Annotated in this window: 54 protein-coding genes and 1 tRNA gene (2 of these 55 cut by a window edge); 33 read left to right on the top strand and 22 right to left on the bottom strand. The window is 64.5% G+C overall.

From position 1 onward, the window contains the following. Both R8L07_08040 and R8L07_08035 read left to right on the top strand, forming a co-directional pair. Window positions 1-103 carry the final stretch of a hypothetical protein gene (locus R8L07_08040; GenBank protein ID MDW3205483.1) on the top strand. It extends 1100 nt beyond the left edge of the window, so 103 of the gene's 1203 nt are visible here — the last part of the coding sequence; its start codon lies beyond the left edge, outside the window; it ends in the stop codon at window positions 101-103. 39 nt (window positions 104-142) lie between these two features. After that, window positions 143-655, top strand: coding sequence for a L,D-transpeptidase family protein (locus R8L07_08035; protein ID MDW3205482.1), 513 nt, complete (start codon window positions 143-145; stop codon window positions 653-655). Window positions 656-659: 4 nt separating this feature from the next. On the opposite strand, the gene R8L07_08030 is transcribed toward R8L07_08035, so the two are convergent. Next, window positions 660-1331: a YggS family pyridoxal phosphate-dependent enzyme gene (locus R8L07_08030; protein ID MDW3205481.1), complete on the bottom strand. Its 672-nt coding sequence runs from the start codon at window positions 1329-1331 to the stop codon at window positions 660-662. Window positions 1332-1468: 137 nt separating this feature from the next. Here R8L07_08030 and R8L07_08025 point away from each other — a divergent pair, with 137 nt between their 5' ends. The 6 genes from R8L07_08025 to holA all read left to right on the top strand — a co-directional run bounded on the left by R8L07_08025 (window position 1469) and on the right by holA (window position 8289). Continuing rightward, window positions 1469-3301, top strand: a complete 1833-nt coding sequence (locus R8L07_08025; protein MDW3205480.1) for a sulfotransferase — start codon at window positions 1469-1471, stop codon at window positions 3299-3301. Window positions 3302-3303: 2 nt separating this feature from the next. After that, complete coding sequence (locus R8L07_08020) at window positions 3304-4521, top strand: cupin domain-containing protein (protein MDW3205479.1); 1218 nt, start codon at window positions 3304-3306, stop codon at window positions 4519-4521. A gap of 314 nt (window positions 4522-4835) precedes the next feature. Continuing rightward, on the top strand, window positions 4836-5960 hold the full coding sequence (locus R8L07_08015) for a porin (GenBank protein ID MDW3205478.1): 1125 nt from the start codon (window positions 4836-4838) through the stop codon (window positions 5958-5960). Between the two features lie 159 nt (window positions 5961-6119). Further along, a complete protein-coding gene (locus R8L07_08010; GenBank protein MDW3205477.1) occupies window positions 6120-6635 on the top strand; it encodes a DUF3576 domain-containing protein in 516 nt (171 codons plus the stop codon). A gap of 64 nt (window positions 6636-6699) precedes the next feature. After that, window positions 6700-7230: a hypothetical protein gene (locus tag R8L07_08005; GenBank protein ID MDW3205476.1), complete on the top strand. Its 531-nt coding sequence runs from the start codon at window positions 6700-6702 to the stop codon at window positions 7228-7230. Window positions 7231-7239: 9 nt separating this feature from the next. After that, on the top strand, window positions 7240-8289 hold the full coding sequence (gene holA, locus R8L07_08000; protein ID MDW3205475.1) for a DNA polymerase III subunit delta: 1050 nt from the start codon (window positions 7240-7242) through the stop codon (window positions 8287-8289). Between the two features lie 3 nt (window positions 8290-8292). Here holA and R8L07_07995 read toward each other — a convergent pair whose 3' ends face one another. The 6 genes from R8L07_07995 to R8L07_07970 all read right to left on the bottom strand — a co-directional run bounded on the left by R8L07_07995 (window position 8293) and on the right by R8L07_07970 (window position 14736). Further along, the gene (locus R8L07_07995; protein MDW3205474.1) at window positions 8293-9297 is read right to left on the bottom strand and encodes a ParB/RepB/Spo0J family partition protein; all 1005 of its coding nucleotides are present in this window, start codon (window positions 9295-9297) and stop codon (window positions 8293-8295) included. Next, a complete protein-coding gene (locus R8L07_07990) occupies window positions 9294-10118 on the bottom strand; it encodes a ParA family protein (protein ID MDW3205473.1) in 825 nt (274 codons plus the stop codon). Before R8L07_07990 ends, R8L07_07995 begins: the two co-directional genes overlap by 4 nt. A gap of 104 nt (window positions 10119-10222) precedes the next feature. After that, a complete protein-coding gene (gene rsmG, locus R8L07_07985) occupies window positions 10223-10924 on the bottom strand; it encodes a 16S rRNA (guanine(527)-N(7))-methyltransferase RsmG (protein MDW3205472.1) in 702 nt (233 codons plus the stop codon). Between the two features lie 4 nt (window positions 10925-10928). Beyond that, window positions 10929-12821, bottom strand: coding sequence for a tRNA uridine-5-carboxymethylaminomethyl(34) synthesis enzyme MnmG (gene mnmG / locus R8L07_07980; protein MDW3205471.1), 1893 nt, complete (start codon window positions 12819-12821; stop codon window positions 10929-10931). Window positions 12822-13082: 261 nt separating this feature from the next. After that, complete coding sequence (gene mnmE, locus R8L07_07975) at window positions 13083-14417, bottom strand: tRNA uridine-5-carboxymethylaminomethyl(34) synthesis GTPase MnmE (protein MDW3205470.1); 1335 nt, start codon at window positions 14415-14417, stop codon at window positions 13083-13085. A gap of 64 nt (window positions 14418-14481) precedes the next feature. Further along, a complete protein-coding gene (locus R8L07_07970) occupies window positions 14482-14736 on the bottom strand; it encodes a DUF6489 family protein (GenBank protein ID MDW3205469.1) in 255 nt (84 codons plus the stop codon). 113 nt (window positions 14737-14849) lie between these two features. On the opposite strand from R8L07_07970, the gene R8L07_07965 reads away from it, so the two are divergent. After that, on the top strand, window positions 14850-16865 hold the full coding sequence (locus R8L07_07965) for a thioredoxin domain-containing protein (protein MDW3205468.1): 2016 nt from the start codon (window positions 14850-14852) through the stop codon (window positions 16863-16865). A 107-nt stretch (window positions 16866-16972) separates the two neighbouring features. Further along, window positions 16973-17944, top strand: a complete 972-nt coding sequence (locus tag R8L07_07960) for a quinone oxidoreductase (GenBank protein ID MDW3205467.1) — start codon at window positions 16973-16975, stop codon at window positions 17942-17944. Between the two features lie 237 nt (window positions 17945-18181). On the opposite strand, the gene R8L07_07955 is transcribed toward R8L07_07960, so the two are convergent. The 5 genes from R8L07_07955 to R8L07_07935 all read right to left on the bottom strand — a co-directional run bounded on the left by R8L07_07955 (window position 18182) and on the right by R8L07_07935 (window position 22972). Continuing rightward, window positions 18182-19315, bottom strand: coding sequence for a hypothetical protein (locus tag R8L07_07955; protein ID MDW3205466.1), 1134 nt, complete (start codon window positions 19313-19315; stop codon window positions 18182-18184). A gap of 49 nt (window positions 19316-19364) precedes the next feature. Further along, on the bottom strand, window positions 19365-19913 hold the full coding sequence (locus tag R8L07_07950; protein ID MDW3205465.1) for a hypothetical protein: 549 nt from the start codon (window positions 19911-19913) through the stop codon (window positions 19365-19367). After that, on the bottom strand, window positions 19910-21463 hold the full coding sequence (locus tag R8L07_07945; GenBank protein ID MDW3205464.1) for a hypothetical protein: 1554 nt from the start codon (window positions 21461-21463) through the stop codon (window positions 19910-19912). Before R8L07_07945 ends, R8L07_07950 begins: the two co-directional genes overlap by 4 nt. Window positions 21464-21477: 14 nt before the next feature. Next, window positions 21478-22431 (bottom strand): lytic transglycosylase domain-containing protein, encoded by a 954-nt coding sequence (locus R8L07_07940; protein ID MDW3205463.1) that lies wholly within the window; start codon window positions 22429-22431, stop codon window positions 21478-21480. 82 nt (window positions 22432-22513) lie between these two features. Beyond that, the gene (locus tag R8L07_07935) at window positions 22514-22972 is read right to left on the bottom strand and encodes a hypothetical protein (protein ID MDW3205462.1); all 459 of its coding nucleotides are present in this window, start codon (window positions 22970-22972) and stop codon (window positions 22514-22516) included. Between the two features lie 138 nt (window positions 22973-23110). On the opposite strand from R8L07_07935, the gene R8L07_07930 reads away from it, so the two are divergent. Next, window positions 23111-23410, top strand: coding sequence for a hypothetical protein (locus R8L07_07930; protein MDW3205461.1), 300 nt, complete (start codon window positions 23111-23113; stop codon window positions 23408-23410). A gap of 85 nt (window positions 23411-23495) precedes the next feature. Then, window positions 23496-24605 carry a pyridoxal phosphate-dependent aminotransferase gene (locus R8L07_07925; GenBank protein MDW3205460.1) on the top strand — a complete coding sequence of 370 codons (1110 nt, stop codon included), beginning with the start codon at window positions 23496-23498 and terminating at the stop codon, window positions 24603-24605. Window positions 24606-24688: 83 nt separating this feature from the next. On the opposite strand, the gene R8L07_07920 is transcribed toward R8L07_07925, so the two are convergent. After that, window positions 24689-24765, bottom strand: a tRNA-Arg gene (locus R8L07_07920). A 77-nt stretch (window positions 24766-24842) separates the two neighbouring features. Next, window positions 24843-26351 (bottom strand): penicillin-binding protein activator, encoded by a 1509-nt coding sequence (locus R8L07_07915; protein MDW3205459.1) that lies wholly within the window; start codon window positions 26349-26351, stop codon window positions 24843-24845. Window positions 26352-26586: 235 nt separating this feature from the next. Here R8L07_07915 and R8L07_07910 point away from each other — a divergent pair, with 235 nt between their 5' ends. The 4 genes from R8L07_07910 to gshB all read left to right on the top strand — a co-directional run bounded on the left by R8L07_07910 (window position 26587) and on the right by gshB (window position 29578). Beyond that, on the top strand, window positions 26587-26973 hold the full coding sequence (locus R8L07_07910; GenBank protein MDW3205458.1) for a YraN family protein: 387 nt from the start codon (window positions 26587-26589) through the stop codon (window positions 26971-26973). A gap of 122 nt (window positions 26974-27095) precedes the next feature. Then, window positions 27096-27731 (top strand): BON domain-containing protein, encoded by a 636-nt coding sequence (locus R8L07_07905; GenBank protein MDW3205457.1) that lies wholly within the window; start codon window positions 27096-27098, stop codon window positions 27729-27731. Between the two features lie 3 nt (window positions 27732-27734). Further along, window positions 27735-28583 (top strand): transglutaminase-like domain-containing protein, encoded by an 849-nt coding sequence (locus R8L07_07900; GenBank protein ID MDW3205456.1) that lies wholly within the window; start codon window positions 27735-27737, stop codon window positions 28581-28583. Window positions 28584-28636: 53 nt separating this feature from the next. After that, window positions 28637-29578 (top strand): glutathione synthase, encoded by a 942-nt coding sequence (gshB, locus tag R8L07_07895; GenBank protein MDW3205455.1) that lies wholly within the window; start codon window positions 28637-28639, stop codon window positions 29576-29578. Window positions 29579-29700: 122 nt separating this feature from the next. Here the strand turns inward: gshB and R8L07_07890 are convergent, their stop codons facing one another. Further along, window positions 29701-30186, bottom strand: coding sequence for a MarR family transcriptional regulator (locus tag R8L07_07890; GenBank protein ID MDW3205454.1), 486 nt, complete (start codon window positions 30184-30186; stop codon window positions 29701-29703). A 272-nt stretch (window positions 30187-30458) separates the two neighbouring features. Between R8L07_07890 and ectA the strand changes: the two genes are divergently transcribed. The 4 genes from ectA to R8L07_07870 all read left to right on the top strand — a co-directional run bounded on the left by ectA (window position 30459) and on the right by R8L07_07870 (window position 34325). Next, a complete protein-coding gene (gene ectA, locus R8L07_07885; protein MDW3205453.1) occupies window positions 30459-31010 on the top strand; it encodes a diaminobutyrate acetyltransferase in 552 nt (183 codons plus the stop codon). Window positions 31011-31106: 96 nt separating this feature from the next. Next, a complete protein-coding gene (gene ectB / locus R8L07_07880; protein MDW3205452.1) occupies window positions 31107-32384 on the top strand; it encodes a diaminobutyrate--2-oxoglutarate transaminase in 1278 nt (425 codons plus the stop codon). A gap of 24 nt (window positions 32385-32408) precedes the next feature. Next, window positions 32409-32798, top strand: a complete 390-nt coding sequence (locus R8L07_07875; protein MDW3205451.1) for an ectoine synthase — start codon at window positions 32409-32411, stop codon at window positions 32796-32798. A 48-nt stretch (window positions 32799-32846) separates the two neighbouring features. Then, window positions 32847-34325 carry an aspartate kinase gene (locus tag R8L07_07870; protein ID MDW3205450.1) on the top strand — a complete coding sequence of 493 codons (1479 nt, stop codon included), beginning with the start codon at window positions 32847-32849 and terminating at the stop codon, window positions 34323-34325. Between the two features lie 121 nt (window positions 34326-34446). Here the strand turns inward: R8L07_07870 and R8L07_07865 are convergent, their stop codons facing one another. Beyond that, window positions 34447-35829 (bottom strand): NAD(P)/FAD-dependent oxidoreductase, encoded by a 1383-nt coding sequence (locus R8L07_07865; GenBank protein ID MDW3205449.1) that lies wholly within the window; start codon window positions 35827-35829, stop codon window positions 34447-34449. A 144-nt stretch (window positions 35830-35973) separates the two neighbouring features. On the opposite strand from R8L07_07865, the gene truB reads away from it, so the two are divergent. The 3 genes from truB (at window position 35974) to pnp (ending at window position 39735) form a co-directional block, all read left to right on the top strand. Further along, window positions 35974-36900 (top strand): tRNA pseudouridine(55) synthase TruB, encoded by a 927-nt coding sequence (truB, locus tag R8L07_07860; protein ID MDW3205448.1) that lies wholly within the window; start codon window positions 35974-35976, stop codon window positions 36898-36900. Window positions 36901-36946: 46 nt separating this feature from the next. Next, window positions 36947-37216, top strand: coding sequence for a 30S ribosomal protein S15 (gene rpsO, locus R8L07_07855; GenBank protein MDW3205447.1), 270 nt, complete (start codon window positions 36947-36949; stop codon window positions 37214-37216). A gap of 323 nt (window positions 37217-37539) precedes the next feature. Beyond that, entirely contained in the window at window positions 37540-39735 is a 2196-nt protein-coding gene (gene pnp / locus R8L07_07850; protein MDW3205446.1) for a polyribonucleotide nucleotidyltransferase, read from the top strand. Window positions 39736-39884: 149 nt separating this feature from the next. On the opposite strand, the gene R8L07_07845 is transcribed toward pnp, so the two are convergent. After that, window positions 39885-40169 carry a GIY-YIG nuclease family protein gene (locus R8L07_07845; GenBank protein ID MDW3205445.1) on the bottom strand — a complete coding sequence of 95 codons (285 nt, stop codon included), beginning with the start codon at window positions 40167-40169 and terminating at the stop codon, window positions 39885-39887. 203 nt (window positions 40170-40372) lie between these two features. Then, window positions 40373-42283, bottom strand: coding sequence for a molecular chaperone HtpG (gene htpG / locus R8L07_07840; protein MDW3205444.1), 1911 nt, complete (start codon window positions 42281-42283; stop codon window positions 40373-40375). A gap of 118 nt (window positions 42284-42401) precedes the next feature. Here htpG and R8L07_07835 point away from each other — a divergent pair, with 118 nt between their 5' ends. The 4 genes from R8L07_07835 to R8L07_07820 all read left to right on the top strand — a co-directional run bounded on the left by R8L07_07835 (window position 42402) and on the right by R8L07_07820 (window position 46182). Beyond that, the gene (locus R8L07_07835) at window positions 42402-43298 is read left to right on the top strand and encodes an MBL fold metallo-hydrolase (GenBank protein MDW3205443.1); all 897 of its coding nucleotides are present in this window, start codon (window positions 42402-42404) and stop codon (window positions 43296-43298) included. Between the two features lie 34 nt (window positions 43299-43332). Continuing rightward, on the top strand, window positions 43333-43932 hold the full coding sequence (locus tag R8L07_07830; GenBank protein ID MDW3205442.1) for a cysteine hydrolase family protein: 600 nt from the start codon (window positions 43333-43335) through the stop codon (window positions 43930-43932). A gap of 90 nt (window positions 43933-44022) precedes the next feature. Then, window positions 44023-45582: a tetratricopeptide repeat protein gene (locus R8L07_07825; protein ID MDW3205441.1), complete on the top strand. Its 1560-nt coding sequence runs from the start codon at window positions 44023-44025 to the stop codon at window positions 45580-45582. 159 nt (window positions 45583-45741) lie between these two features. Beyond that, window positions 45742-46182 (top strand): tetratricopeptide repeat protein, encoded by a 441-nt coding sequence (locus tag R8L07_07820; protein ID MDW3205440.1) that lies wholly within the window; start codon window positions 45742-45744, stop codon window positions 46180-46182. Between the two features lie 7 nt (window positions 46183-46189). Here the strand turns inward: R8L07_07820 and R8L07_07815 are convergent, their stop codons facing one another. From R8L07_07815 to R8L07_07800, 4 genes are all read right to left on the bottom strand, one after another. Further along, window positions 46190-48076 (bottom strand): ATP-binding protein, encoded by a 1887-nt coding sequence (locus R8L07_07815; GenBank protein ID MDW3205439.1) that lies wholly within the window; start codon window positions 48074-48076, stop codon window positions 46190-46192. Between the two features lie 140 nt (window positions 48077-48216). Further along, window positions 48217-48672 (bottom strand): hypothetical protein, encoded by a 456-nt coding sequence (locus R8L07_07810; protein MDW3205438.1) that lies wholly within the window; start codon window positions 48670-48672, stop codon window positions 48217-48219. Between the two features lie 8 nt (window positions 48673-48680). Further along, window positions 48681-49427: an EI24 domain-containing protein gene (locus tag R8L07_07805; GenBank protein ID MDW3205437.1), complete on the bottom strand. Its 747-nt coding sequence runs from the start codon at window positions 49425-49427 to the stop codon at window positions 48681-48683. An 87-nt stretch (window positions 49428-49514) separates the two neighbouring features. Continuing rightward, entirely contained in the window at window positions 49515-50402 is an 888-nt protein-coding gene (locus R8L07_07800; GenBank protein ID MDW3205436.1) for a DUF2189 domain-containing protein, read from the bottom strand. Between the two features lie 204 nt (window positions 50403-50606). On the opposite strand from R8L07_07800, the gene R8L07_07795 reads away from it, so the two are divergent. The 6 genes from R8L07_07795 to R8L07_07770 all read left to right on the top strand — a co-directional run. Then, complete coding sequence (locus R8L07_07795; protein MDW3205435.1) at window positions 50607-52397, top strand: SLC13 family permease; 1791 nt, start codon at window positions 50607-50609, stop codon at window positions 52395-52397. 88 nt (window positions 52398-52485) lie between these two features. Continuing rightward, window positions 52486-53202 (top strand): GntR family transcriptional regulator, encoded by a 717-nt coding sequence (locus R8L07_07790; GenBank protein MDW3205434.1) that lies wholly within the window; start codon window positions 52486-52488, stop codon window positions 53200-53202. A 19-nt stretch (window positions 53203-53221) separates the two neighbouring features. Next, on the top strand, window positions 53222-54025 hold the full coding sequence (locus R8L07_07785; protein MDW3205433.1) for a phytanoyl-CoA dioxygenase family protein: 804 nt from the start codon (window positions 53222-53224) through the stop codon (window positions 54023-54025). Window positions 54026-54031: 6 nt separating this feature from the next. Then, complete coding sequence (locus tag R8L07_07780; protein MDW3205432.1) at window positions 54032-55372, top strand: SAF domain-containing protein; 1341 nt, start codon at window positions 54032-54034, stop codon at window positions 55370-55372. A 264-nt stretch (window positions 55373-55636) separates the two neighbouring features. Next, a complete protein-coding gene (locus R8L07_07775) occupies window positions 55637-56389 on the top strand; it encodes an SDR family oxidoreductase (protein MDW3205431.1) in 753 nt (250 codons plus the stop codon). A gap of 108 nt (window positions 56390-56497) precedes the next feature. Continuing rightward, on the top strand, window positions 56498-56819 hold the 5' end (the start) of the coding sequence (locus R8L07_07770; GenBank protein MDW3205430.1) for an outer membrane beta-barrel protein. It continues 359 nt past the right edge of the window; the window shows 322 of its 681 coding nt (coding positions 1-322); its start codon is at window positions 56498-56500; the stop codon falls past the right edge of the window.

The following is a 56819-nucleotide window of genomic DNA, read 5'->3' as shown; positions in this document are numbered from 1 at the left end:
TGCCCGGACCCAGTCCGCCGCGTTTTTCGATCCGGTGCCGACCGAGGATCTGCCGGCCGCCATGATGGAGGCCTTGCAGAAATACGAATCCATGAAGCAATAGAAGCGGAGTTCCCGGTGAACGGCCTTTGCGGAGGGAATCGTGACGGAAATCCTGACCGATGGGGCGCGGCTGATCCTGCCGGATGGTGTCGGCGTGCCCTGTGCCATGGGGCGCAGCGGACTGATCGACGCCGCGCGGAAGTCCGAGGGCGACGGCGCGACACCGATCGGGCGGTGGCGTTTGGTGCAGGTCTATTACCGACCCGACCGCGTCGACCCGCCGGAAACCGGCCTGCCGACGGCAGCGCTGCAGGAACGGGATGGCTGGTGCGACGATCCGCGCGATCCGGCCTATAACCGGCACGTCCTGCGGCCCTACCCCGCTTCCCACGAGGCGATGTGGCGCGAGGACGGGCTCTACGACCTTGTCGTCACCACCGACCACAACAGCGACCCGGTCATCCCCGGTGCCGGAAGCGCCATCTTCCTGCATTGCCGGAATCCGGAGGGGAAGCCCACGGCCGGCTGCATCGCGCTCGACCGGGCGGATCTGCAGGATCTGTTAAGCCGCCTCGATGGTCCTGCCTGGCTGGACATCCGCCGGAAGCTGTGACGATTCAGACGGGTTTCGGGCGGGCGCCGAAGATCGCGCTGCCGACCCGGATATGGGTCGCGCCAAAGCGGATGGCGGTTTCGAAATCGGCACTCATGCCCATGGACAGACCGGTCAGGCCGTTCCGTTCAGCGATTTTCGCCAACAGCATGAAATGCGGCGCGGGCGGTTCGTCGACCGGCGGAATGCACATCAGCCCCTTGACCGGCAGTTCGAGCACGTCGCGCGCTTCGGCAATGAAGGCATCCGCCTCCTCGGGCAGAACGCCCGCCTTCTGCGGTTCCTCGCCGGTATTGATCTGCAGGAAGACATCCGGTTGGCGCCCCTGACTATCCGCTTCCCGTGCAATGGCCTTAGCAATCTTCGGCCGATCGACGGATTCGATGGCATCGAACAGGGCGACGGCATTCTTTGCCTTGTTGGACTGCAGCGGACCGATCAGGTGCAGGATCGTGTCGGGAAAGGCCTCGCGCAGGGCGGGCCATTTTCCCTCGGCTTCCTGCACCCGGTTTTCACCGAACAGACGCTGACCGGCATCCAGAACCGGACGGATCGCGTCGGCATCGAATGTCTTGGACACTGCGACCAGCCGGACGGAGCCCTCCGGTCGCTCGGCGTCCCGTTCCGCCCCGGCGATGGTGTCCAGAACCTTCCGATACCCGTCGATCGCACCCATGGCATGCCTCCGATTTCCGTTGATTCTCCGACATTCCCGACGGCGCGGGACCGGCGCCGGGCGAAGAATTTGCACTCCGCCGTGACGATGGCCATAGTGCGCGTCGCCCAAACCGCCGTCCAGCCGCGAGCCCTTACATGCCGCCTCCGCCGCTACATATCCAGAGCCAATTGAAACAGGCTTTCGACAGTTTGAATGCCGGCCGGTTCGACGAGGCGCGTCGTGTTGGATCGGCCATCCTGAAATCCATGCCGAAAGAGCCGAATGCCCTGTATCTGATGGGGGTTCTGCATCATCGCAACGGCGATCTGAAGGAAGCGGCGCGGTATTTCGAAAAAAGTCACAACGCCGATCGAACCAGTGCCGCGGCGCTCAGCGGCATGGGTATCGTGCGGATCGACCAGCAGCGCTTCGGCGAGGCCGTGAAGATCTTCGAGGATCTGCGCCGCAAGATGCCGCGCGAACCGGTGGTCCTGAACAATCTGGGCATCGCCTATAAGGGGCTGCAGCGGTTCGATGCCGCGATCCCCGCCTTCGAAGCGGCTCTTTCCGTCCAGCCGAATTACGCAGAGGCCTATGCCAATCTGGGCGGGCTGCTGACCTCCCTGGGCGAAACCGGGCGGGCGCTGGAGATCCTGAAGCGTGGTTTGCAGCGCTGCCCCGGCGATGCGTCCATTCGCCTAAACCTGGCGGATGCCCTGAATTCGGAAGGGGATCTGAATGGTGCCCTGGCCGTACTGCGCGAAGCGGTCCAGGCGGTTCCGGGCGACCGGGAACTGCGCCTGCGATTGGCGTCCATTCTGGTCAATAAGGGCGCGTTCGACGAGGCGCGCGGCCTTCTGAAGGCACTGATCGCGGAAAATGGCGATGATCCGACCGCGTGGTTCGATTACGCCGATTTGGTGGAGGCGCGCCCTGACGGTGGCGACCTCAGTCCTTCCGACTATCGTGCGAAAGGGCTGGCAGCGTTCCGGCAGCAAGGTCCTTCGACGGACGCGCCGCCGATTCTGGCGCAGCGCATTGCCCAAGCCTGTGAAGCGGAGGGCGACTATGATGCAGCCTTTCGTTTCTACAGCCGCGCGCAGTCGGCGTTTAAGGCCGGTTTGAAAAGTGTCGGAAAGGAATATGACCGATCCGGCACCGCGTCCCTTTATGACAGCCTGATGGACGTATTCGGCGACTGGCCACCCCCGGATGCCGCAGAGTTTCCGGCAGACAGCGCGCGGGGATCGCGGCGACCGATCTTCATCGTCGGCATGCCCCGATCCGGGACGTCGCTGCTGGAGCAGGTTCTGGCATCCCATTCGCAGATCGCCGGTGCCGGGGAACTGATGGATATCCCGCGCCTGATTTCGGACCGCTTGCCGGCGGATGGCGACCTTGCGCGCATGGTTGCGGGTCTGACGGACAGCGAACTGGAGGCTATGGCAGCCGCCTATCTGGAGGCCCTGGACGGCGTTGATGCCAATGCCCGGCACGTCACGGACAAGCTGCCGGTCAATTTCGTGAATGTCGGATTGATCCGTCGGCTGTTTCCGAACGCGTTGATCCTGAACACCGAACGTCACCCCCTGGATGTCAGCTGGTCGATCTATGTCCAGAAATTCGGCAGCGATCTGTTGTTCGATCATGACCTGAGCGATATCGGCCACTATTACCGCCAATACGATCGGCTGATGCGCTTCTGGCGCGACTGGGATTCGGCAATCGTTCCGGTCCGTTATGAGAGCATGGTGTCCGACATGGATGCCACGGTGATGCCGGTCCTTGACCGGCTCGGCCTTGATTGGGATCCGGCCATGGCGAAGTTCTTCGAGACCGATCGCGATGTTCTGACGGCCAGCCGATTACAGGTGCGCCGACCGATCTACAAGAGTTCCGTCGCGCGGTGGAAGCGCTTCGACGGGAAGCTGGGGCCGCTTTTGTCCGAACTGGGAGACCTGCCGGACCGTTACGAGGAGTCGCTGTAGTCATGTCCATCTTTGACAACGGCGGGAACCGGCCCGCCTTCGCCGATATCATCGCTCCGATGACGACCGAGACGTTCTTTGCGGAGTACTACGACAGGAAACCGGTCCATATCCCTGGCGGTGCGGACAAGTTTGCCGGCCTGATGGATTGGGACATCCTGACGCGGCTGCTGAACAAGACGGCGATCTGGAGCAGTCGATCCCTGATGCTGATGGCCGATCGACAGCCCGTCCCGGCCCGGGCCTATTGCGAGGATGTCGAGGACCGGGCCGGGCACCCGGTCCTGCAGCCGGTGCCGTCCAAGGTAATGGAGTTCCTGCGCCAGGGCGCATCGCTTGTGGCGAACGATATCGACACGCTGACCCCGGAACTTAGCGCGGTCGCCGATGCGTTCGAGGCGGCCTACGATGGCAAGACGCAGGTCAATCTGTATTGTTCCTGGAAGCAGCGGCAGGCCTTCAATTCCCATTTCGACACGCATGATGTCTTCGCCCTGCATGTCGAGGGCGAAAAGGTCTGGCGTGTCTACAAGACGCGCATGCCCCACCCGATCCGCCATCCGCGGCATCAGAACGACGCCTATGGCGAGGCCGCGCATGAGCAGCAGCGCGGCGAGGTGCTGATGGAAGTGAAGATGACGCCGGGGGATATCCTGTACCTGCCGCGCGGCTGGTATCATGACGCGCTGGCGGCCAGCGGTGGAACCGTCCATATGGCGTTCGGCGTGACCAGCGTCATTGGCCTGGATGCGATTGGAGCCCTTAGCGATTTCGCGGTCGAGGACGAGGCCTTTCGATTGAACCTGCCACGGTCGGCGCAGGGCCCGGAGGCGTTGTCATCGGCGCTCGCCGAATTGGGCGACAAGTTGCAGGCCCTTTCGCGGAATCCCCGGCTGCTGGCCGCGATCCAGGCGCACCAGGCCGGTTTCCGCAACAACCGCATGGGGTTCGATCTGCCGGTCGAGACGGCTGAGAAGCGTTTCGTCCGTACCGGTCCGGGGTTCAAGGTCGTGCGTCAGGGCGGTCGGGCCGCACTTGTCGGGCCGCGCGGTGCGGTTCCAATCCCGCCCGGTCGGGAGAAGATCGTCGAATGGGTGGTCGGTCGGCCCGGTTTTGACAGGGGTGACTTCCTGGACGCTCACGGGTCGGTGGCAACGGCGGATCTGGACCGGCTTCTGGCCGAGCTAATCGGGATGGGTGTTCTGCGGCAGGAGAACTGACCGACAAGGCGCCGCGCACCCGCAGTGCGGCGCAGCAATTCCCGCGCGGGCCGATCAGCGCTAACGCAAGGGAAAACCTGCAAGAAGACGGCTTGTTGCAATCTTGTCACAGGGTTGGCGGAATAGCGGGCAAGTCCTTGCGCATTCATTGCGTTTCATTCGAACACATGGTTGAAGATCGTCTATCACGTTGCCGTCGTGTGATATCGCATGCGCGAATGATGCGGCGGCGGCAAAAAGGACATGGGTCTAAGAAGCCGCATGTCGGGGACCACAAAATAGGCGACTAGCCTGGTCTGATTTGGAGGTATGAAATGAAGAAAGTTCTGTTGACCACGTCGGCGCTGGCCGGTGCGTCCCTGCTGACGGCTGGCACTGCGGCGGCTGAAGCCCCGGTGATGACGTTCTCGGGTGCTCTGGCTTATGAAATGGTTGCGTTTGGCGGCGACCAGGCTGATGCCGGTACCGGTTTCAACGTGACGGCGAACGAGCAGCAGTCCGAGCTGGTTTGGGACGCGCGCGGTTCGGCTGACAACGGCCTGAACTACCGTGCGAACATCCAGTGGCGCTGGGCCAACGGCGGCGCCGGTGGCAACGCTGGTACGTTTGACGAAGCGTGGATCGACTTCACGGGCGGTTTCGGTCGTCTGTTCATCGGTGGCGAAGACGGCGTGTCCGATCTGGTTGCCGGTACGTCGGGCCACACGGTTCAGGTTGGTACCTGGGGTACGGACGGCAACAACGCGCTGCGTCACGTGAACTTCCTGGGCATGGCCACGGGTCTGCACTACTACGCGTCGCATGCCGGCATGACGTCGGACGCGAACAAGATCGGCTACATCACGCCGAACTTCGGTGGTTTCAGCGCCGGTGTTTCGTACTCGCCGAACTCGACGTTCCTGCAGGCGCAGGGCACGAACAACGACGGTAATGCGAATGCGTTCGAATTCGCTGCCGGTTGGTCGGGTTCGTTCGGTGACGTGACGCTGGGTGTTGACGGTTCGTACGGCATTGCCGACGACCAGTCTGGCGTGAACGGTACCGACAACGAAGACGTCCGTGGCTACATGGTCGGCGGTACGGTTGGTTTCGCTGGCTTCCAGATCGCGGGTGCGTTCCTGGACAACGGCGACTCGAACTGCGTGAAGACGGTTGTGAACTGTGACGCGGGTGACGGCTGGAACGTCGGTGCGTCGTACAACTTCGGTCCGGGTGCAGTCTCTGTGATGTACCAGAACTCGGAGAACGACACGGACGGCAACGGCCGGGACGACGAAGTGTCGATCCTGCACGCTGGTGTGAACTACAACATCGCGGAAGGCCTGTCGGCTCACCTGAACGGTTACTGGTTCGACCTGGAGAACGAGTCGGGCTCCGGCGTGGCTGCGAACTCCAACGACGCGACCGTCGTTATCCTGGGTACCCGCGTTACGTTCTAATCGCGGAAACCCAATGGGTTCGGGAAGGGGCGGCTTCGGCCGCCCCTTTCTTTTTTGACCCGGGCCTGGGTCCGGCGCGATGCGCCGGGCTTGCCGGGGTTCGAAAATTTCAGTACCTAGGACGCAAGTATCCGGAACAACGGACCGGTGGTTGGAAAAATGCGGCGCCTTCGATTTGTGTTTCTCGCTCTGGGCCTAGCTGGCCTGACGGCGTGCGATGGTTTCAAGCCCAACGAGGTGGAACGGGACCCGCTGACCCGCGCGATGCGTGAACAGGGCAGCATTTTCGGGGAATCGATCACCATCGGTGGTGATGGCCCTGCCGGAGCCGGCGGGCCAGGCGGTATTGCCGTGAACGGATATTTGTGGCGGGCCTCACTCGATACGATTGCCTTTTTCCCGATGGCGCAGGTCGATGCCCATGGCGGCGTCATCATCACTGAATGGTACGCCCTGCCTGAAGCCCCGAATGAGCGCTACAAGCTGCAGGTTTACATCCTGAATCGTGAGCTGCGCGCCGATGGGGTGCGGGTCTCATTGTTCAAACAGGTTCAAAATTCCGCCGGTGCCTGGACAGACGCGCCGATCGCGGAAGGCTCGGCCGCCCGTATCGAGAATGCGATCCTGACCCGCGCCCGCCAGCTGCGCATCGACAGTCAGGCCATTCTGAATTGATCCGCCCGCTGCGCGTGGGGAATCTCGTTTCGAGGGTGTAACTATGCGGCGAACCGGTTCCATCATGGCGACAGCAATCAGCCGGCGCACGGTTCTTGCGGGTGGCGGCGCTCTTGCCCTCGTATCGATGGCAGGTTGCGGTTTTCAGCCTGTCTATGGGACCGCGTCGCATGATGCCAGCCACGACACCATGCTGGATCTCGCGGCGACCAAGATCGGGATCATCCCGGACCGGGAAGGGCAGGTTTTGCATAACCTGCTGCTGGACCGGTTCAATCCCACCGGCCGGCCGGTGAAGCCGCTCTATGTGCTGACAACGAATCTGGACATCTCAACGCGGGATCTGGGTGTTCAGCTGGATGCGACGACCACCCGATCGGAAGTGCAGGTTCATGCCACCTCCACCTTGTCCGCCTTTGAAGAGAGCCATTCCTTCTCGGCGCGGGCAGTTGCCAGCTATTCGACGTCGGAGTCGGATTATGCGGCGCTGGTGGCGGAACGTGACGCCATTCAAAGATCCCTGCGGGTGATCGCCGACGATCTGCGCCTGCAGGTCGCGACATTCTTCGAGAAGCGCCGACTGGTCCAGGGCTGAGGCACGGCAATGGTTAAGGTTTCCGCCGGCGCCATAGACGGGTTCGTCCGCAAGCCGCCGCCGGAAATCCGGGCGGTGTTGTGCTATGGGCCGGATTCGGGTTTGGCGCGGGAGCGCCTGACGGCGATGGCCCTGACCGTCGTTCCGTCGCTGGACGATCCGTTCCTGGTGGCCGATCTGAATGCCGATGCCATAAAATCCGATCCGGGTTTGCTGGGTGATGAGGCCGCGGCCATCGCGATGACCGGCGGGCGGCGGGTCGTGCTCGTGCGGGATGCGGGCGATATGGTCGGCGACGTATTCGCGTCCTTTCTGACCGATCCGGTCGGCGATGCCCTGATATTGGTTTCCGCCGGGGATCTGGCGGCCAAGTCCAAGCTGAGGAAGGCCTTTGAGGCAGCGGAATGCGCCGCGGCCCTGCCCTGCTATCTGGATGAGGCCGGGGGTATCGATCGCCTGATCGACGAAGGGCTGCGGCCGATGGGTGTCAGGATCGACCGGGAGGCCCGTCATTATCTTGTCGATCATTTGGGATCCGATCGCGGCGTCAGTCGGTCCGAGATCGAGAAACTGGCGCTTTACGCCGGGCCTGACGGACATCTGGACATAGAGACCGTAGCCACACTGATCGGCGACAGTTCGGTATCGACCATGGATGACGTGATCTATTCCATGGTCGACGGCGAATCCGGGGCGTTGGATCGGGCGCTGGATCTGGCGGCCGAGGAAGCGGTTGCGCCGGTGGCCCTGCTGCGGATGGCCGGCAACCACATGCTGCGGGTGCGGCGGGTACAGGACATGATCGCGTCCGGCACGAACCTCCAGGGCGCCATGGCCGGCCTGCGCCCGCCGGTCTTCTTCAAGGTCAGACCCCGGTTCGAGGCCAGCGTGAAGCGCTGGTCGCCGATAGCGGTCAATGAGGCCCTGACCCTGCTGCTGGAGGCGGAGGCCGCGTGCAAGCGCAGCGGCGCGCCGGATTGGGTGCTCTGTCACCGAACCCTGCACCAGGTCGGCGCACTGGCCCGGCGTCAGGGCGGACGGCGACCGGCCCGTCGCTGACGCTTACATTTCGACGATTTCGGCCTTGGCGGGGACGCCGCCGCGATTCAGACGTTCGATCACATCGTCGAGCTGATCGAAATTCTCGAAGGCAATGCTCATGCGTCCGGATTCGCCCCCGCCCTTGAGTTCGATGCTGACCGTCATGCCGAGCATATCGGATAGGCTTCGCTCCATCGCGACGGTGTTCGGATCCTTGTCCGCCGATGCGTCGGATGCGATCTCGGCAGTCTTGGCGCTGCCCTCGATCCGGCCCTTCAGCTTGCGCATGCCGCTTTCCGTTCGCGAGGCGCTGGGTTTCGAATCCTGAACCAGCTTTTCCGTCTGGCGGACGTTCAGTCCCTTCTTGACGATGTCCTGGGCCAGGGCCTCCGCATTCGGGGCGCCGAGCAGCGCGCGGGCATGGCCGCTGGAGATCAATCCGTCGTCGAGCAGGCTCTTCAGCTCCTCCGGCAGGCTTAACAGGCGCAGCATGTTGGCGACATGGCTGCGGCTTTTGCCGACGGCCTTGGACAGCGCGTCCTGGGTATGGCCGAATTCCTCGATCAGGCGCTGATAGCCTTCGGCCTCCTCCAGCGGGGTCAGGTCCTCGCGGTGAATATTCTCGATCAGTGCGATCTCGAGCGTATCGGAATCCGACAGCTCCTTGATGACCACGGGCACTTCATGCAGCTGGGCCCGCTGCGCCGCGCGCCAGCGACGCTCGCCGGCTACGATTTCATAGGCGTTGGCGTCGTCGGGATGGGGCCGAACCAGCAGTGGCTGGAGCACGCCCTGCTGGCGGATCGAATCCACCAACCCGTCGATTGCGGCCTCGTCGAACCGCTTGCGCGGCTGGCTTGGATTGGGGCGCAGGAATTCGATCGGCACCGTCTTCGAGGTGCGCACGGCCGGTTCGCTGTAGCCGCCATAGGCCGCATTGCCGCCCATATCGCCCTCTTCGCCGAACAGGGCGGACAGGCCCCGCCCCAGGCCGCGCTTGCGTGTGTCTTCCGCTGCTGCCGTCATGCCGAAACCCTCCGTTCGCGTTTCAGGACCTCGCTGGCCAGGTGGATATAGGCCTGGGATCCGCGGCAATCCATGTCATAGAGGATGACCGGCTTGCCATAGCTCGGCGCCTCGGAGACCCGGACGTTGCGCGGAATGACCGTCTCGTAGACCTTGTCGCCCAAATGCGCGCGCACATCGGCGGCGACCATGTCGGACAGGTTGTTGCGGCGGTCGTACATGGTGAGGACGACGCCCTGGATGTCGAGCCGCGGGTTGAAGGCCCGTTTCACCCGCTCGATCGTGCCCATCAAATGGCTGAGCCCTTCCAGGGCGTAGAATTCGCATTGCAACGGCACCAGAACCGAATCCGCGGCACAAAGTGCATTCAGCGTCAGCAGTCCGAGCGCCGGCGGGCAATCGATCAGGACATAATCGTATTCCGTGACCGCGCCGCGCAGGGCCTCGCGCAGGCGAAATTCGCGGCGGTCTTCCTCGACCAGCTCGATTTCGGCGCCGGAGAGATGGATCGAGGCCGGCACGATGCTGAGCCCAGGGATTGTCGTGGCGATGGCGGCGGCCTCGGCCCGTTCCCGACCGAACAGAAGATCGTAGGAACTGAGTGCGCGATCCCGCCGGTCGATTCCCAGGCCGGTGGACGCGTTTCCCTGGGCATCGATATCGACGATCAGAACCTTCTTCTCGCAGGCGGCCAGAGCCGTCGCCAGGTTGATGGCGGTGGTCGTCTTGCCGACCCCACCCTTCTGATTTGCAATGGCCACAATCCGGGCTGTGCCGTCGGCGCGGGGCCGGGTTAGTTTTTCGGGCAACTTCGCATACATCGGCGCAATTCCTTCCATGCTGTGCCAACGTCGCGGCGTAAGTCGCATTGCGCATGCGCCGCGGCGGCCCGCTTTGGGCCCGGCACGCTCCGACTGCCTTGCGGCTACCCTTTCCGCCCTGCCCCCTCTCCCTCTGGATCGGCTCCAGGCGCCTGACGGAGCCCGGTGATGGACAGAATTACGGATTCCGGATCAACCCGGCTCGGAATCGTGCTGTAATTTATATACCATCCATATTTTGCAGCAGTCAATTCCTCTTCGTACCGCTTTCCCTTCAGGAAAAGGCCCAGGGTTTCCGCACCCCAGAATGGGGCCGCCAGCGCCAGGAGTTCCGGTAGCGGTGCCAGGGCACGGGCCGTAACCACATCGGCAGGCGGCAATTCGATCGATTCCGCCCGTCGGGCATGAACCGTCAGGCGCGACGATACGCCGGCCGCTCGTCCCGCCTCACGCAGGAAGGCGCATTTGCGGGTGTCGGATTCGATCAGATGGGTTTCCAGGCCGGTCAGGATACACAGGACCAGTCCGGGGAATCCCGCACCGCTGCCAAGGTCGACCAGCCTATCTGCGCCGGGCGGGATCAAGGACACCAGCTGGGCCGAATCCAGAAAGTGACGAGACCAGAGATCGGCAACGGTCTTGGGTCCGACGAGATTGATCCGCTTCTGCCACTTCTCAAGAAGCGTGGCATAGGTGACCAGAGCGTCGAGTGTTTCACGTGAAACGCCCGTGGAATTCTGAAAATCGGAGGGAGTGCGGACGTTTCCGTCCCTGAACCCGGAACCGGAACCGCCGTTCTGCGTCACGGGATCAGGCCGCCCGGGAGCCGGCAGCGCGGCGGACATGCCGCATCAGGGCCACGACGGCGGCCGGTGTCACACCCGGAAGCCGGGCCGCCTGGCCCAGGGTGCGTGGCCGGGCGCGCGCCAGTCGCTGAACCATTTCATTGCTGAGTCCGCCGACCGCGGCAAAGTCGAGATCCACGGGAAGATGTAGGGCCTCGTCGCGACGATAGGCCCGTATATCCGCATCCTGTCGTTCGAGGTAAGCCGCGTATCTGGCGTCGATCTCGATTTGAGGCACGATCGTGGGATCGATCTTTTGCAGTTGCGGCCAGATCGGAATGAGCGCCGACAGAGTTATGTCAGGCAGCGCCAGAACTTCTGCCGCACTCCGCACTTTGCCGTCGGCGCGGACTGAAATGCCGTGGCGGCCAAGTTCCTGCGGTGTCGCGCGAAGGTCCTGCATGACATGCCGGGCTTCCGCCAGGGCGCGTTCCTTCCGCTGCCAGGTCGCCGTTCTTTCGGGCGAGAGGCACCCGATTTCCCGCCCGAGGGGTGTCAGGCGCTGGTCGGCATTGTCCGCTCGTAGCCGGAGGCGATACTCGGCGCGGGAGGTGAACATCCGATAGGGTTCATCGGCGCCGCGGGTCGTCAGATCGTCGATCATGACCCCGATATAGGCGTCGGCGCGGTCCAGGATGAAGGGTTCGCTGTTGCCCCCGACTGCACGGGCTGCATTCAGCCCTGCGATCAGACCCTGTGCCGCGGCCTCTTCATAGCCGGTCGTGCCATTGATCTGACCGGCCAGATACAGGCCCGGCACCTTACGGGTCTCCAGGGTCGGCAGAAGTTCCCGCGGGTCGACATGATCGTATTCGATCGCATAACCTGGGCGCAGGATGGTCGCCTTCTCAAGGCCGGGAATGGTTTTGAGGAAGGCGGCCTGGATCTCTACCGGCAAGGAGTTGGAGATCCCATTGGGATACACCGTCGAATCGTCCAGTCCCTCCGGTTCCAGGAAGATCTGGTGACGCGGCTTGTCGGCGAATTTCACCACCTTGTCTTCGATGGACGGACAATAGCGCGGCCCGATACCCTCGATCATGCCGCCATACATCGCCGAAAGATGCAGATTGTCGCGGATGGCGGCGTGCGTCAGCTCATTTGTATAGGTGATGTAGCAGGGAATCTGCGGGACCGTGATTCGATCCGTCAGCATGGAAAACGGCTCAGGGACGGGATCCGCATCTTGCCGGTCCAGCCCGGACCAGTCGATCGTGTCGCCATCCAGACGCGGCGGAGTTCCGGTCTTCAGACGGCCGAGGGCAAACCCGGCCTTTTCGAGCGTCTTGGAGAGACCCATCGCCGGGGCATCGCCAATCCGGCCGGCCGGCGTGCGTTCCTGGCCGCAGTGGATCATGCCGCGCAAGAAGGTGCCCGTGGTCAGCACCACCGCGCCGGCGGAAAGTTCCGTTCCGTCGCCAAGGATCAGCCCGGTGAGGCGACCGGTCGGGTCGAGGATCAGATCCTCCACGGCGCCGGCGTGGAGTGTCAGGTTCTCCACTTCCGCCAGGGTCGCCTGCATGGCGTTTCGATAGAGTTTACGGTCGGCCTGTGATCGCGGGCCCTGTACCGCCGGGCCCTTGCTCCGGTTCAGCATTCGGAACTGGATGCCGGCCTGGTCGATGACCCGACCCATGATGCCATCGAGCGCGTCGATCTCCCGAACCAGATGGCCCTTGCCCAATCCGCCGATGGCTGGATTGCAGGACATCTCCCCGATGGTTTCGAGCTTGTGGGTCACCAGCAGGGTGTCGGCGCCCAGACGCGCAGAGGCGGCCGCCGCCTCGCAGCCGGCATGGCCGCCGCCCACGATGATGACGTCCCAGGACATTTTCTGGAGAGCTTTGTCCGCGCACATGGCCCCGGATCCTTTCCGCCGCAGGATATACGGCGTCGGGGATTTTCGGTCAATAGAAACCAACGAACCCGAGACTATTTACAGTGCAGTCACGGGGAATGTTTCACGTGAAACATTGCTTGGGGGCCGCCCCTCCACGAAATGTCGCCGACAATGTTTAGGTGCCAACTGAGAGAATGCGATGGTGTTTCGTGTGTTGAAGACCAAACCGATTGGGGCATTCCACACGCGCACGATGGTGTTTCACGTGAAACAGGTGAGCTATTTTCCGATGCAGAATTCCCCGAACACCACATCGAGGACGGATTCGACATCCACGCGCCCGGTAATGCGCCCCATTTCGGTCAGAGCCAGGCGGACATCTTCCCCGGCAAGCGCCACTTCGGGCTGCCCGAGGCTGCGCTGAAGGGCATCGCAGGCACGGCCAAGGGCTTCACGATGGCGGGCCCGAACCGCGACGGCGCCAGCGGCGACCGCCAGCTTTTCCTCGCACCGGGATTGCAGCGTTTCAAGCAGGGCGGTTAATCCTTCCCCGGTCCGGGACGAAATGCAGAACGGCGTGCCTTCCGTGGGTGCCCGGGCATCGGTGCCATTCAGGTCGATCTTCGTGAGAACGCGGATCACAGCCTGATCGGGATGTCGGAAGAGGTCCCCATGCGCAGTGCCGAAGCCGTTCGGAGTATCGCTGAGATGAAGCACGATGTCGGCCCCTTCGGCGGCATGGAGGGCCCGGCGAACGCCCTCCTCCTCAATGACATCCTCCGTGTCCCGCAGCCCCGCCGTGTCTGCCAGAGTCACCAGATACCCGCCGAGATCTAGGCGCACCTCAACCACATCCCGCGTTGTGCCGGCAATTTCCGACACGATGGCGGCGTCCCGTCCTGCGAGCCGATTCAACAGCGAGGACTTGCCGACATTCGGCGCCCCTATGATGGCGACACGTATCCCCTCTCGAATACCGGACGACGCGGCACCCAATTCTATATGTTGCGTCCACTCTTCGATAAGTGCCCGGATTTCGATTTCATTTCGATCTAGCATCGTGTCGGGCAGATCATCTTCGGGGAAATCCACCGCGGCCTCCAAAAAGGCGAGCACCCGGATGAGGCGGTCGGTCCAGTCCTGGAAGCGGTCCCGCCCCTCCCCGGCTGCCTGGCGCAGGGCCAATCGGCGCTGGGCTTCGGTTTCCGCCGCGATCAGGTCCGACAGGCCCTCGACCTCGGTCAGATCCATCCGCCCGTTGGCGAAGGCGCGTCTTGTGAACTCCCCGGCCTCCGCCTGGCGGCAATCCTTGATGCCGGAAAGCGCGGATAGAAGGGCTCTGATCGACGCCGCCCCGCCATGGCCATGGATCTCCGCCACATCTTCGCCGGTAAAGGAGCCCGGGCCCGGTAACCAGAGGATCAGACCGTGATCCAGCACTTCGCCGGTCTCCGGATCGCGCAGTTTTCGAAGCAGCGCCTTCCGCGGCGGCGGGGGCGCCGGCAGTCCGGTCAGTGCGCAGAGGGCCGGCCCCGCCGCCGGGCCGGAAATCCGGATGACGGCCACCCCGGCCGGGGCGGGTCCGCTGCCCAGGGCAAAAATGGTATCGCTCATGAACTCCGATGTCCGATCTGCGTTTGGGGAAGGCGCCGACGGAATCGACGCCGCGCGACCGCGATCAGTCGCTGCCCTTCTTGCCGTCCGGCGCGCCGCCCATCTGGGCCCAGAACATTTTCTGAAGCTGTTCCATGCCCTGAATCGAGGCCGGCAGCCAGGTCTGGAACAGGGCCTCCGGTTCCAGCGCCTTGAGATTGGCCTCCATGCGCTCCTGAATCTGCTTCATCAGCGCCTCCTGCATCGGCGCGACATCGGGCAGGCCCAGAAACCGACGGGCCTCGTCCGGGGTACAGTCGATATCGATGGAGATCTTCATCGGCGTTCCTTTGCGTATCGGTTGGCGCGTCCCGCCGTTCATCCTATGTAGGGATAAGGCGCTGTCCAGTACCGCCGTGCCGGCGATACCCGGCGGAACCGAATGGAGGGGATATGACCGGCAATCAGCTGGGACTGGAAACAAGCCCATATCTGCTGCAGCACCGGGACAATCCCGTGCACTGGCGGGCCTGGGGCCCGGAGGCCCTGGCAGAGGCCGCGGCCGAGAACAAGCCGATCCTGCTGTCGGTCGGCTATGCGGCCTGCCACTGGTGCCATGTCATGGCGCACGAAAGCTTCGAGAATTCCGCCATCGCCGCGCTGATGAACGATCTGTTCGTCAACATCAAGGTCGATCGCGAGGAACGGCCCGACATCGACACGATCTACCAGTCGGCGCTGGCCATGCTGGGCCAGCAGGGCGGTTGGCCGCTCACCATGTTCCTTACCCCGGCCGGGGAGCCGTTCTGGGGCGGCACCTATTTCCCGCCGGAGACACGATGGGGGCGGCCCGGCTTTCCGGACGTGCTGCGTCAGGTCGCAAAGACCTATCGCGACGCGCCGGAACGGATCGACCAGAATGTCGCCGCGCTGCGTGACGGGCTGGCGGCCCAGGCCAATCCGAAACCCGGCGACGGCATTGGACGCGGCACCGCCGATGAAGTGGCGGACCGGATCCTGCAGGCCATGGACCGGCAGCATGGTGGCCTCGGCGACGCTCCGAAGTTTCCGCAATGCGCGGTTCTGAAACAACTTTGGTCCGCCGGTGGACGGATCGGCGATCCGCGCTATCGCAAGGCAGTCCACTTCGCCCTGCGGCAGATGTGCGAAGGCGGCATATACGATCATCTGGGCGGTGGCTTCGCACGCTATACCGTGGATCGGATCTGGCTGGTCCCGCATTTCGAAAAAATGCTCTACGACAATGCGCAGCTCCTCGACATGCTGACCCTGGCATGGTGCGACAATGAAAATCCGCTCTATCGCCAGCGGGCGGCGGAAACCGTCGCCTGGCTGCGCGACGACATGACGGTACCGGAAGGGGCCTTTGCAGCCGCGCGCGATGCCGACAGCGAAGGCGAGGAAGGCAAGTACTACGTCTGGGACGAGGCGGAGATCGACACCCTGCTGGGAGATGCCGCGGCGGAGTTCAAATCGCACTACGACATCCGTCCCGGCGGCAATTGGGAAGGAAAGTCGATCCTGAACCGCCTGCATCTCGATGCGGTCCCGGATCCTGAGACGGAAACCCGCCTGACCGAATGCCGAAAAATCCTGCTGGCGGCCCGGGACAAACGGGTCCCTCCCCTCAAGGACGACAAGGTTCTGACGGACTGGAACGGTCTGACGATTGCCGCCCTGGCGCGGGCCGGTCGCGTGTTCGATCAGCCGGACTGGATCGAAATGGCGCGGCGCGCCTTCGATTTTGTTGCCGGCCCAATGGCGGAAAGCGGCCGCCTGCGCCATGCCTATCGCGAGGGGCGCGCGCGTCATGCGGCAACGGTCGACGACTATGCGGCCATGATGCGGGCCGCGCTGACGCTTCACGAGGCGACCGGAGAGAATGCCTATCTCGATCATGCGGAAGGCTGGGCGGATGTGCTGGACCGGCATTATCGCGACACGACCGGCGGCGCCTACTTCCTGACCCCGGACGATGCCGAAGCGCTGGTCGCCCGCACCAAATCCGGGGGGGACAACGCGACACCGTCGGGGAACGGAATGCTGGTCTTTATCCTGGCGCAGCTGGCCTGGCGCACGGGGAGGACCGGGTATCTCGACCGTGCGGAGGAGATTGTTCGGACCTTCGCGGGCGAGATGGAGCGCAACTTCTTCCCCTATTCCAACGTCATCGAGGGCGCGCGCTTCCTGGAGGACGGCATCCAGATCGTCATCGTCGGTCCGCCGCAGGATGCGGCAACCGCACAACTGCGCGCGGCGGCCGAACGGGCCCCGCTGGCCGAGCGAATGATCGCCATTTACGGGCCTGAGGACGCCCTGCCGGACGGGCATCCGGCCGCGGGCAAGGGCATGGTGGACGGTTCGGCGGCGGCCTATGTCTGTCGCGGGCCGGTTTGCTCCCTGCCGATCACCGACCCGGCGGACTTGCGCCATGCGCTTTCGGATTAGTGCCTGTCCCGCCGATGTCTCTTGATCCATTGACGGTTGGCCTGCGCCGCATCGCAGACTAGGTTTCTCGCGCAGTATCAAACAACCTCAACGGAGGAGCAGGGCACATGGCGAAGGCAGTTCGAATCCACACGGCCGGCGGGCCGGAGAACATGGTCTATGAAGACGTGCAGGTCGGTGATCCCGGTCCGGGCGAAGTCCGCATCAAGCAGGATTTCTGCGGGCTGAATTATATCGATGTCTATCACCGCACCGGTCTCTATCCGCTGGAACTGCCCAGTGCCATCGGCCTTGAGGCTGCCGGCGTCATCGATGCCGTCGGCGATGGGGTCACGGAATTTGCAGTCGGCGACCGCGTTGCCTATGCCGCGCCGCCGGTCGGCGCCTATGCCACCGAGCGCCTGATGCCGTGGCATCGCCTGATCAAGCTGCCCGACACGATCAGCAACGAGGCCGCCGCCGGAATGATGCTTCAAGGCATGACCGTCGAATATCTGATCCGCCGGACCTATCCGGTGCAGCCAGGCGACACGGTCCTGTTTCAGGCCGCCGCCGGCGGGGTCGGTCTGATCGCCTGCCAATGGCTGAAGCAGATCGGCGCAACCGTCATCGGCACGGCCGGATCGAAGGAAAAGGCGGAGCTGGCCAAGGCACATGGCTGCGACCACGTCATTCTGTATGGCGAAGAGGACGTCGCCCAGCGGGTGCGGGAAATCACCGACGGTGCCGGTGTCCCCGTCGTCTATGACGGGGTCGGCGCGGCAACCGTCGCCGGCTCCCTGGATTCGCTGCGTCCGCGCGGGATGTTTGTCAGCTTCGGCAATGCCTCCGGCCCGATCGAGAACTTTAACCTGGCCACCTTGTCGGCAAAGGGGTCGCTGTTCATGACCCGCCCGACGCTGATGACCTACACCGCCAGCCGCGAGGATCTGGTCGAATCCGCGACCGCCCTGTTCGATGCCTATGCCAAGGGTCTGAAGATCGAGATCAATCAGCGCTACGCCCTGGCCGATGTGGTGCAGGCACACAAGGATCTGGAAGCCCGCAAGACCACCGGATCGACGCTTCTGGTCGTCTGAGGCTCCAGAAAGCCCGCTGCCCCTACTCCGATACGCCTGATCCGACCGAATCTGTGTTTCCTGCGCACCGGTTCGGTTGGGTCTGGCGACTCGCTTGTTAGGCATCGTGCGGAATCCCGGAGTTGCCCCAGGCAAATTGGGCATCAAGCGTATCGTGCACCCCATATCTGGGGGGTGATGTGCAGATTCTGACTGCAATCGTGGTTCATTACCGCAGATGACTCCCCGGCCAATGGCTTACGGCACGAGGCTGTGACGCCAGATTCGAGAGGTGCCCGTGTCAGCCCCCGACCGCACCTCCAGTTCCATGGCTTCAGGCTGTCCCCGGATCACGTCGACTTCGAGAACCAGCGGCGACGTGGGGGTCGCGGATCCCTGGACGGTCTCTTCGCGCGCGCCGGCGCGCCAGACAGCCTGAAACTCCCGCATCTCCTGTCCGCCCGGTGCAACTCCGTAACGAAGCCGGCAGATCTCCGGGTCCGAACCCGCGAGGGCCTGCCCCGCCGTCAGCGGAGAGGCTGAGCCCTCGACCAGCGAGAGTTGGGCGAAGCGCAGGCTGCGGCAGGTGAAACCCTCCGGCGCCGACAGGGGCTGCACCGTAACCTGAATTTTCTCCGGCGCCTTGTTGGCGGGCAACGGTTCTGTTGCTGCCTGGGATGCCGGGTTTGCCGGCTCGGAATCGATCCCGGCCACGATCCGGTCCCGCTGCCAGTAAAGACCGGCTGCCGCCGTCAGCAGGACCAGCACGAAACCGGCCGCCACCACGCGACCGACATGCCCTCGCCCCTTCGATGCTTCGGGCGGGGCCGGAACCGACAGTACGCCAGGCGCGTCGGCCGGCAGCGTCAGATCGATCAGCTTTGCCGCTTCGGCCAGTGTGGCAACGGGCGTGACCGCAGGCTGGTTCACCGCGTCATCGGCGGGAACAAGGAACAGGCATGTCGATCCGGCATCAAGGACCTGCTGTCGGGGGCCGTCGCTGGCCAGCAGCTTGCGCTCGATATGCCCGACCGGCCGCAGGAAGAGATCGCGGTCGACTTCGCCGGTGGCGAAGACGTTTACCTCGGCCGTCTCCTCCGGCCCGGCCAGACGACCCTCCGCCTGCAGCAGATGCGCCAGTAAAATGCCCAGCTGCCAGGAACTGCCGCCATCCACGGGCCGGTCCAGATCGATCCGGTAGGAATCGTGCCCGGTCAGTTTCGCGACCATGCCCGTGCCGCGACGGACAAACCGCCCATAGGCCTCGCTGATCGGCAGGGTTTCCGTGGTTCCGTTCAGGCAGACGACCGGGGGAATGTCGGAATCCTCGGCGGCGATCCGCTGGATCATCGCCGGTCCTTCCGTTGTCGCAATGAAAACGCGAACCCCCATCAGCGCCTCTTTGTCTCGTGCCGGTGCCCCCTCCCTGCACCGGGAGACGTTACACCAGGTCGATCTCCGTCGCCGGGTCCCCGATGGCCGCGACCAGCGGGTCGGTGCTTTCCAGCACCAAACGGATCGTTCCGTCCTGCGGTGCATTCAACGCCCGTTTCAGGATCGTATCCCCATCCCGGATCAGCAGGGCCTGCGGTACCGGCCCTTCCGACGGACAATCGATCAGCAGATATACCTGACTCGCATCCGCCCGAGAGGGCTTTATGCGCAGGACATAGCCTCCAGCCTCACGCCGGTCGAGGCGCCCGCTGCTGGCCGCGGCGGCGCGGCCGATCCGGCAGGCTGCCACCCGGTCGACGAGCCGGTCGAAATCGGCCCGCAAGCCAGGATCGGTAGCCAATCTTCCGACCAGCGTTGCCGGGATCGGCGCGGCGGGGTCCGTCGCGGCACGAAAAAGCGCCGGCATCGCGGCCACTTGCGCAGGTCCCGCCCCCGCCGGATCCAGCCAGCCATCCGCGGCGTGCAATGCGGCAAAGGCGGTTTCGATCCGCGCCTTTTCGGGCGCGCTGCGGGAACTCCAGGATGCGCCGGTCATGCTGCGTCTCCGTAAAGTATGAGGAACTGGTCGGCGAAGACGTCGCGGTCGGCCGCATAGGCCTTTGCCCAGTCCGGCCCGCCTTCAAGACGGGTCAGCAGGTCCCGAAGCCGGGCGCGCAGATCGGCCAGGGGCCCTGCCGCGGTGCTGAAGGCGGCCTGAATGTCAGGGTCGCCGGTCCGGCTTGCGTCGAACCCCTGCCGGGACAGGGCCTCGAAGGCCTTGCGCGCGCGCCGCGCAGTCTCGTCCTGCCCGGTTCCCAGAACATGCAGAGAGGCCAGGGCGACCTTCTCCAGATGCAGGTCGATCTTGCGCAGAAGGTCGATCCGTTGCGCGTAGCTTTCCGTCGCCGCGTCCCGGGCAATGTCCCGGATCTCCGTCCGACCGGCCTTGCGCCGCAGGGCCTGGATCAGCCGGTGCTGCCCGGTACCGAACGTCTCCGCTCGCAGATAGGACAGGGGCAGCCGCAGAAGGCGATCGCCCTCCTCCGCCGGCAGGGTCAGGGTGTCAGTTTCCCGCTTGTTGAGGAACTTCACGGCATCCACAGGCGGTTCCACAAAGGCCGCCAGGGGGTTGTCGGGCGCCCATTCGGCAATTGCCAGATAGGCGTCCTCCCCGGGGTCGACCTCCCCCGCCTCACGATCGGGCCCGATCGCGTGCATATGTTCGAACCGGGCCAGGGCGTCGCCGTCTTCCAGCAATTCGACTAACCTCAGAAAGGCCAGCACAACGGTCCGGTAGGCGCGAAAGTCGCCCCCTTCCCCACCTTCGCCGGTGCTGGCGTCGCGCCAGAAATCCAGCACGGTGCCGTCGTCGATGGCATCCGGACGGAAATCCCGGCCCAGATCGCGTTCCAGGAAGGCGATCAGACTGCGGAACTTGCGCTGCGTCTGAACGCTGGGCAGATGATCGCCCAGAAAATCGTAAAGTGCGCGGGACAGGGCGTTGGCGGCTTTCGACTGGGCCGAAACATTGCGGTTCGGCCCATCAACGCCGTCCAGAATGTCGGAAAGTGCCGTGAACCCGATCGCTGCGACGGTGAATTCAAGGAAGGCCGAAAGAACAGGCATCCGGCCATATCGGATGGCAAAATGTCCGTCGGGATAGCGCAGCTCGACGCCGCCATCGATGCCTGCAAGCCGTCCGGGCATCTCCGTTCTGCCTGCGAAATGACCCCGAAAGGCGCTGGCGGTGGCCTGATCCATGCCCCAGAAGACCCCCTCGAACCCGAAGCGGCCGGCGGTCAGGGCCGCGGCGCGGACCAGATGGACGGTTTCCAGCGCCATCCGCTCATAGGAACGGCAGGCGATGGCCTGGGCCAGGACGTGCAGCGCCTTGCGGGAGAATTTCGGGCCGTTGGCGCCCTCGATCTCCACCAGGGATCGGAACAGATCGCGCAGGGCGGGGCTCTGCCCGGCGGTGATCACCCTGTGGGCGGCGCTCAACACGGTCTGATTCTCCCTCGACATCCGGCTCGGCACGACACGGTTTCCGCCGGCAGAGTAGCCAGCGCCGTCGCCGGGTGTCACGAAAAAGCCGATCGTTCCCATGGCGCCGCCTCCGGTCAGTTGAAGCGCGCGCCGGGGGTCGGCATTGACCAGTAGCGGCTTGAATTCAGAAATCGTTCCGCGCCTTTCAGGCCGTTGGCGGCCGGCAGGATCGGGGCGGCCCCGGTCTGGAACGGATAATGCCAGTCCGGATCGGCCGCGACCGCTGCCGAGAAGTCGACCGGCGCTGCGGGGTCGGCGGCGGTCTGTGCCTCCGGCTTCAGCCAACGATCCGCAATGCGCAGATAGTCCCGCCAGTCATGTTCGATCCGAGGATCCTCCAGGTAAGCATAATCCGCCGCCAGGCGGGCCTGCACGCCGGGCGATGCATGCGGCGCATCGGCCGCAAGCCGGGTTTCGGCCTGCCGGGTCTCGGCGACCAGAACCGTGACCCACCTGGCGCGCTGATAGGCGTTCCAGTAGCGCATCACCTTCTGAACATATCCCTGGGTATAGGAATGGGGTCGCCACTGTCCGGCGGTCCGGGTCAGGCTGCCGCCATTGTAATGCGACAGGGCCAGATCCCAGCGCCGTCCATAGGCGATGTAGAGCTTGCGCAGAAAGGCGACGCCCAGTCGTGCGTTGAGCCGGGCATCATACAGCCGGTCCGGCGCGACGCCGAACTCTCCCAGTGCCGTGGCCGGCATGATCTGCATGAGTCCGCGCGCCCCGGCATGGCTGACGGCTGCGGCGTCGAAATTCGATTCGACCCGCGCCACCGCCAGCGCCAGGGTCGGCGGCACCGTGCCGTCGATCAGCGCCTCCTCGACCAGGATTTTCTGTACCGCGGCCCGGGGCGAGTCGGCGGGCGGCGCGACGGCCGCGAAGGCGGCGCCGGCACCACAGGCCAGCACGATCGCCGCGATCGCCGTTAGGTGCCGGAAAAGCCGCGGCAAGGCGGAAGCCGGGGTGCTGACGATCCGCGGGCAGAGTTTCAGGGCGCACGGATAAGATTGATGAACTCGGCGCATCGGCCGCCTCCTCTTCGATGAAAGCCGGGTCGGGCGTCAGCCCTACAATCGGGTCTATGGCAGGGTCAGGCCCGGAAACCGGTCAGGGGGCTTGCAAGCGGGCGATCCAGTCTGCGTTCAGGACCGTGACCAGCAGATCGGGACGGCCGACCCGGCCCCGCGCGGCCATGGTTTCACCCAGCGGCAGGTCGGGCGGGACGGCCAGGACCACCCGGCCGGCGTCAGCCCGGATGGCTGACAGCGCCGTCAGGGCGGCGTCGTCCAGGGGCGTCAGATCACGGTCCAGGAAGCGGCCGTCATGATAGACGATCAGCACATCCCGGCTTTCAAGGACGGTCGCGGCGGCGTCTTTCCCGGGCGGGACCAGGGTCGCGGCCAGAATGTCCTGCCGGGCTTCAGGGGCCGACTCGGCCTGTTGGCCCGCGCCCATGGAAACAAGGGCGAGGACCAGAATCGCGAAAAATGCCATGGCCAGCGCCAGGGCGATCTCGGTCATGGCGGTGTCCGCCCCGGTTACATGGCGGGCGCTGGAATGCGGCATGGCGGGTTTCCTTCGTCACGGTCCAGGGGCTGTCGGTGGCGAAGGCTATGGGGCGACCGGAGGCGTTTTCGGTTTTTTTCCGCTCTGCGCAAATCATGGTATAGGACTCGCTCGCGCAGGTTACCGGAGGGCACGATCATGGATCAGAACGACGACGGCGGGGACCGGACCCCGGACGACAAGGTCGTCACCCTGTCCAGTCATCCCCGGGCAAAGGTGGTACCTTTGCCGGAATCCTTCCTGCTTGCCCTGCCGCCGCATCTGGCGCCGTTCGTGCGCCGCGATGCCAATGGGGCCGGTCTCAGTGTCGACGCCTTCCTGAACCAGGAATTCATGGAATATCTGGAAGCCTATTACGAGGACGAGACCCGCAGCCTGGACGATCAGCAGCTCAACCTGCTGCAGCTGACCCTGTTCCCCAACGCGGCCGACGGCTGAACGGCGCGGACAGGATTTGCATTCCGGACAGCGGACGATACTCTCCGCGGTTCCGACGCGGTCCCAACATCACCGAAGGTTTGTCATGGCGGATACCCGAATCCCCTTCACCGATCTTGTCGCCTCTCTGCCGGCCGCCGTTCCCTTTATCGGGCCGGAGACCCTGGAACGGCAGCGCGGAACGGCGTTCGATGCCCGGATCGGTGCCAATGAAAGCGCCTTCGGCATGTCGCCCCGGGCGCTGCAGGCCCTGATCGACGAAGCGCCGCGCAGCGCCTGGTACGGGGACGCGCAGAGCTTCGAACTGCGCAATGCGCTGGCCGAGAAGCATGGTGTCGAGCCGGAGGAGGTGCTGGTCGGCGCGGGCATCGACGGCATTCTGGGCAACACGGTTCGCATGTTGGCCGGGCCGGGGGCGCCGGTTGTCACCTCGGCCGGGGCCTATCCGACATTCAACTATCATGTTGCGGGGTTCGGGGCATCGCTGCAGACCGTCCCCTATCGCGACGACGCGGAAGACCCCGACGCGGTGCTGGCGAAAATGCGCGAGACCCGTGCGCCGCTGGGCTATTTCGCGAATCCGGACAATCCGATGGGCAGCTGGTACGGTGCCGACGCGATGCAGCGCCTGATCGACGGCGTGCCCGACGGCGCGGTTCTGGTGCTGGACGAGGCCTATATCGAGTTCGCCCCTGACGGAACCGCGCCGCCGATTGACGCGTCGAACCCGCGGGTCATGCGGATGCGCACCTTCTCCAAGGCCCATGGCATGGCGGGCCTGCGGGTCGGCTATACCATCGCGCACAAGGACCTGATCACCGGGCTGAACAAGGTCCGGAACCATTTCGAGATGACCCGCGTGGCCCAGGCCGCTGCCCTCGCCTCCCTGCACGACCCAGAATTCGTCGACGGTGTCGTCGCGGAGGTTGCGCGCGGCCGCGCCGATTATGCCGAAACGGCCGCGCGGCTTGGCCTCAAGGCCCTGCCGTCGGCAACGAACTTCGTCACCATCGATATGGGTCGCGACGGGGACCATGCCCGGGCGGTCCTGAGGGCCCTGGACGCCGCCGGCGTCTTCGTGCGCATGCCGGGCGTGGCCCCAATGGACCGCTGCATCCGGGTCACCGTCGGCACGGAACGGGACCGCGCAATCTTCGCGGAACGCCTTGAGGCGGTGCTGAAGACGCTGGGCTGAGCCCGGATCCGAACCGGCCGCGACGTCGGAAAGCACGGCCGCCATTGTTGGGGACCGGGAATCGGCGGGAATGTTCGGGGAAATGGCGCGCCTGACAGGATTCGAACCTGTGACCTTCGCCTTCGGAGGGCGACACTCTATCCAGCTGAGCTACAGGCGCTTACCGGGACCGGCTTATAGACAATTCGAAGCGGGAAGGCCAGACGCAATTTCAGGCCCTGCCGCACCGGGTTTTCATCACGAACTTGGTACGGGCGGCGGGCCGCCGGGCTGGTCTGCAGTCGGCTGGTCCGCGGTCGGCTGGGGCGGCAGGTCGAAACTGGCCGGCGCTTCCTGGATCATCTCGATGCCGGACTGGCGGACCTCCATGATGGCGAAGCTGCGCTGGGCCAGCCCGTCGGCGGTGAAGCGGAACAGGCCCTGGGCGCCGATGAAGCCGTCGGGATTGGTCAAGGTCGCGACGTCGTATTTCGGCGGGCGACGACCATCCCCGGCCAGGGAGGCTGCGACGGCGGTCACGTCATAGGCCAGGGCCGACAGTTCGGACGCAGGATGGCCGTACAACTGCGCGAAACGCTGGTCGAACCGGTTCCGGAAGCTGGACCGCGCGGCGGGATAGCGGCTGCCGACCAGGCCGGGTTCGGACGCGAGGCCGGGGAAGCTGTCCCAGCGCTGCAAACCCAGGATGCGGACCGCGGGCTGGTCGACATCGTAATAGGCCAGCTGCGCCGACAGGATCTGCAGGGTCTGCGGGTTCAGCACCGGCAGCAGCAATGCGTCGAAGGGCGGGTCACCCCAGGTTTCCAGGATTTCGAGCCGTTTCAGCGCCCGCTTGGACGCCTCGTCGCCGATTGCCTCCAGCTCGGCCCGCTGTTTCGCCAGGGCCTGCACCCGGTCCTGATAGTCCGAAATACGCTGAATCTGGGTCGCGAAATCCAGGGCGTCCGGCTCGTAGAACGCGACCCTCGCGAACTCTCCCCCACGCCGCGTCACGGCGTCGCGCAAGGCATCGACAGAGACGTTTCCGTAATCGTTGGACGGGGCCAGGACCGCGAATTTCCGGCGCCCTTCGGCCATGGCATGGGCGACGATGGCCTCGACCTGCTCCTCCGGTGCGAAACCCGCCAGGAAGACCGGCCCGCCGGCGACGCGACTGGAATTGGAAAAGCCGACGACCTTGATGCCCGCGGCTTCCGCAATCGGCCGAACGGCGGTCACGGATTCCGCCAGCAACGGACCGACAATCAGCTTGGCACCCCGCTGAACGGCTTCCCGTGCGGCCTGCTCGGCGCCCAGCGGGTTGCCGCCGGTATCGATTGGTACCAGACGGACCTCAGGATTTCGGACATCGAACAGGGCCATTTGCGCTCCTTCCAGCAGCGCATTGCCCGGTCCGGCGAGGCGCCCTGAAAGCGGGACCAGCACCGCGACCGGAATGCCCTCGACGGCGCGAACCGCATCCGGCGGCGGTTCCAGCAGTCCGGAATCGCCCAAGGCCAAAGCTCCCGCGCCCTGATGGGTCAGAGCGGTATCGCTGCCCGGCGCCCCTTCCGGCGCGTCACCGCTCTGTCCGACCGCGCCGGGTTGCGGGGTCGTGCTGCTGGGCGGCAGTGTTACGGTCGGCGATTGACCGCCGCCGACACAGGCGCTCAGGATAAGTGCCGAGCAGACGGCAACCAGCGTGCCGGCGCGCGGCGCGAGATTTCGAGAGGAAAGGGCAATTTCGGCCGATGGCAAAGGCGACATGGTCAACAGGCTCCCGACACGCGCTGGCTGCGCCTCGACAAGATAGGAGTCGCATCCGGGCAAGTAAACTGATCGGCGCGCCATTCGGGCCGCATAGACCCGGATTCGCGCAACAGCACCTACTTACCCTGATTTCCGGCATTCGCCATGGCCGGATTTTGACTTTTTCTGGGCGATCCGGTTCCGAAGCGGTAATCGGCAGGAACGGGCCTGCCCGGCGGATTGCCCCGTGAGGATCTGGCGGCAGGCAGGCAACGACCGGTCCGCCAGGCAGGCCGCGGAAAAACGCGGGCGCGGCGCAGAGGCGATGGCGGTCTGGTGGCTGCGGCTGAAAGGCTACCGGATCCTCGCACGGCGCGCGAAGACCCCGATGGGCGAAATCGATCTGATTGCCCGTCGCGGCCGCATTCTGTGCTTCATCGAAGTCAAGGCGCGGGGCGACATGGGGGCTGCCCTGAATGCGCTGACCCCCGCGCAATGCCGGCGGATAGAGCGCGCCGCGCAATGGTGGCTGCGCCATCGTCGGGAGGCGGACGGGCTGGACCTTCGGTTCGATCTGGTCGCACTGGCACCCGGCGGGCGGCCGCGCCATCTGCCGGATGCCTGGCGCCCGCCAGCCTGACAGCGGAAACCGATCGGATCCGGCGCAGGCCATTGCGGCGAACCGCGACGCATCCTACCTTCTGAGCGATGTTTCCCACTGTGGGCCGACCGCCCGGCCCGCGTCTTCTCAGAGGATCCAGAATGACCCGACTGCTGACCGCCTTTTCATTGCTGGGCCTTGTCGCCCTGAACGCTGCCTGCACGCCGGTTGGGGTGGCGATCGGCGGCGCGGCCATGGCGGGATCGACCGCCATGCAGGAAAGAGGTTTCGAGCAGGCCCTGACCGACAAGAGCACGGAACTGTCGATCCAGAAAAAGGTGATCGACGCGGATTTCGAGACCTTCCAGCGGGTCGATGTGACGGTGGTCGAAGGGCGCGTTCTGCTGACCGGCGTTGTGCCAAATGCCGAAGACCGGGTTCGCGTGGTCGAGGCGACCTGGCAGACGGAAGGCGTGGTAGAGGTGATCAACGAGTTGCTGATCGGCGCCGATGTCGGGGTGATCAATACCGGCTACGACCTGAAGATCGAAAGCGCGCTGGATCTCGCCCTGACCCTCGATCGGGATGTTGCAGCGGTGAACTACATTTCCGACGCCACCGGCGGCACGCTTTACCTGATGGGAATCGCCCAGAACCAGGCCGAGCTCGACCGGGTCATCGCCCATGCCCGAACCATCGAGCGGGTCCGGCGGGTCGTCTCCTACGTGCTGATCAAGGATTCGCCCGAGCGGGTTGCGCTGCTCAAGCGGCTGGCCGAAGTGAAGGTGCAGGAATAGACCGTGGCGGATGACGTCGACATGACCGGCGAGGCCTGGGCGGAGGATACCCTGCGCCGACTGGCCGAAGCCGGCGGGTCCACGCTCGATATTCTCGACGGCGCTCTGGCGCTGGCCGCATTCGATGCGCCGACAGAGCGCCTGTCCGGCTATCGCGATCATATCGCCCGCATGGAGCAGGATCTGGCCGAAATAGCTGGCGACGCAGACGATGCCGCGTCGCGTCTCGCCGCCCTGAATCACGTGCTGTTCGGCCTGCACGGCTATGCCGGGGACGCCGAGACCTATGACGACCTGCAGAACGCCAACATGATCCGGGTGATCGACCGGCGCAAAGGCCTGCCGGTCGCGCTGGGCATCCTGATGCTGCACCTCGCCCGCTCGCGCGGTTGGGACATGCATGGCCTCGATTTTCCCGGTCATTTTCTGCTGCGGCTCGATGCGTCGGGCGAGCGGCTGATCGTGGATCCGTTCCATGACGGCGTGGCGCTGGAAGCCCCGGCACTGCGGGCGTTGCTGAAGGCGACCACCGGCGCGGCGGCGGAGCTGGAGGCGGTCCATTACGAAGCCATTCCCGATCGCGATGTGCTTCTTCGGCTGCAGAACAACATCAAGCTGCGCCTGATTCAGGCCCGTCGGGTGGAAGAGGCCCTGAACGTCGTCGATTCCATGCTGCTGCTGGCGCCGGACCGGGTCGCCCTGTGGCGCGAGGCCGGGCTGATGAACGCCCATATCGGCAAGACGCGCACCGCGATCGATGCCTTCGAAACCTATATTGCCAAGGAAACGCGCAGCGAACCGCGCCGGGAGGTCGAAGCCCTGGTCGGGGAATTGCGCGGAAAACTGAATTGATTCGCCAGTCATCCGGCCTGTACCGGTGATTGTTTCGGGAAGGGAATGACCAAATGAGCCTGCGCGTTGCGATCCAGATGGACCCTGTGGGTCCGATCGACATCAACGGGGATTCCAGTTTCGCATTGGGACTGGAGGCGCAGGCGCGCGGGCACAGCCTGTTCCACTATCTGCCGATGGCGCTCACCTATGATCGGGGGCGGGTGACGGCCACCGCGCATCCGATGGAACTGCGTCGGGAAAAGGGCAACCATTTCACCTTCGGTGACGCGCGCGTTCTGGATCTGCGCAGCGATGTCGATGTCATCCTGATGCGCCAGGATCCGCCTTTCGACATGGGCTATATCACCGCAACCCATATTCTGGAGCATGTGCATCCCGAAACGCTGGTGGTGAATGATCCGGCCCATGTCCGGAACGCGCCGGAAAAACTGCTGGTCACGCATTTTCCGGAATTGATGCCCGAGACGATGATCACCCGGGACCGTGCCGCCATCCGGGCCTTCCGCAAGGAGTTTGGCGACATCATCGTCAAACCGCTCTACGGCAATGGCGGGGCCGGTGTGTTCCATCTGCGACCGGAGGACAGCAATCTGAATTCGCTGATGGAAATGTTCGAGATGCAGAGCCGCGAGCCGGTGATGGTTCAGCGCTACATGCCGGAGGTGCGTCAGGGCGACAAGCGCATCATCCTGGTCGACGGCAAGGCGGTCGGCGCCATCAACCGCGTGCCGGCCGAGGGGGAGGCCCGCTCCAACATGCATGTCGGAGGGCGCCCGGACAAATCCGGGATCACACCGGCGGAACACAGGATCTGCGAGGCCATCGGGCCGATGTTGAAGGAACGCGGTCTGATCTTCGTCGGCATTGATGTGATCGGCGACAAGCTGACGGAAATCAATGTCACCTCCCCGACCGGGATCCAGGAAATCGACCGCTACGACGGCGTCAACCTGGCCGGGCTGGTCTGGGATGCGATCGAGGCGCGGCTTTAGGGCCAGAGGCGAAACGGGCCCGGGAGTCTCGGAGGCTCCCGCTTTCACAGGCGCACAGCTCAGCCCTTCCTGCGTTCCTGCGCAGGCGGGCGCCTGGCTTGATCGTTTCCGGGTCAGGAACCCTATCCCGGCTGTTCGCCGCCCAGTTCGCCGATGGTGAGCACGGCGGAGGCGTCAATATTTTCGGCGTCCAGCAATGACGCGACCCGCTCCAACCCGGCGATCAGCATGGATTGCTCCCAGTCCGGGAGCGAGGAAAACCGTGTGCCGAACTTCGTCTGCAAACCTTCGGGTGCCTGGGCCAGGGTGGTATGGCCCGCCTCCGTCAGCGACAGCCAGACCTGTCTTCGGTCGGTATCACCGCGCTTGCGGGCGATCAGCCCCTTTTTTTCCAGCTTGTGCAGAAGGCTGGTGATCGTGGCCTGAGACACCCCCATACGGGTGGCCAGCATGCCCGCCGACGCCTCGCCGATATCATCCAGAATCTGAACCAGCAGCAGCTGCGATGAAGTCAGCCCGGTATCGCGGGTCACGATCCGGTCGTAAGCCTCCGTTGCGCGCAGAATCTGTCGCAAAACGGTGACGGCGTGGCGTGCCTTTGGATCCATTCGGCCTCCGGTTTGGGAAGTTGCCCTGACCGGACCAAATCTAGCCCGCGCCGCCGGATTCACAAAAAGATAATTAGTTTATCGAACGAAGCATAAATTCGAAGAACCCCCGGTTTCGTGCGGCGTTCGGGGGTGAGATGGACGGGAGTTTTCTGCCAATGCACTGTAAAAGATCAATTTTTTCGGGTCTTTCTGTCGCGATAGGGTTGCGCTCACGCGAAATCTTATTACTTTATGCATCAAATTAAAGCGTGAACTCTTTGGAGGAAACTATGCCTCGCGATGGCATAATTGATGGAAATCAGGACGTTGAGGCCGACGGCCTCGTCTTTCGCAAGCCGACGATGGACGACGGATCCGAGGTCTGGAACCTGATTCAGGATATCAACAAGCTCGACGACAACTCGATGTACTGCAATCTGCTGCAGTGCTCGCACTTCGCCGATACCTGCGCGCTGGCGCTGGATGACGACAAGATTGTCGGCTGGATGTCCGGATATCGCCCGCCGAACGCTACGGACACGCTGTTCGTGTGGCAGGTCGCGGTTCATCCCGACATGCGCGGTCGCGGCGTGGCAAAGCGCCTGATCCGCTGGACGCTGGAACGTCCGTGGAATCGCGATATCCGCCATGTGAACAGCACGATTACCAGTGACAACAAGGCGTCCTGGGCGCTGTTCGGGTCAATCGCGAAGGAATATGAGGCCGACCTCGAGCGCGATCCGCATTTTGAGGAAGACCGTCATTTCGACGGCGAGGCGGCGACCGAACATCTGGTCCAGATCGGCCCGCTGACCCGAAAAGTGGTGCGCATCGCCGCTTAACACCCCCTGTTAACCCATTCGTCGCCGCGATGCGTGCCCGGAAGAGCCGGGCGCGCCGCGTCGCGACGCATCTATTGATCAATATGGAGAAGTGACATGACGTCCCGTCTCACCGCGTTTGAAACCGTCGAATCCGAAGTGCGCAGCTATTGCCGTGCCTTCCCGGTCCTGTTCGAGCGCGCGGCCAACGCGACGCTGACGACGGATGACGGCCGCGACTATATCGATTTCCTGGCCGGCTGTTCCTCCCTGAACTACGGCCATAACGACCCGGACATGAAGGCCGCGCTGGTGGACTATATCACTGCCGACGGCGTGACCCATGGTCTGGACATGCATACCGACGCCAAGCGTGCCTTCCTGGAGGCCTTCCGCGACATCATCCTGAAGCCGCGCGACATGGATTACCGGCTGCAATTCACCGGCCCGACCGGCGCCAATGCCGTCGAGGCCGCGCTGAAACTGGCTCGCAAGGTCACCGGCCGGACCAATGTCATCGCCTTCACCAACGGCTTCCACGGCGTGACCGCCGGGGCGCTGGCCGCGACCGGCAACGGCTATCACCGCGGCGGCAACGGCGCGCCGCTGAACGGTGTGACTCGCCTGCCCTTTGACGGCTATCTGGGCCCGGATGTCGACACGTCCGAAATCCTGGCCAAGATGCTGGCGGACCCGTCCGGCGGCATTGATGCGCCGGCCGCCATTCTGGTCGAGCCGGTCCAGGGCGAGGGTGGCCTGAACGCGGCATCCGCGGAATGGATGCGCAAGATCGAGCGCATCGCCCGCGATCACGGCGCCCTCCTGATTGTCGATGACATTCAGGCAGGCTGCGGCCGAACCGGCACCTTCTTCTCTTTCGAGGAGTTCGGGATCGAGCCGGACATCATCACCATGGCCAAATCGCTGTCGGGGATGGGTCTTCCCTTCGCCATGACCCTGTTGAAGCCGGAACACGACATCTGGCAGCCGGCGGAGCATAACGGCACCTTCCGCGGCAACAACCACGCCTTCGTCACCGCCCGGGTGGCGCTGGAGAAGTTCTGGAAGGACGACAGCTTCGCGCAGTCGGTGCGCCAGAAGGGCGACCTGCTGGAAAGCCGCCTGACCGCCATCGCCGAGCCCTTTGGCTGGGGCCTGCGCGGGCGCGGCATGTTCCGCGGCATCGACGTCGAGACCGGTGATCGGGCGTCGGCGATCTGCAAGCACTGCTTCGAGAACGGCCTGATCATCGAAACGTCGGGCGCCCATGACGAGGTGGTGAAGATCCTGGCGCCGCTGACCATCCCCATGGATCAGTTCGAGGTGGGCCTGAACACCCTGGCCGAGGCGGTACAGACCGTCATGGGTCGCGAAATTCCGGCGGCCGCCGAATAATACGATATCGAAAGGATTACACAGATGATCGTCCGCAATCTGCATGAAGCCCGCGCGTCCGACCGACGCATCGCCGACCAGCGTTGGGAAAGCGTCCGTCTGCTGCTGGCCGACGACAATATGGGGTTCAGCTTCCATATCACGACCATCGAAGGCGATAGCGAACATACCTTCGAGTACAAGCATCACTTTGAAAGCGTGTACTGCGTTTCCGGCACCGGCTCCATCGAAGATCTGGCGACCGGCGAAGTGCACCGGATCGAGCCCGGTGTGATGTATGCGCTGGACAAGCACGACCGCCACACGCTGCGTGCCGAGACCGAACTGGTCCTGGCCTGCTGCTTCAACCCGCCGGTGACCGGCACGGAAGTGCACCGCGAAGACGGATCCTACGCGCCCGCCGACGCGGCGTGAGCCCGACCGACGGCCCCCAAAGTAACCGTTAACACGATGGAAAATCCCATGCCCAATCGCGACCAGGACAATCAGCCCGAACGTCGGCCCGGCAACCACACTGTGGAAAAGCTGGGCGGAACCTCCATCCGGCAGACCGATGCGGTCATGTCCAACGTGCTGATCGGCAACCGGAAAGGCGACGCGCTCTACAACCGGATCGTCGTCGTTTCGGCCTATTCCGGCATCACGGACGCGCTGCTGGAGCACAAGAAGACCGGGGAGTCCGGCGTCTATGCGCTCTATGCGGACAGCGACAGCGATTGGGCCTGGGGCGATTCCCTGGGCGCGGCCCGGGGCAAGATGCTGGAGATCAATGAAGAGATCTTCGGGACATCGCCGGCGCGCCGGCTGGCCGATTCCTTCGTCAAAGAACGGGTCGACGGGGTGCGGGACTGCCTGATCGATCTGCAGCGGCTCTGCGCTTCCGGGCATTTCCAGCTGCGCGATCACCTGATGACGGTGCGCGAGATGCTGGCGTCACTGGGCGAGGCCCATTCCGCCCACAATACGGCCCTGCTGCTGCGCGAGAACGGGGTTCAGGCCCGGTTCGTCGACCTGACCGGCTGGCGCCGCGAGGACGAACTTCCCGGTTTCGACGAAGCCATCGACGAAGCGTTCGACACCGTCGATGTCAGCCGCGAACTGCCCATCGTGACCGGCTATTGCCGCTGCGCGGAATCCCTCGTCCGATCCTATGACCGCGGCTATACCGAGGTCACCATGTCGCGCATCGCCGTGCGGACGCGGGCCAAGGAAGCCGTAATCCACAAGGAATTTCACCTGTCCTCGGCGGATCCGAAACTGGTCGGTCAGGACAAGGTGCGGGCCATCCGTGAGACCAGCTATGACGTGGCGGACCAGTTGTCCAATATCGGCATGGAGGCGATCCATCCCAGCGCCGCGAAAGGGCTTCGTCAGAACGGCATTCCGCTGCGTGTGAAGAACACGTTCGAGCCGGACGACCCGGGTGCCGTCATTCGTGACGACCATCCGAAGACCGATCCCGGCGTGGAAATCGTCGCCGGCCGCAAGACGGTTTATGCCTTCGAGTTCTATGAGCCGGACATGGTCGGGGTGAAGGGCTATGACGCCGCCATCCTGAACAGCCTGAAGCGGCACAAGGTCTATATCGTCGCCAAGAGTTCGAACGCCAACACGATCACCCATTTCCTGGCCGCTTCGCCCAAGGCGCTGCGTCGCGTGGAACGGGATCTGGCGGCCGAATTCCCGACCGCACGCCTGTCGACCCGAACCGTGTCGCTGGTCACCGCCATCGGCCGCGATCTCAAGGTGCCCGGCCTCGCGCTGCGTGCCCTCTCCGCCCTGGAAAAGGCGGGGATCGAGCCGATCGGCTTCAACGACATGATGCGCAAGGTCGACCTGCAGGTCATCGTCGACCAGTCGGACCATGACGCGACGATCCAGGCCCTGCATGAGGGCCTGGTGGAGGCTCAGACCGGCCGCGAGGAGAAGGCGGCGGCGTGACCGGCGGATGAAGGGTCAACAAGTCTCCTGCTTTCGCAGGAGCACGCCCTGTATCGTGCCGCCTCACTGACCGAGTTCCTGCGAAAGCAGGAACCTCGCGGGCCAACGTGCCGGTTGGACCTCAACCCGCCTCGTCGATCACCGCTTCTGCCGCGCGCAGGCCGCTCATATAGGCGCCGTGAATGGTGCCGGCATATTCGAAGGTGGTGTGCTCGCCGCAGAGGAAGAGCCGGTCCTCGATCGGGTCCTGCAGATCGTTGAACTGGCTCGGCCGGCCGCCGGGACGGGGATAGGCGTAGGCGCCCAGGGCATACGGGTCCAGGGACCAATGGGTGGCGAGCATCTGGGTCGGCTCGGCCACCGCATCGCCCCAGACGCCGCGCAGCACCTCCAGCCCGTCCGCTTTCATCTGTTCGTCGGTCATCGCGTCGGCGACCGGCGCATAGGCCCCGACGCTGAGGCCCAGCAGGACGTTCTCCTTACTGAAGGTCCGGTAGTTCAGCCAGTAGTTCCAGCGCCCTTTCTCTTCCGTGATGATGCCGAAATACTGGGTCTCGATATCCCAGAAAGGCCGTTCGAACTTAAGGGCCAGCTTGGTGACGGAACCGAAGCCCAGCCCGTCGATATCGCTTTGTACGTCGCTGGGCAGCGCCGGTTCGAATTCGATGGCGCCCTTCTTCAGAACGCCGAGCGGGACGCTGCAGATCACGTAGTCGCCTTCGATCTTCTCATCCCCGAAACCGACCTCGACGCCTTCACCTTCGTCGTACCAGATCCATTCGACCGGCGTGCCGGTGCGGATATCCAGCCCCTCGGCCAAGGGCGCCAGCAGAGAATCGTATCCGTTCGCGACCACGACGTCGGCCCCGTCATAAACCTCGTCATCGTCGTGGTAGACGGCGGACAGATCTTCGATCGGCGCGCCTTTCGAGAATTCGGTGAAGGCGGAGAGCGCCCAGAGCACCCCGGGCTCGTTCAGCGCGGACGGGTAGAGGTCTCGGATCGCGTCGCGCAGGCTGCGGCGATCATTGTATTCCAACTCGCTGTCGACCTTCCAAATCGCTTCGGCCCACTCCTCGGCTACTTCCTCGACCTCTTCGTCGTCCCATTCGGTGCCGTCGGCCGAGAAAACCGTCAGGTTGTCGTCATCGGTGACGAAATACGTGCTGCCTACGGCGTCGGTCAGCTGTTTCGCCGGGTTTTCGTCGGACGGGCCGTGGATCCAGCCGGCACCGACTTCGAACGGTGCGTCGTCTCCCAGCGCCCAGTCGGTGGACAACCGGCCCCCGATCTTGTCCTTCGCTTCCAGCACGATCACCGTCGCGCCCTGGTTCTTCAGCGCCCGCGCGGCGCCGAGCCCGGCGACGCCGGCCCCGACGACGATGACCGTCTTGCCGGCCAGCGTCTGGGCCCTTGCCCGGCCCATGGGTGTCGCTGCCAACGCCCCCGACGCGAACAGCGCCGCCTTCAGAAAAAACCGGCGATCGTATCGCTGTTGCGCCATGTCCCATTCCCCCTTGCGTGTATCAATGCGCCAGACTAGGCCGGAAACCGCCGCGGCCAAAGCGAAACATCCATTGCATTGCATGGCCCGGGCGGATACCTAGCGCCCGGCCCTGCGAAAGCCGGCCCTGTGAAAGGACGAGCAATGGCGAAGCGCAAGAAGGGAGACCCGGTCCACGGCTGGGTCGTGCTGGACAAGCCGGAAGGCATGGGGTCGACCGATGCCGTATCGGCGGTGCGCCGCACGCTGAACGCCCGGAAGGCGGGCCATGGCGGGACGCTGGACCCGTTCGCGACCGGGCTGCTGCCGATCGCGTTGGGCGAGGCGACAAAGACCGTGCAATACGTGATGGACGGGGCCAAGTCCTACCGCTTCACCCTTCGTTTCGGTGTGGAAACGGAAACGCTGGATCCGGAAGGCGAAACGGTGGCGACCTCCGATGCTCGTCCCGACGACGCGGCGATCGAGGCGGCCCTGTCCGGTTTTCTGGGCGAAATCGATCAGATTCCACCGGCCTATTCGGCCATCAAGATGGGCGGAAAGCGGGCCTATGACCGGGTGCGGGCCGGCGAGACGGTCGAAATGCAGCCACGCCGCGTGCGCATCGATGCGCTGCGCCTGATCGACCGTCCCGATGCCGATCATGGCGTGTTTGAGGTCGATTGCGGCAAGGGCACCTATATCCGGTCCCTGGGCCGCGATCTGGCACAGGCTGTGGGGACGGTCGGCAGCCTGACCGCCCTGCGGCGGACGAGGGTCGGTCCCTTCGCGGAAAACCAAGCAATTTCGCTTGATGCACTGGCAGAGATCGGGCATAAGCCCGGCCAATCGCGGGGCCTGCTCGCGATTGAGGCCGCGCTGGACGGTATCCCGGCGATGGTCTTGAGCGAAGTGGAGACGGTCCGCCTGAGAAATGGGCAGCCGGTCCCGCTTCTCCGAAAGGTGGACTTGGCGCGCATCGCCGACCTGAAGGACGGGGATGAGGTCGTGGCGTTCTGCGGCGAAGAGGCCGTGGCGCTGGCCCGATACGGAAAAGGCGAAATTCGCCCCGTGCGCGTGCTGAACCGCTGACTAGGGATCGATCGAACCAGATACCGTGAGAAGGAATGAGTACACGATGTCGATTACGCAGGAAAAGAAGACCGAACTTATCGGTGAATTTCAGGCCAAGGAAGGCGACACCGGTTCGCCCGAAGTGCAGGTCGCGGTTCTGACCGAACGGATCAACAACCTGACCGAACACCTGAAGACCCATAAGAAGGACTTCCACTCCCGCCGCGGATTGCTGATCATGGTCGGTAAGCGCCGCCGTCTTCTGGACTACGTCAAGAAGAAGAACGAGCAGCGGTACAAGGACATCATTGGCCGGCTGGGTATCCGCCGCTAAGAGATTTCGGCTAGGGCGCGGCTCCGACAGGGTCCGCGCCCTAACTCGTTTTGGGTTTTCGCCCGGGCTGGCCGAGCCGGATACGACACGAAACCCATCCCAGGCGGAATGCCGAAAGGGGATCATCGAAGAGCGGGACAGCGATACCAGGATCCGGACGGTCGAGTCCGACGATCCGCGCTAGACCGATCCGGGCCAGGACGTCGTGGGTGCCCGGGTTCCGCTATGGCATTCGATGCATTCCAGGATGTTCCGCCGAGCGATACCGGGCAAGGGCCCGGCATCGTCGTATGTGACTGGAAAGAGAAGGAAAACTTTTCCACATGTTTGAAATCCACAAGAAATCGATGGAATGGTGCGGCCGCACCCTGACGCTGGAAACGGGCAAGATCGCCCGCCAGGCCGACGGCGCGGTGCTCGCCACCTATGGCGAGACCTCCGTTCTGTGCGCCGTGACCTTCGCCAAGGCGGAAAAGCCCGGCCAGGACTTCTTCCCGCTGTCGGTCCACTATCAGGAAAAGACCTATGCGGCCGGCAAGATCCCGGGCGGCTTCTTCAAGCGCGAAGCCCGTCCGTCGGAAAAGGAAACGCTGACCTCGCGCCTCATCGATCGCCCGATCCGCCCGCTGTTCGTGCCGGGCTTCAAGAACGAGGTTCAGGTCGTCTGCACGGTGCTGAGCCACGATCTGGAAAACGATCCGGACATGGTCGCCATGGTCGGCGCCTCCGCGGCGCTGACGATCTCCGGCGCGCCGTTCATGGGTCCGATCGGCGGCATCCGCATCGGCTATATCGACGGTGAGCTGGTCGCCAACCCGACCATGACCCAGGTCAAGGAAGACAGCAGCCTGGATCTCGTCGTTGCCGGCACCCAGGAAGGCGTCCTGATGGTCGAATCCGAAGCCCAGGAGCTGTCGGAAGAAACCATGCTGGAAGCCGTCATGTTCGCGCATCGCGAAATCCAGCCGGTGATCGATCTGATCATCGACCTGGCGGAATCGGCGGCGAAGGAGCCCTTCGAACTGCCGGCGCCGGATCCGAACATTGCCGCGGTCGATGCCCGTTTGCGCGAAATCGCGATGGATCCGCTGCGTGCCGCCTATTCGATCCAGAAGAAGCAGGACCGTGTCGAAGCGGTCGCCGCCGCCAAGGCCGAGGCCCTGGCGAAGATCGAGGAAGAAGAGCTGGACGTCGCGCTGGCGGCAAAGCTGTTCAAGGACCTGGAAAAGGACGTCGTTCGCGGCAACATCCTGAAGACCGGCGAACGCATCGACGGCCGCAAGACCGATCAGGTCCGCCCGATCGTCGGCGAAGTCGGCATCCTGCCGCGCGCCCATGGTTCGGCCCTGTTCACCCGTGGTGAAACCCAGGCGCTGGTCGTCACCACGCTGGGCACCGGTCAGGACGAGCAGATCATCGACGCGCTGGACGGCGAATCCCGTCAGCACTTCATGCTGCACTACAACTTCCCGCCCTACTCGGTCGGTGAAGCGGGCCGCATGGGTCCCCCGGGCCGCCGCGAAATCGGCCATGGCAAGCTGGCCTGGCGCGCGCTGAACCCGATCATGCCGTCCAAGGAAGACTTCCCCTACACGATCCGCGTGGTCTCCGAGATCACCGAATCCAACGGGTCCTCCTCCATGGCCACCGTCTGCGGCACGTCGATGTCGCTGATGGATGCGGGCGTCCCGCTGCCGAAGCCCTGCGCCGGCATCGCCATGGGCCTGATCAAGGAAGACGACGGCGTTGCGGTCCTGTCGGACATCCTGGGTGACGAAGATCACCTGGGCGACATGGACTTCAAGGTCGCCGGGACCGAGGAAGGCATCACCTCGCTGCAGATGGACATCAAGATCACGTCCATCACCGAAGACATCATGCGCACGGCCATCGCCCAGGCGAAGCAGGGCCGTCTGCACATCCTCGGCGAAATGGCGAAGGCGATCACCGCGGGCCGCGAAGGCGTGTCCCAGAACGCCCCGCGCATCGTCACCTTCCAGATCAACAAGGACAAGATCCGCGAAGTCATCGGGACCGGCGGCAAGGTCATCCGTGAGATCTGCGAAGTCACCGGTGCCAAGGTCGACATCGAAGACGACGGCACGATCAAGGTCGCGTCGGTCGATGCCGAAGCCGGTCAGAAGGCCGTCGACTGGATTCAGTCGATCGTCGCCGAGCCGGAGCCGGGGAAGGTCTATCGCGGCAAGGTCGTCAAGGTCATGGACTTCGGCGCCTTCGTGAACTTCATGCCGGGCCGCGACGGTCTGGTGCACATCTCCGAGCTTCAGGTCGGCCGCACCGCCCAGGTTACCGACGTTGCCAATGAAGGCGACGAAGTCTGGGTGAAGTGCCTCGGCATGGACGAACGCGGCAAGGTCCGCCTGTCGATGCGCTGCGTCGATCAGGAATCCGGTGAGGATATCGAGCATACGCTCGAAAAGCCGGAACGCGCCCCGCGCGAAGACCGTGAAGGCGGCGGCGACCGCCGCCCGCGCCGTCCGCGTCGCGACCGCGACTGAGGCTTCGGCCATGGATTAGCGAAAACCCCCGGTCCGATGGGCCGGGGGTTTTTGTATGCGGCTAGCGCCGGTGTCGAGAAGGCTCCTGCTTCCACAGGAGCGCGCCAAAGCCACTACCGTGTTCCTGCGAAAGCTGGAACCTTCCTGCCTTAAGCGCGGATCTCAGATCGCAGGTCACGCCAATCTGGGTTGCCGGCCTCGATCAACTCCACCTTCCACGCCCGCTTCCATTTCTTGAGCCGCCATTCCCTTTCGCGGGCATCCTGCAGATTCTCAAACTCTTCCAGATGGACGAGATGGCGAATGTTGTATCGGGCGGTATGGCCAATGACACCGGCCGCATGTTGCTCCATGCGCTGGGCGAGCTGTGTCGTCACGCCGATATACAGGGCACCGTCTTTCTTCGATGCCAGGATGTAGACGTGTGCGACCATGGGTAGAAGATACCACGAAGGCTCCTGCCTTCGCAGGAGCACGATGCAGCAGCCTCCATGTTCCTGCGGAAGCAGGAACCTCGGCGATAATCATGCGTTACTCGCGCCTAGGCGCCGTGTCGGGAAGGCTCCTGCTTTCGCAGGAGCACGACGCGACATTGATCGCGTTCCTGCGATTGCGGGAACCTCCCTGACTTGAGGGTCTATCCGAAGGCCTTCGCCATGACGTCGGCCATCTTGCGGGCGAAGTCGGCCGGGTCGGGCAGGGTTTCGCCTTCCATGATCCGGGCCTGATCCAGCAGCAGGGTCGGGGCGGCGCCCAGGTCGCCCTTGCCGTCGGGGCCGGCCTTCGCGTTCAGGGCGGCGATCAGGGCGTGCTTCGGGTTGATTTCCAGGATACGCGGGCTGCTTTCCTCCAGGCGGTTATGCTGCTTCAGCAGCCGCTCCAGATGCATGTCCATTGCGTTGTCGTCGGCCACAAGACAGACGGCACTGCTGGTCAGGCGGTCCGATGCGCGGACATCCTTCACCTGCTCGCCCAGCGCCAGTTTCAGGGCGATGACCAGCCCGTCGACGACGCTTTCCGCCTCTTCGGTCTTGTCTTCCTCGTCCTTGGCCGCGTCCTTCTTGATCTTGGACAGATCGGCCCCGCCACGGGTCACGGACTTGAACGGCTTGCCGTCGAACTCGCCGATCATCGGCAGCCAGAACTCATCGACCGGATCGGCCATCAGCAGCACTTCGACCCCCTTGGCGTCGAAGCCTTCCAGCTGCGGGCTCTTCTTCAGCGTGTCGATATTGTCGCCGGAAATGTAGTAGATCGTGTCCTGACCCTCCTTCATCTCCTCGACATACTGGGCCAGCGAAATCAGGCCGTCTCGCTTCGACGACTTGAAGCGGCAGAGTTTCAGCAGCTGCTCCTTGTCAGCAGTGCCTTCATACAGCCCCTCTTTCATGACGAGGCCGAAACGATCCCAGAATTCCGCGTAGGACTCGGGTTCCTTCTCGGCCTTCTTCTCCAGTTCCCCCAGCACGCGCTTGACCAGCCCGGCGCGGATCTTGGAGACGACCGGGTTGTTCTGCAGCATCTCGCGGCTGACATTCAGCGGCAAATCCTCACTGTCCACCACACCGCGCAGGAAGCGCAGCCAGGATGGCAGCAGATCCTCGCATTCCTCGGTGATGAAGACGCGTTTGACGTAGAGTTTCAGCTTCGACATCCGCTCCGGGTGGAACAGGTCGAAGGGCCGGTCGGTCGGCACGAAGACCAGGCCGGAATACTCGATCATGCCCTCCGCCTTGAAATGCAGGGTCAGCCACGGATCGTCGAAACCGTGAGAGACGTGACGGTAGAATTCGGCATATTGCTGATCGTCGATTTCCGATTTCGGCCGCGTCCACAGGGCCGAAGCCTCGTTCAGGCGCTCGGCCTCATCGGCTTCCTTCGACGGGTCGTCCAGTTCGATCGGGAAGGGAATATGGTCCGAATAGGTCTTCACGATGCGGCGCAGGGTTTCGGTTTCCAGAAACTCCTTCGCATCGTCCTTCAGCGTCAGCGTGATCTCGGTCCCGCGGCCGGCCTTCTCCGCCGGTTCGATGGTAAAGCCGGTGCGGCCGTCGGAGGTCCAGCGCCAGGCCTCGGCCTCGCCCGCCCGCTTCGACAGTACCGACATTTCGGTCGACACCATGTAGCCGGAATAGAAGCCGACACCGAACTGCCCGATCAGGCTGACATCCTTCTTCTTGTCGCCGGTCAGATTGTCGACGAAGGCCGCGCTGCCGGAGCGGGCGATGGTGCCCAGATTCTCGATCAGCTCCTCGCGGCTCATCCCGACACCGTTATCGGCAATCGTCAGGGTCCCGGCCTCCTTGTCGGCGCGCAAACGGATATTGAAGTCCGCGTCGCCGTCTGTCAGGGCCGGGGTTTCGATGGCCAGATAGCGCAGTTTGTCACAGGCGTCGGCGGCGTTGGAGATGAGCTCGCGCAGGAAAATCTCCCGCTCGGAATAGAGCGCATTCGCGACGATATCGAGCAGCCGTCCGACTTCCGCCTGGAAGCCCATCGTCTCGGCACCGGCGGTCTTGGCAGCATTGTCCTTGGTCTTGTTTGCCATGGCGTAGGTCCTTTTCCCCGAATCGAATGTTGGAATTTCTCCGCGCGATATAATTTCCTAGGGCCGGAACCTCAAGGCCGGGCCTGCCCGCCTCCCTGTTCACCAAGACGGAAATCGCATGCCTTCCCCCGTTTTTGACCGGCAGTTCGACCCGCATTACGGCGAGGCGGTGTCCCTGACGCCGACCGTCCGGCGCATTGTCGCCGAAAATCCCAGCGCCTTCACCTTTTATGGCACCGGAACCTATATCCTGGGCCGCGGCCACGTGGCGGTAATCGACCCCGGTCCGCGCCACCCCGGTCATCTGGCGGCCCTGCGGGCGGCGCTGGCGGGGGAGACGGTGGAGGCGATCCTGATCACCCACACCCATCTGGACCACTCCCCTCTCGCCCGGGAGCTCAAGGCCGAGACCGGTGCCCCGACCTATGGATACGGTCCCCATGGCGGCGACCGGGACGGGCAGATGGTGGAGGAAGGCGCCGATCGGGACTTCGTGCCGGATATCGTCACGACGGACGGCCACAGGATCGACGGGACCGGCTGGTCGGTGGAGGCGGTGCTTACCCCCGGCCATACCTCGAACCATCTCTGTTTCGCCTATCCGGCGGAAAAGGCGCTGTTCAGTGGCGATCATGTCATGGGCTGGTCGACCAGCGTGATCTCGCCGCCCGATGGGGACATGGCGGCCTATCTGCATTCCCTGGAAAAGCTGCTGACCCGCGACGATGCCGTCTATTATCCGACCCACGGCAATCCGATCCGCGATCCGCAGCGACATGTGCGGGACTTCATCGCCCATCGCCGCGATCGGGAGGACCAGATCCTGACCTGCATCGCCGAGGGATACGACGTAATCGCCCGGATGGTGCCCGCCATGTATCGGGACGTGCCGGAAAAGCTGCACGCCGCCGCGGCGCGGTCGGTTCTGGCCCATCTGGTTCAGATGACGGCGGAGGGCCGGGTGACCTGCGATACGGCGGAACCGACCCTGCGATCCCGTTACGCCCTGCCCTGACATCGATCCGAATAAAACAGAAGGAAACCCGTTCATGTCCGATCCCAAGACGCTGCTGCAGATGGCTGGCGCCGACCTCAATCCGGCGGCTCTGTCGCTGTCCGCCCTGGTGCTGATCGACTGTCAGGAAGAATACCGCAGCGGGTTTCTGCCGCTGACCGGCGTCGATGCGGCGGTGCAGGAGGCCGCGGCTCTGCTGGCCCGCGCCCGGGCGCTGGGGACCCCCGTCATCCATGTCAGGCATGTCGGCAAGCCGGGTGGCGCTTTCGATCCCGATGGGCCAGGCGGCCAGATCATGGCTGAACTGGCCCCGCGGGAAGGCGAGACAATCGTCGAGAAGGGTCTGCCGAACAGCTTCGCGGGCACCAATCTGCAGGATGCCCTGTCCACCACCAACCGCAAGACGCTGGTCGTTGTGGGGTTCATGACGCATATGTGCGTCAGTGCCACGACGCGTTCTGCACTGGATCACGGTTACTTCACGACGGTGGTTGACAGCGCCTGCGCCACCCGCGATCTGCCGAAGCCGAAGGGCGGCGTGCTGGCGGCCCGCGATCTGCACGATGCGGCGCTGACCGCCCTGTCGGATCGCTTCGCGGTGATCGCGCCGGATGCCGCCGCAGTTCCGGACTAAAGGCACGTCTATTGACGGCGGGTCTTCTCCTGAGGCGCGGCGTGGATTACCAATAGGGGGATTTGCAAGGATTCAGGTGACCCCCGGCAGATGACCGACGCCGCGTTGCAGCAGCTCTTCAGGACCGCCATTGCGGCGGCGGACCGGCATCGGCTGGAGGATGCCGTGGTCGCCTTCCGTGCGGTCCTGCTGGCCCAGCCGGATTACGGTCCGGCCCTGCACGGTTTGGGGGTCGCCCTGCGACGCCTCGGGCGGGTTGCGGAATCCGAAGCGGTGCTGCGCACCGGCATCGAACGTCATCCGCAATCCGTCGATCTGCTGGTTGCGCTCTCCGAAACGCTTGAGGACTGGAGCCGGCTGGACGATGCCGTCGACCTGGCGGAGAAGGCCCATGCCCTGGCGCCCGATGACGGCCGCCCGATGACCGTTCTGGCCCGTCTGCGCGAACGACAGGGGCATGGCGGCCTCGCCCGCGCCGCCCTGGAAACTGCTGCCGCCTCCCGCCGGCCGACCGCGGCGGCCCTGACGGCGCTGGGCCGGATGCAGCGCCAATCGGGCGATATCGCCCTGGCCCGGGAGACACTGGACCGCGCCGTGCAGATCGCGGCCAAGGGGGACATGCCGGCGGCGCGGGTTCAGCGGGCGATCGCGATGCTGTGCAATGGTGAGATCGCAGAAGGGTTCCGCGAATATGACTGGCGCTGGAAAACCGGGCTGCTGCCTTCCCTCAATCCCGGCCTGCCGCCCTGGACCGGCGATCCGCTGGAGGGCAGAACGCTGCTGGTCCGGGCCGAACAGGGGATGAGCGAGAGCCTGCAATTCTTCCGGTTGGCCGCCGGGATCGAGGGCGGCCGCGTGATCTTCGAGGCACCGCCGGCGCTGGTCCCGATCCTGCGCGCCAGTCATCGTGTCCATGAGGTGATCCCCGAAGGCGACCCGCTGCCCAAGGCGGATTGCTGGGCACCGCTACTGTCGCTGCCGCGTCTGCTGAAAATCGATGCCGACACGATCCCGGATGAGGTGCCCTATCTGCGTCCGGACCCCAGCCTGTTCGCGCCCTGGCGCGAGCGATTGGGGCCGGGCCCGAAGATCGCCATCGCCTGGCAGGGTGGCGAACCGCTGTTCGAGCAGCGCAAGCGGGAAATCCCGCTGGCTGATTTCGCCCCGCTGGCGGCGGTGCCCGGCGTGCGTTTGATCAGCCTGCAGAAGGGCGAGGGACGGCAACAGATCGACGCCGTTCCCTTCCCGGTCTACGACCCGACGGATGAGATGGACGAGGGCGACGCCGCCTTCATCGATACCGCGGTGGTGCTGCAGGAATGCGCGCTGGTCGTCACGGCGGATACCGCAATCGCCCATCTGGCCGGGGCGCTTGCGCGGCCCTGCTGGACCGTTCTGCCGGAAGGCGGCGACTGGCGATTCGGCTGGCATGCAACGCAGAGTGCCTGGTATCCGACGATGGAATGCCTGCGCCGGCCGCCCGGCGGTTCCTGGCGCGACGTGTTCGACCATATCGCCCGCCGTCTGATTGCGATCCGTGAAGGTGGCGTGGACCCGGCCGCGGTCGACGAGGCGGGGCGCGAAGAGGGTTCGGAGGCTGGAGTCGCCGCCCCGCCGCGCACCGGGCCGGGCGACCTGACAGGCAATTGACGCGAAGTTGATTGGAATTGCGGACAATCGGGATTTGCGATTTGATCGGCCTCACTATTTTTCGCGTATAGTCTTGCGCGAACTTCAAATCGAAGAGGGCAGGATCGGCGGTCCCGTCTCATGCGGGAAAGTGCCAAGTATGACGAGGAGACCTGACGCATGAAGAAAACGCTCGCAGCCGTCCTGCTGGCGGCATTCATCCCGGCCTCGGCCTTTGCCATGGGCTTTGGCAGCAGCGATGACGATGCGACCTATGACATGGGCTATGAAAAGGCGATGGACGGCGATTATGACGCGGCCATCGACATCCTGAAGAAGGTCGTGAAGGAATCGCCGGACAATGCCGATGCCTGGAACATGCTGGGCTTCAGCTACCGGAATTCGGGCGATGCGGACAACGCCTGGGACGCCTATGAACGGGCCCTGGCGATCAATCCGAGCCACAAGGGCGCCCATGAATATATCGGCGAATGGTACCTGATGCAGGGCGATGTCGCCTCAGCCGAAGCGCAGCTGCAGAAGCTGGAAACACTGTGCCCGAGCGGCTGCGAGGAAGCCGAAACGCTGGCGCAGTCGATCGAAAAGGCAAAGAGCTCCTGATCCAGCCTCAGGACGCGACGGAACGCGCCGCCGCCCGTTTCGCCGGGAAGACCTCCCGGGTCGAGACGGCGGCGGTTTCCGTTCCTTCTCGCGGCACCGTCCGGTCCTGCGGAAAGACCACGGTCACCGTCGTGCCCTTCCCTTCCGTGCTGGCCAGGTCGAATTCCGCATTGTGCAATTCAGCGAAGATCTGGACCAGGGCAAGCCCCAGCCCCATGCCGTCGCGGCTGCGGACATAGGGCGACCCGAGGCGGCCGAACCGGCTGAGCGCCTTGGGAATGTCCTTCTTGGCAATGCCGATCCCGGTATCGATCACCGAAAAACGGCAGCGCCCGTCCGGGGTCGTATCGGCAAGCAGCGTGATCCTGCCGCCCTCCGGGGTGAACTTGCTGGCATTGGTCAACAGGTTCAGCAGGATCTGCTTGATGCGGATCGCATCGCCGCGCAGCCAGGGCAGATTCTCCGCGACCTGCAGATCGAGGGTCTGCTTCTCCTCCTGGATCCGGCCGGCCACCAGCTGGACGCAGCCATCCACGATCTCCTGGACGTCGCACAGCGTATCCTCCAGCCGCGTCTGGCCGGATTCGATCTTCGCCATGTCGATGATGTCGCTCAGCAGCTGCAGCAGGTGGCGGCCGGCCATGTTGACCGTTGCGGTGTATTCGACGTAGCGCGCATTGCCGATCGGGCCGAAAACCTCCTGCTTCATCATGTCTGAGAAGCCGATAATCGCATTCAGCGGGGTGCGCAGCTCGTGGCTCATATTGGCCAGAAACTCCGACTTCGTGCGACTGGCCAGCTCTGCCTCTTCCTTGGCGTCGATCAACTGGCGTTCGAACTGCTTGCGCTCGGTAATGTCCGTGACGGTACCGGCCATGCGCAGAACCCGCCCTTCTTCGTTCCGGACCGCCACGCCGCGGCTCAGAACCCAGGTGATGCGGTCCGGTGCCTCTGCCGGCGGCATCAGGCGGAATTCGTGATGGAACGTATCGGTCTCACCGTGCAGGACGTCTGCCATGCCCTTCAGATAACCGTCCCGGTCGCCGGGGTGGATGAAGTCCGTGATCTCGCGCGGGTCGTAGACATGGCGGCGGGCGCCGTCGGTGCAGATTTCCAGCAGGCGACGGGTCAGCAGCACTTCATCGTTTTGCAGGTTCCAGTCCCAGACCCCGTCGCTGGCGCCGCGCAGGGCCAGTTCGAACCGTTCCTCCGTCCAGCGCAGGCGCCGTTCCGATTCCGATGCACGGATCTGCTGGCCCCGAAGGGCGACGATCGAAAGGCCGACGGCGAGGGCCGCCGCGCAGAGAACCAGCAGGGTGGTATCCGCCGCGCCACCATGGGTTAGCGCTCCCGGGATCAGCGCCAGGGCCGGTTCGACCGCCGCGACCAGGAAGGCGCCGACCAGGAACCGCAGGCCCCGGCCCTGGCCGTCGTGCTGCTGCCGGCGCTGGACGAAACAATAGGCGGCCAGACCCAGCGCAATCCCGGCGGCGGCAACATGCAGCGCCGGTACCAGGGTTGTCGCAAATTCCGGCGATATCGCGGCCGGTATGGTGACCCCGATCAGGATGGCGGTGCCCAGGACGGTATTGCGGCGCGACACGCGCGCGCCGAGATGGTCCATCAGACCCATGCCGATCAGGAACAGTGAAACACAGATCAGACCGATACCCACGGGGGGCATCGCGCCGGCCGCCGCCGGGTCCAGGGGCAGCACCGGTGCCGCCCGTTCAGCCGCGAACCCGATACCCATCAGGACGAAACCCGGAGCCCAGTAGCGGATGGCCCGCAGCGCCCCCGGCAGCAGCATCAGGTAACCCAGCCCTGCAGCACCGGCCCATGCCGTCGCCAGGGGCGGTAAGGCGCCCAGCCAGATGATTTCCGGATCCGTCACCGGGACAGGCCCTTTCGCGTGGTCTTCGTCAGGTCCCTGCCCGGGTCGCCGCGCCGCGGTCGATCCGGAAAGGTCCCGGGTGTTTTAGGGTTGAAGGGTAAAGATTTGGTTTCCTGCCGCCGAAAGACTTCGACCGGCCCCTAACCGGCCAGCGTCCTTTCGCGGATCATCTCGGCCAGGCAGGCGCGCCGGGCCTCGTTGTCCAGGCTCGGGCCGCGCAGCTCGACATGCTTGACCGCCAGGGTGCCCCCGGCCGGATACAGAAACAGGTCCAGAATGCAGGCGCTGCCTCGGAACTGGCGGACTTCCACCCCGGTATCGCGGCGAATAAGGTCGGGTTCGCCCAGCCGCGCCGCAACGGCTTCGCCCCGCAACCCCATGAACTGCATAGGGTCGTCATTGACGGGCGGGGCTGCCGGATCCGCACGGGCCACCGTCGTTCCAGGGGCTGTCGGGGCCGGTTTCGTCACGGCGCTGCCGGTCTGGGCCGGGGCTGGGTTATCGCCGGCCATGACGCCGTCCAGGGCCTGGCACCCGGTCAGGGTGGTCAGGGCCAGAACGGATGCTGCGGCAAGCGCGATCGGGCTGCGTGTCATTCGGGATCTCATCCGCGGCCCGCCGACGGGCCTTCCATCGCCTCGAATTCGTCGCGGCGGGGCAGTTTTTCGTAGAAATGCACCATGGCCGCCGCCGCCAGGACCGGCGCGACCAGATTGACCAGGGGAACCGACATCAGAAAGACCGACAGCATGCCGAACAGGATCAGGCGCAGCCGGTGCGCGCGCCGCAGCCGTTTCGCCGGGCCCGGCGCCATGCGGCGCGCGGCGACCAGTTCGAAGAATTCGCGGCTGACCAGATAGCCGTTGACGATCAGGAACAGGAAGGCGCCGGTTCCGAGGAACCAGATCAACAGCAGATAGACCGGCAGCGCCGCCAGGTTCAGTGCGATGGTGATGGCCAGGAACTTGATGGCACCGAAAATCGCCTCCAGCAGCGGCTGGCTGCGCGGATTGGCGCGGTGCGGGTAATGGCGCTGCTCAACCGCTTCGCAGATCGAATCCAGGAACAGGCTGATGACCGCCACCGCGGCGACCGGAAACAGCATCCAGGTCAGGCCGCCCGCACCGATGATGAAGGAGACGAGACCGACCTCGTCGGCATAGCTGCCCATCCATTCGAAAACCGGGCCGATCAGCCACAGTTCCGTCCAGGGAACCTGGTTCAGCGCCCATTTCGCCCCGGCAAACAGGACGATCAAAGTGCCGACGGCGCCCAGAATGCCGATCAGGACGACATTGCGGAAGCGGGAATCCGGCAGTTGTTCGATCGCTTTGACGAATGCACTGATCATCCGGGCACCGACCTTGTTTTCGTTCGGGACTTCGACCAGACGGAATCCCCTCCATTTCTGGGGCTATCTAGCGATCACGGGCCGGATTTACAAGCGATCGGCGGTTTCTCCGTGCCATTTGTCGCGCGGATCCGGGCCCTGCTTCGCAGATGCGCGGGGCGGCTTCGGGTTGCTGACATAGAGGTCGCGATAGGCATGCCAGCTGGCAAATCCGATCAGCGGCAGGGCGACGATCAGCCCGATGTAGAAGGTCGCCAGCCCGGCGGCGATTACCGTCACGATTACCGCCGCCCAGATCATCATCGGGCGCGGATTCCGAAAAACGGCGACGGCGCTCAGGGTCACAGCGGAAAAGATGTCGATCCGCCGGTCCAGCATGGCGGGCAGTGAAATCGCGCCGGCGGTGAAGGCAAAGGCGGCGAAGATCCCGCCGATTGCCGTGCCGAGCGCCAGGAACCCCCAGCCTTCGGGCGTGAACAGGGCCTGTTCGACCATGGCGCGGAAGGTCAGGCTGACATAGGGAAAGGTCAGGGCGAAGACGATGACGGCGATGCGCACCCAGATCATCATGAACAGCATCAGGATCGCGCCCGCCGTCATGACGTGATAGCCGTTGCGCCGCCAGGCCATCAGGGTGGCGGCGACGGATGGCGTCGCCCCCCGCTCCAACTTGCGGCTGACCTGATACATGCCGATGGTCAGGGCCGGGCCAACAATGAAGAACCCGCCCCACATCGGTGCAATCAGGTAGCTTTGCTCCAGGAGTGCCAGGCCGACCGTGATCACAAGACTGATCCCGGCGAACAGGATGCCGTACAGCAGCGCGAGCGTCCGCGCCCGCCGGAAATCCTGCCATCCGGCCAGCAGCCAGCGAAAGGGGGCTGCCGTCGATACCTTGCGGATCCGTTCCGCATGGGGAAACCCCGCCAGGCTGTCGTCGATGGGGGGATCGATCCGATCCGTCCGGTGCGTCACGGCGCATCCTTCCCGCAGTCAGTGGTGCCACCATCGTACCGGCGCCGGATCCCGACGGCTTTGACGCGGATCAATCGATGCGCGCCTTCTGCGCGATGTGGGAAGGGGCGCTATAATCCCAGTTCCGGGTGGACGCGGGATCGGCTATGCATGGTGGCCTGAGACCGTGCTCCGGGCCCGGCGGCGAAACGGGAAGTTGGGACGATGTGGCACAGTTTTGAAATCGGCTTCGTGCTGATCCTTGTGGTGATCGTGTTCTTCGGCTTCGTGCGTGAACGCATGGCCCCGGAAATCGTCGCCCTGTGCGGTGTCGGCGGATTGCTGGCGACAGGAATTCTGACGACGGACGACTTCCTGCGCGTCTTCGGCAATAGCGCGCCGATCACCATTGCCGCCATGTTCGTGCTCAGCGCGGCACTGCAGCGGACCGGGGTCGTCGATACGATGGGCCGCCTGGTCTCTGAACGGGCGGGCGGGTCTCCGGCTCTGGCGGTCGTGATCATGCTGCTGACGGCGGCAGCCGCCTCGGCATTCATGAACAACACGCCCGTGGTGGTCATTCTGACACCGGTCCTGCTTGCCCTGACGCAATCGATCGGCGCCAAGCCGTCGCGGCTGCTGATCCCGCTGTCCTATGCCGCGATTCTGGGCGGGACGACGACGCTGATCGGAACATCCACGAACATTCTGGTCGATGGCGTCGCCCAGCAGCACGGCATGGCGCCGTTCGGCATGTTCGAGATCACCCTGGCCGGTGCCGTGATGGCCGCGGCGGGCCTGATCTATCTGGCGCTGTTCGGACGCCTGCTGTTGCCGGATCGGGAGTCTCTGGTGACGCTGCTGCCGAAGCCTGCCGACCGCCGCTTCCTGTCCGAGGTCCTGGTGCCGCTTGGCTCACCGCTGATCGGCAAGCGGGTCGCCGAGGCGGGTTTCAGCCAGTCACGCGGGTTCCGCGTGGTCGACCTGATCCGGGGCGAGATTTCCTTCCGCCGGTCCCTCGGTGATCAGATATTGCAGGCCGGTGACCGGATCGTGCTGCGCAGCGGGATTGCCGACATGCTGGCCTTGCGAGAGGCCGGCGACGTCGCATTCGGCGATGCCGAGACCCATGCCATCGAACCGATCGGGACCCGCGAGACGGCGGTCATGGAAGGTATTGTCGGGCCCTTGTCACGGCTCAAAGGGCGCCGGGTTTCCGATCTCGGCCTGCGCCGCCTCTATGGCATCTACATCCTGGCGGTCCATCGCCGCGGCGAAAGATTGGCCGCGCAGTTCGACAGCATCCATCTGCGCATGGGCGACACCCTGTTGCTGGAAGGTCCGGCCGAAGGGCTGCGGCGGCTGTTCGATAACCAGGATCTGGTCAATCTGGTCGAACCCGCCGAGAAGCCGATGCGCCGCCGCAAGGCGCCGATCGCCATTGCCGCAACGGCATCGGTCATGGCGCTGGCAGCCTTTGACGTGCTGCCGATCGCGGCGCTGGCGCTGATTGCCGCGACGGCGGTGATCGCACTGGGCTGCCTCGACACGGAAGAGGCCTATGGCGCCATTCACTGGAACATCCTGATGCTGATCTTCGCCATGCTGGCGATCGGCCTGGCGATGGAAAAATCCGGCACGGCCGCGTTGCTGATCGACGGGCTGCTATGGCTGACCGCCGGGCTGGGGGCGGTGGCGACCCTGTCCCTGCTCTATCTGTTCACGTCCCTTCTGACCGAAGCGATGAGCAACAATGCGGTCGCAATCCTGGTCACCCCGCTCGCCATTGGACTCGCCCAATCCATGGGCGCCGATCCCCGCCCCTTCGTCGTCGCGGTCATGTTCGCCGCCAGCGCCAGCTTCATGACGCCGATCGGCTATCAGACCAATACTTTCGTCTACAATGCCGGCGGCTATCGCTTCACCGATTTCGTCAAGGTCGGGCTGCCGCTGAACCTGCTGCTCTGGGCTGTCGCGACGCTGGTCATCCCGCTGTTCTGGCCGCTTTTCCCCTGAACAGGCCGTTCGTTCCCAACAGAGGGACTTGCGTCCGAACAGTTTTGTATACAGAATACAAATCAACGAACTTGAGGAGTTCCGGCGCATGCAGCCCCTGACCGATCGCACCAGCCTTGCCGAGGAGGTCCATGCCCGCCTGGTGGACGCCATGGTGACCGGCAGCCTGCCGCCCGGGACCCCGCTTCGTCAGGAAAGACTGGCGGAGGAACTGAATGTGTCGCGCCAGCCGATCATCCAGGCGCTGGGCATGCTGCGTCGGGACGGGTTGATCGAGCCGGCCGGCCGGCGCGGCTACAAGGTCGCCCCGGTCGATGCTGCCCTGGTTCGCCATGTCTATGACGTCCGCGCCGCCCTGGACGGGCTGGCCGCCGGTCTCGCCGCCGCTCGCCCGGCCGACATCCGCCACGCGGCCCTGAATGCGGAAGAGGAGGCGGGACGCCTTGCGCTGGCGGCCGGGGACATCTCGGCGCTGGTCGATGCGGATATCGCCTTTCATCAGAAGATTTACGCGCTGTCGGACAATCCGCTGCTGCCGGAAGCGTCGGCGGCGGTCTGGCGGCATATCCGCCGGGTCATGCACGCGGTTCTGGAAAAGCGCGCCGCACGGGCGTCGGTATGGCAGGAACATGCCGGCATCGCTGCGGCCATCCGTGACGGCGACGCCGCGCTGGCCCGACAGCGGGCGGAAGACCACGCGCAGGGCGCGGCGGAACAGCTGATCCGCTGGATGACGGAACCGGCGGAGACCGGAGAGAACACAAAAGACACCGGGACCATCCGCTTCGGATCGGTCGCCGGGTGACATAGACGGAGGAACCCCGATGAAACTGAACGACAAGGACCTGACCGCGTTCCGGGAAGAGGGGTTCGCCTTTCTGCCCGGCCTGTTCAGCCGAGACGAGGCGGCGCTGCTGCTGGATGAGGCGCGCAAGATCTATGCGTCCGACCGGGAGGAGGTCTGGCGCGAATCCTCCGGTGTCGCCCGCACCGCATTTGCAGCCCATACCTATAACGAGGCACATCGCCGTCTGGGGTCCCATCCGCGCCTGATCGAGCCGGTCATGCAGATCCTGGAGGAACAGGTCTACATGCATCAGTACAAGATCAACGCGAAGGCCGCCTTCGACGGCGATGTCTGGCAATGGCACCAGGATTACGGCACCTGGCAGCGCGACGACGGCATGCCGGAACCGCGCGCCTTCAACATCGCGCTGTTCCTGGAGGACGTGACCCCCGCCAACGGCCCGTTGCTGTTCATTCCAAAGAGCCACCAGGCCGGCGTGCTGGAGGCCGGGCACGATCTGGAAACGACCTCCTATCCGCTGTGGACCCTGGACCGCGAGACGGTGTCGCGACTGGCCAAGGAGGGCGGCTGCGAAGCGCCGGTCGGGCCGGCCGGGTCGGTCGTGATGTTCCACGGCAATCTGGTTCATGCCAGCCCGCCCAATATCAGCCCGTTCGACCGAACCATCGTCTATCTGAGCCTTTGCGCGGTCTCCAACCACATCACCAAGTTCGAACGCAAGGAATGGATCGCCCATCGCGACTTCACACCGATCGAGCCGCTGGCCGATGATTGCCTCGACGAATTGGTGGCTGCGCGCCAGGCCCAGGCGGCGGAGTAGGACAGCATGAATCTGGACAGCAAGCTTCGCCGTCGCGCGGCGGAGGGCAACCCGGTGCGCGTCGGTATCATCGGTGCGGGCAAGTTCGGCGCCATGTTCCTCAGCCAGGCCGGTCACCACACTGGCTATCACGTGCTGGGCATCGCGGATCTGAGCGCCGCGCGCGCCAAGGCGTCGCTGCAGCGCATCGGTTGGCCGGAGGAACGTTATGCCGCCCGCGACGCAGCGTCGGCGCTGAAGGACGGGACGACCTGGATCACGGAGGATGCCGACGCCCTGATCGAGGCGGATGGGCTGGAAGTCCTGATCGACGCGACGGGCAGCCCCGCGGCGGGCATTCGCCACGCTTTGAAGGGCATCGAGAACGGCCGTCATCTCGTCATGGTCAATGTCGAGGCCGACGTGCTGGCCGGGCCGCTGCTGGCCCGAAAAGCGGAGGCGGCAGGGTTGGTCTACAGCCTGGCCTATGGCGATCAGCCGGCCCTGATCGCGGAAATGGTCGATTGGGCCCGCGCTGTCGGCCTGGACGTGATCTGCGCCGGCAAGGGCACGAAGTATCTGCCGGCCTATCACCATGTGACGCCGGACGATGTCTGGACCCATTATGGCCTGACACCGGAACAGGCGGCCGCCGGCGGCATGAATCCGCAGATGTTCAACAGCTTCCTGGACGGCACGAAATCCGCCATCGAAATGGCGGCGGTTTCGAATGCCTGCGATCTGGTCCCGCAGGACCACGGGCTGGAATTCCCGCCCTGCGGCGTCGATGACCTGCCCCGCGTCCTGTCGCCGCGTGAAACCGGCGGGCATCTGACGCGCAAGGGCACGGTCGAGGTGGTCTCCAGTGTCGAACGGGATGGACGACCTGTCTTCCGCGACCTGCGCTGGGGCGTCTATGCGACCTTTGAAGCCCCAAGCGACTATGTCGCGCGCTGCTTCTCCGAATACGGTCTGCTGACCGACCCGACCGGCCGCTATTCGGCAATGTACAAGCCCTATCACCTGATCGGGCTGGAGCTCGGCATGTCCGTTGCCAGCGCCGCCCTGCGCGGAGAACCCACCGGTGCGCCGCGTGCCTGGTCCGGCGATGCCGTCGCCGTGGCCAAGCGCAGCCTGAAGCAGGGCGACACGCTGGATGGCGAGGGCGGCTATACGGTCTATGGCAAGCTGATGCCGGCTTCGGCGTCCCGCGCCGAGGGCGCCCTACCCATCGGCCTTGCCCACGGCATCACCCTGCGCAAATCGGTGGCGCCGGATCAGGTCCTGACCTGGGAGGATGTCGCCGTCGACGAAACCGATCCGACCTACCGATTCCGGCGGGAAATGGAGGCGGCTTTCGGCGGGTAGGACCATTTGAGTGAAAGCGGCGGGCGCGGAGAAGACGCGAGGGGTGCAAAGGCATCTCCACGGGTTTCCGGATCGCGGGTTCGCATCGATTGGTCCCTTGGCGTCATTCCGGCACAGGTCCTGATCCTAGGCCAAGTGCCGGGTCCGCGGCGGTTTCCGCTGCGGCAGGAATGGGAGCGGGGCAATCGCGGCATGGGTTCTTGCGGCCAGGGGGCGAAGACGGTCTAGTAGCCCCGCCCGCGCCTCAACCGGAAGGAAATCCGCATGACCGCTTCCTATGCCATCGTCACCGGGGGATCCCGTGGCATCGGTGCCGCCTGTTGTCGAATGCTGGCGGCGAAAGGCTATGACATCGCTTTCTCGTATCGTGGCGACGATGCGGCCGCCGCCGCCCTGTCGCAGGAGATCGAGGCCTCCGGGCGGCAGGTTCTGGCCGTGAAGGCGGACATGGCGACCGAAGATGGCGTGGTGCATCTGTTTGTCTCGGCGGAAGGCCGGTTCGGCGCGCCGCCGGCGCATGTGGTCGTCAATGCCGGGATCACCGGCAAGATCCGCCGTGTCGCCGATATGAGCGCCGCCGAAATACAGGCGGTGACGGATTTGAACGTCGTCGGCGCCCTGCTGACCGCGCGGGAAGCGATCCGACGCATGTCCACGGAATTTGGCGGTCCCGGCGGTGGAATCGTGCTGCTGTCCTCCGTCGCCGCCTGGCTGGGCTCGCCCAATGAATTCGTGCATTACGCGGCCAGCAAGGGCGCGGTCAGCACCATGACCGTGGGCCTGGCGAAGGAAGTCGCGCAGAACGGCATCCGGGTCAATGCCGTGGCGCCGGGTCTGATCGAGACCGACATCCATGCCAGCGCAGGCGCACCGGACCGGGTCGAACGCCTGCAATCCATGGTGCCCATGGGACGCGGCGGCACCGCCGAAGAGGTCGCGGAGGCCGTTCTGTGGCTGCTCTCCGAGGAATCGCGCTATGTCACCGGGACTGTCCTGCCGGTCAGCGGCGGTCGATAAGGTCGCACCTGTTGCCGAAATACACTTTTATTCACAGGCATTTGACGGCATAACCTTTGGGCGCGTTTCCGGGCGCGAGCGGTTGCAGAAGGCAGCATCGGGGGATCAATGTCGGTTTCGGTTCGAATTCTGGGCGCCGTGGCGCTGGTCGGCACGCTCGCGGCAGGGCTTGTCGCCGGTCCGGCACAGGCCCGCGACGAGGGGCTGTATTTCGCCATTCGCGGCTTCGGCGGCTATTCCGATCCGGGCGACATCAGCGGCAAGGGAACCGGCACCCTGTCCGAACGCAACACCGCCGATCCGGCGGCCGGGGGCGGCGCGGCGCTGGGCTGGCGGCTGGGCGACACGCCGCTGCGGGTCGAGGTCGAAGTGCTGCACCGGGTGCGTGTCGATGTCGATCTGCGCGACAATGCCAACAGCGTCGGGTACG

It is taken from the genome of Alphaproteobacteria bacterium (assembly GCA_033344895.1).
Classification (GTDB): Bacteria; Pseudomonadota; Alphaproteobacteria; order UBA8366; family Aestuariispiraceae; genus Pacificispira.
This window is presented reverse-complemented; position numbering and strand designations above follow the sequence as displayed.

Bases quoted from the DNA above. Each gene is read 5' to 3' on its own strand.
- R8L07_07935 (MDW3205462.1), bottom strand. From the start codon at position 22,972: ATGCCGCATTCCAGCGCCCGCCATGTAACCGGGGCGGACACCGCCATG.
- R8L07_07795 (MDW3205435.1), top strand. From the start codon at position 50,607: ATGTGGCACAGTTTTGAAATCGGCTTCGTGCTGATCCTTGTGGTGATC.
- R8L07_08025 (MDW3205480.1), top strand. From the start codon at position 1,469: ATGCCGCCTCCGCCGCTACATATCCAGAGCCAATTGAAACAGGCTTTC.
- mnmG (MDW3205471.1), bottom strand. From the start codon at position 12,821: ATGTGCGCGGACAAAGCTCTCCAGAAAATGTCCTGGGACGTCATCATC.
- R8L07_07960 (MDW3205467.1), top strand. From the start codon at position 16,973: ATGGCGAAGGCAGTTCGAATCCACACGGCCGGCGGGCCGGAGAACATG.
- R8L07_07775 (MDW3205431.1), top strand. From the start codon at position 55,637: ATGACCGCTTCCTATGCCATCGTCACCGGGGGATCCCGTGGCATCGGT.
- R8L07_07805 (MDW3205437.1), bottom strand. From the start codon at position 49,427: ATGATCAGTGCATTCGTCAAAGCGATCGAACAACTGCCGGATTCCCGC.
- R8L07_08015 (MDW3205478.1), top strand. From the start codon at position 4,836: ATGAAGAAAGTTCTGTTGACCACGTCGGCGCTGGCCGGTGCGTCCCTG.
- holA (MDW3205475.1), top strand. From the start codon at position 7,240: ATGGTTAAGGTTTCCGCCGGCGCCATAGACGGGTTCGTCCGCAAGCCG.
- R8L07_07965 (MDW3205468.1), top strand. From the start codon at position 14,850: ATGACCGGCAATCAGCTGGGACTGGAAACAAGCCCATATCTGCTGCAG.
- R8L07_07785 (MDW3205433.1), top strand. From the start codon at position 53,222: ATGAAACTGAACGACAAGGACCTGACCGCGTTCCGGGAAGAGGGGTTC.
- R8L07_07995 (MDW3205474.1), bottom strand. From the start codon at position 9,297: ATGACGGCAGCAGCGGAAGACACACGCAAGCGCGGCCTGGGGCGGGGC.
- R8L07_08005 (MDW3205476.1), top strand. From the start codon at position 6,700: ATGGCGACAGCAATCAGCCGGCGCACGGTTCTTGCGGGTGGCGGCGCT.
- R8L07_07925 (MDW3205460.1), top strand. From the start codon at position 23,496: ATGGCGGATACCCGAATCCCCTTCACCGATCTTGTCGCCTCTCTGCCG.
- gshB (MDW3205455.1), top strand. From the start codon at position 28,637: ATGAGCCTGCGCGTTGCGATCCAGATGGACCCTGTGGGTCCGATCGAC.
- R8L07_07820 (MDW3205440.1), top strand. From the start codon at position 45,742: ATGAAGAAAACGCTCGCAGCCGTCCTGCTGGCGGCATTCATCCCGGCC.
- R8L07_07790 (MDW3205434.1), top strand. From the start codon at position 52,486: ATGCAGCCCCTGACCGATCGCACCAGCCTTGCCGAGGAGGTCCATGCC.
- R8L07_07990 (MDW3205473.1), bottom strand. From the start codon at position 10,118: ATGTATGCGAAGTTGCCCGAAAAACTAACCCGGCCCCGCGCCGACGGC.
- R8L07_07870 (MDW3205450.1), top strand. From the start codon at position 32,847: ATGCCCAATCGCGACCAGGACAATCAGCCCGAACGTCGGCCCGGCAAC.
- R8L07_07810 (MDW3205438.1), bottom strand. From the start codon at position 48,672: ATGACACGCAGCCCGATCGCGCTTGCCGCAGCATCCGTTCTGGCCCTG.
- R8L07_07865 (MDW3205449.1), bottom strand. From the start codon at position 35,829: ATGGCGCAACAGCGATACGATCGCCGGTTTTTTCTGAAGGCGGCGCTG.
- mnmE (MDW3205470.1), bottom strand. From the start codon at position 14,417: ATGAGCGATACCATTTTTGCCCTGGGCAGCGGACCCGCCCCGGCCGGG.
- R8L07_07950 (MDW3205465.1), bottom strand. From the start codon at position 19,913: ATGACCGGCGCATCCTGGAGTTCCCGCAGCGCGCCCGAAAAGGCGCGG.
- R8L07_07825 (MDW3205441.1), top strand. From the start codon at position 44,023: ATGACCGACGCCGCGTTGCAGCAGCTCTTCAGGACCGCCATTGCGGCG.
- R8L07_07780 (MDW3205432.1), top strand. From the start codon at position 54,032: ATGAATCTGGACAGCAAGCTTCGCCGTCGCGCGGCGGAGGGCAACCCG.
- truB (MDW3205448.1), top strand. From the start codon at position 35,974: ATGGCGAAGCGCAAGAAGGGAGACCCGGTCCACGGCTGGGTCGTGCTG.
- R8L07_07945 (MDW3205464.1), bottom strand. From the start codon at position 21,463: ATGGGAACGATCGGCTTTTTCGTGACACCCGGCGACGGCGCTGGCTAC.
- pnp (MDW3205446.1), top strand. From the start codon at position 37,540: ATGTTTGAAATCCACAAGAAATCGATGGAATGGTGCGGCCGCACCCTG.
- R8L07_08030 (MDW3205481.1), bottom strand. From the start codon at position 1,331: ATGGGTGCGATCGACGGGTATCGGAAGGTTCTGGACACCATCGCCGGG.
- ectA (MDW3205453.1), top strand. From the start codon at position 30,459: ATGCCTCGCGATGGCATAATTGATGGAAATCAGGACGTTGAGGCCGAC.
- R8L07_07970 (MDW3205469.1), bottom strand. From the start codon at position 14,736: ATGAAGATCTCCATCGATATCGACTGTACCCCGGACGAGGCCCGTCGG.
- R8L07_07940 (MDW3205463.1), bottom strand. From the start codon at position 22,431: ATGCGCCGAGTTCATCAATCTTATCCGTGCGCCCTGAAACTCTGCCCG.
- R8L07_07890 (MDW3205454.1), bottom strand. From the start codon at position 30,186: ATGGATCCAAAGGCACGCCACGCCGTCACCGTTTTGCGACAGATTCTG.
- rpsO (MDW3205447.1), top strand. From the start codon at position 36,947: ATGTCGATTACGCAGGAAAAGAAGACCGAACTTATCGGTGAATTTCAG.
- R8L07_07955 (MDW3205466.1), bottom strand. From the start codon at position 19,315: ATGGGGGTTCGCGTTTTCATTGCGACAACGGAAGGACCGGCGATGATC.
- R8L07_07830 (MDW3205442.1), top strand. From the start codon at position 43,333: ATGTCCGATCCCAAGACGCTGCTGCAGATGGCTGGCGCCGACCTCAAT.
- htpG (MDW3205444.1), bottom strand. From the start codon at position 42,283: ATGGCAAACAAGACCAAGGACAATGCTGCCAAGACCGCCGGTGCCGAG.
- R8L07_07905 (MDW3205457.1), top strand. From the start codon at position 27,096: ATGACCCGACTGCTGACCGCCTTTTCATTGCTGGGCCTTGTCGCCCTG.
- R8L07_07845 (MDW3205445.1), bottom strand. From the start codon at position 40,169: ATGGTCGCACACGTCTACATCCTGGCATCGAAGAAAGACGGTGCCCTG.
- R8L07_07875 (MDW3205451.1), top strand. From the start codon at position 32,409: ATGATCGTCCGCAATCTGCATGAAGCCCGCGCGTCCGACCGACGCATC.
- R8L07_07835 (MDW3205443.1), top strand. From the start codon at position 42,402: ATGCCTTCCCCCGTTTTTGACCGGCAGTTCGACCCGCATTACGGCGAG.
- R8L07_08020 (MDW3205479.1), top strand. From the start codon at position 3,304: ATGTCCATCTTTGACAACGGCGGGAACCGGCCCGCCTTCGCCGATATC.
- R8L07_07930 (MDW3205461.1), top strand. From the start codon at position 23,111: ATGGATCAGAACGACGACGGCGGGGACCGGACCCCGGACGACAAGGTC.
- R8L07_08010 (MDW3205477.1), top strand. From the start codon at position 6,120: ATGCGGCGCCTTCGATTTGTGTTTCTCGCTCTGGGCCTAGCTGGCCTG.
- ectB (MDW3205452.1), top strand. From the start codon at position 31,107: ATGACGTCCCGTCTCACCGCGTTTGAAACCGTCGAATCCGAAGTGCGC.
- R8L07_07915 (MDW3205459.1), bottom strand. From the start codon at position 26,351: ATGTCGCCTTTGCCATCGGCCGAAATTGCCCTTTCCTCTCGAAATCTC.